We start from the raw sequence: 42,325 nt of genomic DNA, 5'->3' as shown, positions 1-42,325 counted from the left end.
CAGTCACCTCAAGCCAGGCCCCACCCGTGTCGGCCCCTTCCCCCCGGGGACCGGCACGGCTCGCGGACCGGGTGAGCAGGTATCGCCCGCGCACCCGGTCCGCCCCGAGCCGCCCCGGCTCCGCGACCGGCCGGGAGGGCCCTCAGCCCACCCGGCAGGCCAGGCTCGTGGCGGGATCACCTCCCGAGCCGTCCGCCACGTACCCGAACGTCGTGCTCTCGCCCGGATCCAGCGACCCGTTCCAGTCGACGTTGTGGACCATCACGTTCTGTCCGCTGTAGGTGGCGTTGCCGCTCCACAGGCTTCTGACCGACTGCCCGCTCGGCAGCGTCCAGTCGACCATCCAGCCCAGCATCGGCACGTCACCGGTGTTCTTGACGGTCACCTCGGACTGGTAGCCGCCGCTCCAGCTGCCCGTCGTACGGCGGGTCGCCGAGCACTGGCCCGGTACGGGGTCGGTGGGGTTGCCCGGCTCCTTGACGCCGGTCACCTCGCCGTTGCCGCCGTCGAAGACGATGTCCGAGCAGGAGTAGAAGGTCTCCTGGCTGTCGGAGCGCTGCCACACCATGTAGATGAGGTGGCGGCCGGACTTGTTGGCGGGAAGCTGACCCCGCCAGGAGTAGTTGGCCTCGACCGTGCCCGGGGAGCCGTTCAGCGGCGGGTGGTCGACGCTCAGGAACGGCCGCTCCTCCATGTCGTTCCAGGTGAGCGTCTTCGTCGGGTCGAAGCCGTCCTTGGTGATGTAGACGTAGAACCAGCCCGGGTGCGCCGCCCACGCGTTGTACGAGAAGTCGACGGTCGCGCCCGAGGTGAGGTGGGTCAGCGGCCAGTCCTTGCTGGGCGTGTTGAACCCCGTGAAGTTGGTGTTGCCGCCGCTGCACAGCTGGCCGTCGGGGACGAAGCCGCGGGTGCGGCCCGCTCCGTCCGAGCGGAGCACGGAGAACCAGTTGTAGAACGGCGTGGTGCCGCTGACCTGCTGCGCCGCCTTGCAGGCCGGGTTGACCGGTTTGATCTCACCGGTGTCGGTCAGCCCGTCCTGCCAGCACAGGAAGGTGCGGCTGCCCGGTTTCATGGGGGTGCCGTGGGCCTCCGCCTCACCGCTGCCCGCCGTCACGACCAGGCCGAGCGCGGGGATCGTGGTGACCAGGGCGAGCAGGACGAGGAAGAGGGCTCTGTGGCGTTTGGGGAGTATCGATCGTAAGGTTGTCACGTGCATGACAAACGCTCCTTCAGTGTACAGCCATGAGGAACGTGCGTGTGCGCGCAGGGGGCGCCGGGTGCGGTGCGGCGCCTCCGCGTGCGGGGAGGTGGGAGCGTTCCGAGGGGCGGGTTCCGGTCCACCGCTATGGGAGCGCTCCCACCACACCTATTTCGAAAGCTAGCGCTGAGCGGCTCACATGTAAACGCCTGACGCACGCCGCCTGAAGCCTGGCGCCGGGCGAGCGGCGCCGGGCAACACGAGGGCGGGCCCGGAGTCGCCCCCGAGCCCGCCCGTGCCGTCGGCGGTGGTCAGCCCAGCAGTTCCACCTCCGCCAGCGTCGACTCACCGGAGAGGACCAGGCGGTACTGCGTGTACGTGCCCGGGGTGGTCACCGAGAACGCCCGGGTCTGCCTGTCCCACTGGAAGGACTCGCCCGTGCGCCGGTCGAGGGTCTTCCACGTGCTGCCGTCGGACGAACCCTGGAGGGTCCAGCCGGTCGGTGCCTTGGCGCGGTCCGAGGACGAGGTCAGCGTGTACTGGACGGCCTTCGTCCCGCCGTCGACCGGCAGGTCCACGGACGACACGGCCGCGTCCGTCGCCGACGTGTTGTCGGACAGCGCCCCCTCGCCCTTCGTCACGTCCGAGCGCGGTGACGGCACCGCGTCGTCCTGGGTGATCGAGACGGGCGCCGCGTTCCGGCCGGTGCCCCACGAGGACGGCTTGGGGCCCATGTCGAACTCCAGGGTCCCGCCCTTCGCGATCAGCGAGTGGGGCAGCGATGTCGTCGTCCACTTCTTGCCGTCCACCTTCAGGCCCTGGACGTAGACGTTCTTCGCGCTGTTCTTCGGGGCCCTGACCACCAGGTCCTTTCCGTTCTCCAGGTGGACGGTCGCCTTGGTGAACAGCGGGGAGCCGATGGCGTACTCGCCGCTGCCCATGACCAGCGGGTAGAAGCCGAGCGCGGAGAAGAGGTACCAGGCCGACTGCTCGCCGTTGTCCTCGTCGCCGTGGTAGCCCTGGCCGATCTCGCTGCCGGTGTACAGGCGGGACAGCACCTCGCGGACGTTCTTCTGTGTCTTCCAGGGCTGTCCGGCCGCGTCGTACATGTAGTTGACGTGGTGGGCGACCTGGTTGGAGTGGCCGTACATGCCCATCCGGACGTCACGGGCCTCCGTCATCTCGTGGATGACCCCGCTGTACGAGCCCTTGAACTCCGGCGAGGCGGTCTCGGGCGTGGCGAAGTACTCGTCGAGCTTCTCCGCCAGCTTGCTCCGGCCGCCGTACAGGTTGGCCAGGCCCCGGCTGTCCTGCGGGGCGGTGAAGGCGTAGCCCCAGCCGTTCGTCTCCGTGTAGTCGTAGCCCCACACGCGCGGGTCGTACTTGCTGGACTCGACCCGCCAGTCGCCCTTCGCGTCGCGGCCCTGGAAGAAGCCGGCCTTCTTGTCGAACAGGTTCACGTAGTCCTGGGCGCGGTTGAGGAAGTAGGCCGCCTCCTCCTTGTAGCGCTTGTCGCCCGTCTTCTTGTAGAGCGCCTGGCCCATACGTGCGATGCCGTAGTCGTTGAGGTAGCCCTCCAGCGCCCACGACAGGCCCTCGTGCGTCTCGGTGCTCGTGTAGCCGAGGAAGGGGGAGGTGGCCATGCCCTTGCGGCCCACGCCCGCTGACGGCGGGACCACCGTCGCGTTCTTCACCGCCGCGTCGTAGGCCGCCTTCGCGTCGAAGCCGACCCCCTTCACATACGCGTCCGCGAACGCCACGTCCGACGAGGTGCCCGTCATCAGGTCCGCGTAGCCGGGGGAGGACCAGCGCGAGGTCCAGCCGCCGTCCTTGTACTGCTGCACGAAGCCGTCGACCATCTCACCGGCCTGGTTCGGCGTGAGGAAGGAGTACGCCGGCCACGTCGTCCGGTAGGTGTCCCAGAAGCCGTTGTTGACGTACACCTTGCCGTCGACGATCTTCGCGCCCGTGTGCGTCGGGGTGTCCGGACCGGGCATGGGCGAGAACGGGGAGGCGTACTTGTACGTCGAACCCACCTTCTCGAAGCCCGAGTTGGGGTACAGGTACAGCCGGTACAGGCTGGAGTACAGCGTCGTCAGCTGGTCCGGCGTGGCGCCCTCCACCTCGACCTTGCCGAGGACGCGGTCCCACTGGCGCTGCGCCCGCGTCTTCACGGTCTCGAAGGACGTGCCGTCCGGGATCTCCTGGCGCAGGTTGTCCTTCGCCTGGTCGACGCTGATGAGCGAGGTGGCGAGGCGCAGGGTGACCGTGCGGTCGGCGCCCGCGTCGAAGCGGAGGTGGCCCTTCACGCCCGACGAGCTGCCCTCCTTCACCGGTGCGTCGAAGACGCCGTACACGAAGAGGCGGGTCGCGCCCGTCGACAGCCCGGACTTGACGTCCGAGTAGCCGGTGACGATCCCGTTCTCCTTGTCGAGGGTCAGACCCGCCTGGTCGGTGACGTTGTCGAAGAGCACGCTCGCGTCGTCGCCCGGGTAGGTGAAGCGCAGCGCCGCCGCGTGGTCGGTGGGCGCCATCTCGGCCTTGAGGCCGTTCTCGAAGCGGACGCCGTAGTAGTACGGCCGCGCCGTCTCGTTCTCGTGCCGGAAGGCCAGCGCGCGTGCCGTGCGGCCGTTGTCCGGGGTGCCCGACGCGGCCGACGGCATCACCTGGAAGGTCTGCCGGTCGCCCATCCAGGGGCTCGGCTCATGGCTCGCGCTGAACGCCTGGATCGTGGGCAGGTTGTCCGCGTTGTTCGCCCGTGCGTAGTCGTACAGCCAGCTCAGGGAGCCCGCGTTCGTGACCGGTGTCCAGAAGTTGAAGCCGTGGGGCACGGCGGTCGCGGGGAAGTTGTTGCCGCGGGAGAAGCCGCCGCTGGAGTTCGTGCCGCGGGTCGTCAGCGCGTAGTCCGACAGGTGGGCCTTCGGCTTCTCGGGGGCGGCGACGCGCAGGGCCACGTCGTCGAGCCAGCCCCGGAACTTCGCCGGGCCCTTCGGCGAGTCGTAGGCCACCAGGATCCGGTCCACCGTCTTGCCGGCCGCGACCGAGCCGATCCGTGACGCCACGTTGTTCCACTGGTTGACGTACAGCACCTTGGCCGCGCCCTGCCCGCGGGGGGTGAGCGCGAAGCCGTGCTGGTCGGTGGCGGCGAGATCGCTCAGGTAGGTGCCGTCCGTGAAGGCGAGGTCCACCGACACGTTGGTGGCGTCGTAGTCGCGGTCGCCGTCCGCCATGGACGGGAAGATCCGGTACGCCAGCTCGGTGTTCCGGCCGACGGCCACATCGACGTCGAAGACCTTGTTGTACGAGTACGCCCGGCCGTCCGCCGTGTGCCGGCCCGCGTACCGCAGCGCACGCTTGCCCGTGAAGCCCGCCCACGCCTTGGCGGTGGGGGAGCCGCTGGGGCCGCGGTCGACCAGCGAGAGCATGTCCTGGGGGAGGGGATCGCCGCTGCCGCCCGTGGAGAACTGCACGTCGGCGAGCTGGGTGGCGTCGGACGCGCCGTTGTTCCTGGTGATCTCCAGCCGGAAGTGCCGGTACTCGGCCGGGCCGCCCCCGATGTCGTACGTCTTCGTCTGGAACGGCTCGCTGAAGGATTCGCCCGACCGGGTGTCGAGGGTCTTCCAGTCCTTGCCGTCCGTGGAGCCCTGGAGCGAGAAGTCCTTCGGGTTCCGTTCGGCGTGGTCGTTGGCCGACGTCAGCGCGTACTTCACGATCTTGGCCGGGGCGTCGAGGTCGAACTCGACCCAGCCCGTGGAGGCGAAGGTCAGCCACTTGGTGGTCGGCTCACCGTCGACGAGGTTCTCCTTCACCTCGCCCGCGCCCGCGTACTCACCGCTCGCCCGGAGGTCCGTGACGTGGTCGTTCACATTGCCGGGGATGCCGCTGCTGAAGCCGCCGTCGACACCGGATGACCTTTTGCTGCCGTCTGGTGCGGTATCGACCGTATTGAGCCAATCCGGTGATGGATCAGCTGTTTCGAAGGACGAGTGGAACTCCCGGTCCGCGGACGCCGCCGCGACCGGCAGTGCCACGGCCACCCCCTGCGAGGCCGTCACGAGAGCGAAGGCGGCGGCGCCGAGCACCGCCGTGGAACCCCATCTGTGCCGCATGCGCGAGCACCCTCCCTGCGCCTGATCGGAACGATCAGCAATGGACAACGTTGTCAACTTCGCTGCGCAAGGCACTAGTAGGGGTTCAAGTGCCGGGTGGTGTCAAGGGTGTTGGACGTGGCATCCGGGCGTTCTGTGGCTGGTTCCGCGCCGGAGAAGTGACGTCGAATCGGGGCGAAGTGGTGTGGATCTTCGCTCAGGAAGGTCACAGTCGTGTCATATTTCCGCGAGGTCTCAACTCGGAAAAGACCACAGGCCACCTTGCGTTCGATCTTGCTCAGCTGACGGGGAGTGGACTATACCTGTCGGCGTCCGCCTAGCCGAGCCAGGCTGTGGACAGGCACAACCCGGGGGGAATACGGGGCCAGGGGCCGTGTCACACGCGCCGTCTGCCGTCTCGCCCCTGTTGAATCCTCACGCACGACCCCAGCACGAACCGACCGCGGTGCCGGGAGGATCCGGTTCACCGCCTGAGTCCTGGAGAAGGCGAGGACTTGAGCATGGGATCCACTACCGACCGGACCAACGGCCCCGAGGGCGTCGGCCGCCGTGATCTGATGAAGCGCTCCGCAGCGCTGGGCCTGATCTCCGTTCCCACGATGGGCTTCCTGTCCGCGTGTGCCAGCGGCGGTGGCGGCGACGAGGAGAAGGCCAAGGCGGGGGAGAAGACCGCGAAGAACCCCCTGGGTGTCAACAACACCGCCCAGATGGAGTTCGTCCTGTTCGACGGCGGCTTCGGCAAGGAGTACGCCCAGGACGCCGTGAAGATCTACGAGAAAAGCTTCCCCAAGGCGAAGGTCAAGTTCTCCGCCACCCAGAAGATCCAGTCCACGCTGCAGCCGCGGTTCAACCAGGGCACCCCGCCCGACCTCATCGACAACTCCGGCGCCGAGCAGATGGACATGGGCGTCCTGGTCGGCAAGAAGCAGCTCGCCGACCTCACCCCGCTGCTGGACTCCCCGTCCTACGACGACCCGAACAAGAAGGTCCGCGACACCCTGCGCCCCGGCATCGTGGAGATGGGCCAGTTCGACGGCGACCCGGTGTGGATCATGTACTACGCCTACACGGTGTACGGCGTCTGGTACTCGCAGAAGGCCCTGGACTCGCTCGACGAGCAGTACCCCGAGACCTGGGACCAGATGCTCGCGGTCTGCGAGAAGGCCAAGAAGAAGGGCATGGCGGGCTGGACGTACGCGGGCAAGTACCCGTACTACCTCCCCTTCTCGCTCTACCCGATGATCGGCAAGGTCGGCGGGCGCGAGGTGCTCGACGCCATCGACAACCTGGAGCCGAACGCCTGGAAGAACCCGGCGGTCAAGGCCTGCTTCGAGGCCTACTACGAGCTCTACAAGAAGGGCTACGTCCTCAAGGGCACCCCGGGACTGGACCACATCCAGTCGCAGACCGCCTGGGCCGAGGGCAAGGCGCTGTTCATCCCGAACGGCTCCTGGGTGGAGAACGAGTCCGCCAAGGTCATCCCGAGCGACTTCGACCTGGCCGTCTCCGCGCCCACCGGACTCGACTCCTCCGACAAGATGCCCTTCGGCACCATCTGGGCCTCCGGCGGCGAGCCCTTCGTCGTCCCGGCCAAGGCGAAGAACGGCGCGGGCGGTATGGAGCAGCTGCGCATCATGCTCAGCGAGGAGTCCTCGAAGAACTTCACCAGCAAGGTGAAGTCACTGACCGCCTTCAACGGCGGCACGGACGGCATCAGCCTCACCCCGGGCCTGAAGTCCGGTGTCGCGGCGCTGGAGAAGGCCGGCGACAACGTGCTGAACCCGCGCTTGCAGGACTGGTACGTGCAGCTCCAGAAGGAGCAGATCGGTGTGGCGGGACTCGGCGAGATGATGGCCGGCCGCATCACGCCGGCCGAAGCCATCAAGAAGATCCAGGGCTTCGCCGACGCGGCCGCCAAGGACTCGTCGATCAAGCACTACAAGCACCAGTGAGGATCCGCCTGACGGGCCTGCCCGGCGTGTGCGCGCCGGGCAGGCCTCAGGGGCCCTTGCACTATGCCCGCCCGGGTCGCGCGGTCTGGCACCGCACCTCGCCGCGTTGCCGAAACGCCCACGTGGCTCCTCCCCCACTCTCGGCTTCGCTCGAGCGGGGGGACCCCCACCGAGGGAGCTCCGGCGCCTTGCGATGCACGGCACCGGACCACGCGACCTCATCGGACGCTCATAGTGCAAGGACCCCTCAGCGGAGCCCGCGCGCAGATCGGGGTCGGTGGTAATGCAGCACGGCAAGTACCGGTTCATCGTGGGGTTCCTCGCGGTACCCCTGGGGCTGTACGCGCTCTTCGTCGTCTGGCCGTTCATCCAGTCCATCTACTACTCGTTCACGGACTGGACGGGCTTGAGTCCCGAGTTCAAGATGGTCGGCTTCGACAACTACTCGAGGATGCTCGACGACAAGATCTTCTGGAAGTCGTTGCAGCACAGCGTCCTGTTCGCGTTGCTGGTGCCGCTGGTGACACTCGGACTGGCGCTGTTCTTCGCCTTCATGATCAATGTGGGCGGGCGGCGGAGAAAGGGCGGACCGGTGATCTCCGGTGTCCGCGGCTCCTCGTTCTACAAGATCGTCTACTTCTTCCCGCAGGTGCTCTCCATCGCGATCGTCGCCCTGCTGTTCGCCTTCGCGTACAACCCGGACAGCGGCGCGATCAACTCCCTGCTGCGCGGGATCGGGCTCGACAGCGTCCAGCCGCTGTGGCTGGGCGACCCGAACCTGGCGCTGTGGTGCGTGATGGCGGTGCTCGTGTGGTCCACGGTCGGTTTCTTCGTGGTCCTCTTCTCCGCGGGCATGGCCTCCATCCCGGCCGATCTGTACGAGGCCGCGCTGCTGGACGGCGCGAACCGCGTCACCACGTTCTTCCGGGTCACCCTGCCGCTGCTGTGGGACACCGTGCAGTCCGGCTGGGTCTACATGGGCATCCTCGCCCTCGGCGCCGAGTCGTTCGCGGTCGTGGGGATCATGACGACCGGGCCCGGCGGCCCCGACTACTCGACCACCGTCATGGTCCTGTACGTGTACCAGAAGGCGTTCCGTGACGGTCAGGCCGCCTACGCCACCACCATCGGCGTCGCCCTGCTCGTCGTCACGCTGGCCTTCGCCGCCGTCGTGATGCGGCTGGGCCGGCGCGAGCGGCTGGAGTACTGATCATGAAGACGACCGAAGCCTCCGCCCCCGTACCGGCCGAGTCCGGTGCCCCCGTCGTCAAGGTGGACGCCCCGGCCGGAGGGCCACCGAAGGAGAAGAAGGAAGGCACCTTCCTCAACGCCTTCTCCCACGGGATGCTCGTCCTGTGGGCGTTCATGGTCGTCATGCCGCTGCTGTGGGCGGTCATGACGTCATTCAAGGACGACAAGTCGATCTTCAGCTCACCCTGGTCGCTGCCGGACAAGCTGCACTTCGACAACTGGTCGCGGGCCTGGACCCAGGCCAACATGAGCGACTACTTCCTCAACACCGCCCTGGTGGTGGGAGGTTCGCTCGTCGGCACGCTGGTGCTCGGCTCGATGGCGGCGTACGTGCTCGCCCGCTTCGACTTCCCGGGCAACCGCTTCATCTACTACCTGTTCGTCGGCGGCATGAGCTTCCCGATCATGCTCGCCCTGGTCCCGCTGTTCTACGTCGTGAACAACATGGGCCTGCTGAACACCATCCACGGCCTGATCCTCGTCTACATCGCCTACTCGCTGCCCTTCACGGTGTTCTTCCTGACCGCGTTCTTCCGCACCCTGCCGTCCTCGGTGGCGGAGGCGGCGTTCGTGGACGGGGCCTCGCACTCCAGGACGTTCTTCCAGATCATGCTGCCGATGGCCAAGCCGGGCCTGATCAGCGTGGGCATCTTCAACTTCCTGGGGCAGTGGAACCAGTACATGCTGCCGACGGTGCTCAACACCGACCCGGACAAGCGCGTCCTCACCCAGGGGCTGGTGCAGCTGGCCGTCAGCCAGGGCTACAAGGGCGACTGGTCCGGTCTCTTCGCCGGGCTGGTGATGGCGATGCTGCCGGTGCTCGCCGCGTACATCGTCTTCCAGCGGCAGGTGGTGGCGGGACTCACGGCGGGCGCGCTGAAGTAGGAGGATTCCGGCCCCCGACACCCTGACGCGTTCGCTGTCCGTACGCCGTTCCCGGCCTTCCGGGGGCGGCGTACGCGTGCAGGTGCAACGCCCCCGATCTGGTTCAACCTCTTGACGGGACGACCCCGAACAGCTCGACTTAGAGTTCACTTGTTGGAAATGGACGGGGCCTCGCTGAAGCGGTCCCGCGCGCAGGAGGTCGTCGTGGAGACTCCGGGGTCGCAGTCGTCGCTGCACCGAGCCAACCTGGAGCGGGTCGTACGAGCCGTTCGGCTGGCCGGGTCCCTCACCCAGGCGGAGATCGCGCGGACGACGGGCCTGTCGGCGGCGACCGTCTCCAACATCGTGCGGGAGCTCAAGGACGGCGGAACGGTCGAGGTCACGCCCACTTCGGCGGGCGGCAGGCGGGCCCGGGCCGTCTCCCTGAGCGGTGACGCCGGCATCGTCATAGGAGTGGACTTCGGGCACACGCATTTGCGCGTCGCGATCGGAAACCTCGCCCACCAGGTGCTGGCCGAGGAGTCCGAGCCGCTCGACGTGGACGCCTCCGCGGCGCAGGGCCTCGACCGGGCGGAGCAGCTGGTCAACCGGCTGATCGCGGCCACCGGAGTGGACCGCGACAAGATCGCGGGCGTCGGCCTGGGCGTGCCCGGTCCGATCGACGTGGAGTCCGGCACCCTCGGCTCCACCGCCATCCTGCCCGGCTGGACCGGAACCCGGCCCGCCGAGGAGCTGCGGGGACGGCTCGGCGTGCCCGTGCACGTGGACAACGACGCCAACCTGGGCGCCCTCGGGGAGCTGGTCTGGGGCAGTGGCCGCGGGGTCAAGGACCTCGCGTACATCAAGGTCGCGAGCGGTGTCGGCGCCGGCCTGGTGATCGCCGGGAAGATCTACCGCGGCCCGGGCGGCACGGCGGGCGAGATCGGACATATCACTCTGGACGAGTCCGGCCCGGTCTGCCGCTGCGGCAACCGCGGCTGCCTGGAGACCTTCGCGGCCGCGCGCTACGTACTGCCCCTCCTGCAGTCCAGCCACGGCACCGGCCTGACCATGGAAGGCGTGGTCAGGCTGGCACGGGACGGAGACCCGGGCTGCCGCCGGGTGATCGCCGACGTCGGCCGTCACATCGGCAGCGGAGTCGCCAACCTCTGCAACCTGCTGAACCCGAGCCGGGTGGTCCTCGGCGGTGATCTCGCCGAGTCCGGGGAGCTGGTCCTCGGCCCCATAAGGGAGTCCGTCGGCCGGTACGCGATCCCCAGCGCGGCACGTCAACTCTCCGTGCTGCCAGGGGCATTGGGCGGTCGTGCCGAGGTCCTCGGAGCCCTCGCGCTGGCCCTCAGCGAGATGGGGGATTCGACACTTTTGGACGGAACGCTGTCCTCCGCCGCGCCTGCCTTCACTTAGATAACGAATGGCACCGTTGCCATCTCGTTAAGGATTTACTTCTTGACGTCGCACGTGTGGCCGAGTTGACTTCCCGTCACCTCGGCCGCAGTGTCGCGGCCTCGTCAGGGAGGTTTCTGAAGTGAACACGCGTATGCGCCGTGCCGCCGTCGCCGTTGCAGCTGGTGCGATGGCCGTCTCGCTGGCCGCCTGTGGCAGTGCCAAGGAGTCGGGGGACTCTGACAGCGAGTCCTCGGGCGCGGCGAAGGGCGACAACATCAAGGTCGGCCTGCTCCTGCCGGAGAACAAGACCGCGCGGTACGAGAAGTTCGACAAGCCCTTGATCGAGAAGAAGGTCAAGGAGCTCACGAACGACAAGGCAGAGATCCTGTACAGCAACGCGCGGCAGGACGCGAGCCTCCAGGCCCAGCAGGTCGACACGATGATCACCAGCAAGGTGGACGTGCTCATCCTGGACGCCGTGGACGCCAAGGCCATCCAGAACTCCGTGCAGAAGGCCAAGGACGCGGGCATCCCCGTCGTCGCCTACGACCGCCTGGCCGAGGGCCCGATCAGCGCCTACACCTCCTTCGACAACGAGGAAGTCGGCAAGACCCAGGGCGAGGCCCTGCTGGAGGCCCTGGGCGACAAGGCCAAGGACGGCGACATCGTCATGATGAACGGCGCCGTCACCGACCCGAACGCCGCCATGTTCAAGAAGGGCGCCCACTCCGTCCTCGACGGCAAGGTCAACATCGGCCGCGAGTTCGACACCAAGGAGTGGTCGCCGGACAACGCCAACGCCAACATGGAGTCGGCGATCTCGGCGCTCAAGAAGGACAAGATCATCGGCGTCTACTCCGCCAACGACGGCATGGCGGGCGGCATCATCACCGCCCTCAAGGCCGCCGGCATCGACGTCCCGGTCACCGGTCAGGACGCCGAACTCGCCGCCGTGCAGCGCATCCTCACCGGCGAGCAGTTCATGAGCGTCTACAAGTCCTACCCGCAGGAGGCGAACGTGGCGGCCGAGCTGGCCGTGGCGCTCGCCAAGGGCGAGAAGCTCGACTCCGTCGCCAAGGACAAGGTCTCCAGCAGCAGCGCCAAGGACGTTCCGTCGGCCATCATCCCGGTGGTCTCGCTGACCAAGGAGAACATCAACGACACCGTCATCAAGGACGGTATCTACACCACGGCCGAGCTCTGCACGGCCAAGTACAAGAAGGCCTGCGACGAGGCCGGCGTCAAGTAAGCAGCCGCACCTCGCCCATCCCGTACGGGAGTCCACCGCGACTCCCGTACGGGACCGGCTTCATGTGGGCCGCCCCTGACAGGGGTCCGGTCCACTCCACGGCTCCTCCGGCGCCCCGCGCATCAGACAGCCCCGCAAGCTAGAGCGGGGCGCCGGACGGAACAACCCCCCCCGTTTTTCTCTGCTTTTCTCTGCAGAACCCTTCCGCCGGGTCAGGCGGCGAAGGAGATGGTTCACGTGTCCGCTACGCCCGTGCTGGCGTTGCGCGGGGTCTCCAAGCGGTTCGGTGCCGTACAGGCGCTCACCGATGTAGAGCTCGAGGTCCACGCCGGTGAGGTGGTCGCCCTGGTCGGCGACAACGGCGCCGGAAAATCCACGCTGGTCAAGACGATCGCCGGCGTACACCCCATCGATGAGGGCGTCATCGAATGGGACGGCAAAGCCGTCCAGATCAACAGGCCGCACGACGCCCAGAGTCTGGGCATCGCGACCGTCTACCAGGACCTCGCGCTGTGCGACAACATCGATGTCGTCGGCAACCTCTTCCTCGGCCGTGAGCTGAGGAAGTGGGGCGTCCTCGACGAGGTCGAGATGGAGCGGCGCTCCCAGGAACTGCTGCGGACGCTATCGATCCGCATTCCCAGCGTGCGCATCCCGATCGCCTCGCTCTCCGGCGGCCAGCGCCAGACGGTGGCCATCGCCCGCTCCATGCTCGGCGAGCCCCAGCTGGTCATCCTCGACGAGCCCACCGCGGCCCTCGGCGTCGAGCAGACCGCCCAGGTCCTCGACCTGGTCGAGCGGCTGCGCGAGCGCAACCACGCGGTCATTCTCATCAGCCACAACATGGCCGACGTGAAGGCCGTCGCCGACAAGGTCGCCGTGCTGCGCCTCGGCCGCAACAACGGCGTCTTCGAGGTCAAGTCGACCTCGCAGGAGGAGATCATCTCCGCCATCACCGGCGCCACCGACAACGCCGTGACCCGCCGTGCGGCGCGCACGAACGGGGAGGTTTCCAAGTGAGCATCGACAAGACCTCCACCACCGCGACGGACGAGCACGCCGTCGAGAACCCCGAGGCCGCCGCCGCCGCGGTGACCGCGGTCGACCCCCGGCTCCTCGTCCGCGAGCGGGGCCTCACGGGCTACGTCGGTGAGTTCAGGCGGAAGATGAAGGCCGGTGAACTGGGCTCCATCCCGGTCGTCATCGGTCTGCTCATCATCTGTGTCGTCTTCCAGAGCCTGAACTCGGCGTTCCTCTCCGCGCAGAACCTCAGCGACATCTCCGTCACGATGGTCGGCACGGGCATGATCTCCGTCGGCATCGTCTTCGTACTGCTGCTCGGCGAGATCGACCTGTCCGTCGGCTCGGTCAGCGGCGCGTCCAGTGCCATCGCGGCCGTCCTCGCGGTCAACCAGGGCTGGCCCGAGTGGGCGGCGGTGCTCTTCGCCATCGCCGCGGGTGCGGCCATCGGCGCGGCGCACGGCTTCTTCTTCGCGGTGCTCGGCGCGCCCGCGTTCGCCGTCACCCTGGCCGGCCTGCTCTTCTGGCTGGGCTTCATGCTCCAGACGCTGGGCGAGAACGGCACGATCAACCTCGACAGCGACGGCTTCATCGGCAAGCTGACCACGTACTTCTTCACGGACATCGCGGCGGCGTACGGGCTTGCCACCGTGGTGGTCGCGGTGTTCTTCGTCACCTCGTTCCTGGGCAACCGCCGCCGGGAAGCGGTCGGCATCCCGTCGCGGCCGCTCAGCGACACGCTCCTGCGTACGGTGCTGCTCGCCGTGATCTCCTTCGCCGCGGCCGCCATGTACAACCAGTACAAGGGCCTGCCGCTGGCCACGGTGATCTTCCTGGTGTTCCTGGTGGCCACCGACTTCGTGCTGCGCCGCACCTCGTACGGCCGCAAGATCTTCGCGCTCGGCGGCAGCGTGGAGGCGTCCCGGCGTGCGGGTATCAACGTGACGGCGGTGCGGATCTCCGTGTTCGCCGTCTCCGGTGGGTTCGCGGCGATGGGCGGCCTGTTCCTGGCCTCCAAGATCGCTTCGGCGAACCAGAGTGCCGGTACCGGTGACCTGCTGATGAACGCGATCGCCGCGGCCGTGATCGGTGGTACGTCGCTGTTCGGTGGGCGTGGGCGTACGTGGAACGCGCTGCTGGGTGTGATGGTGATCGTGTCGATCCAGTACGGGTTGCAGCTGGAGTCGATCGCGGAGCCGGTGAAGTACATGATCACGGCGGGGGTTCTGCTGACGACGGTTGTTATTGACTCGGTCACACGTCGTACGCAGAAGACCGCGGGTCGCGCGTAGTGCCGTAGGGCTGCTTGTTGTTGTTCGGCTGCGGCTTGTACGTGGCTGGTCGCGCAGTTCCCCGCGCCCCTTTGGGGCGCGGGGAACTGTTGTCTGCGGCCGATCGCGTGAGTATGACGCGCGGGCCGGGCGTCGGCCGTACGGGCGGAACATTAGACTCGACCGGACCCGGCAACGCTCGAACGCACACTGCAAGGAGGCACGGGTGCCGCTGCTGACCCGCATCAGGGGACCGCGCGATCTGGACCGGCTCAGCCTGGAGCAGCTGGACCAGCTGGCCGAGGAGATCCGGACCTTCCTCGTGGAGGCGGTGTCCAAGACCGGCGGCCACCTGGGGCCCAACCTGGGTGTGGTCGAGCTCACCATCGCCATGCACCGCGTCTTCGACTCCCCGAAGGACAAGGTGCTGTGGGACACGGGCCACCAGTCCTACGTGCACAAGCTGCTCACCGGCCGTCAGGACTTCTCGAAGCTGAAGATGAAGGGCGGTCTGTCGGGTTACCCGTCACAGGCCGAGTCCGAGCACGACGTCATCGAGAACTCGCACGCGTCCACGGTCCTCGGCTGGGCCGACGGCCTCGCGAAGGCCAACCAGATCCGCAAACGCGGCGACCACGTGGTCGCCGTCATCGGTGACGGCGCCCTCACCGGCGGTATGGCCTGGGAGGCGCTCAACAACATCGCGGACGCCAAGGACCGCCCCCTGGTCATCGTCGTCAACGACAACGAGCGGTCGTACGCCCCGACGATCGGCGGCCTGGCCAACCACCTCGCCACGCTGCGCACGACGGAGGGGTACGAGCGTTTCCTCGCCCGGACGAAGGAAGTGCTGGAGCGCACCCCGGTCGTGGGCAAACCGCTCTTCGACACCCTGCACGGCGCGAAGAAGGGCCTGAAGGACTTCATCGCCCCCCAGGGCATGTTCGAGGACCTGGGGCTCAAGTACGTCGGCCCCATCGACGGCCACGACATCGAAGCCCTGGAGTCCGCGCTCGTGCGGGCCAAACGGTTCGGCGGCCCCGTCATCGTGCACTGCCTCACCGAGAAGGGCCGCGGCTACCAGCCCGCCCTCCAGGACGAGGCGGACCGCTTCCACGCCGTCGGCAAGATCCACCCCGACACGGGTCTGCCGATCGCCTCCTCCGGTGCCGACTGGACGTCCGTCTTCGGCGAGGAGATGGTCAGGCTCGGCATGGAGCGCAAGGACGTCGTCGCCATCACCGCCGCCATGCTCCAGCCGGTCGGTCTGGAGAAGTTCGCCAAGGCATTCCCCGAGCGGGTCTTCGACGTGGGCATCGCCGAGCAGCACGGTGCCGTGTCCGCCGCCGGTCTGGCCACGGGCGGACTGCACCCCGTCTTCGCCGTGTACGCCACCTTCCTCAACCGCGCCTTCGACCAGGTGCTGATGGACGTGGCCCTGCACAAGTGCGGGGTCACGTTCGTGCTGGACCGGGCCGGTATCACCGGGACCGACGGCGCCTCCCACAACGGCATGTGGGACATGTCGATCCTCCAGGTCGTACCGGGGCTGCGGCTCGCCGCGCCGCGTGACGCCGACCAGGTGCGCGCCCAGCTGCGGGAGGCCGTGGAGGTCAAGGACGCCCCGACCGTGGTCCGCTTCTCCAAGGGCGCGGTAGGTCCCGCCGTACCCGCTGTCGGCCGTATCGGCGGCATGGACGTGCTGCGCGAGCCGGGCACCGACGCGCCGGACGTGCTGCTGGTGTCGGTGGGCGCCCTCGCGCCGATGTGCCTGGAGATCGCCGGCCTGCTCGACCAGCAGGGCATCTCCACGACCGTGGTCGACCCGCGCTGGGTCAAGCCCGTCGACGAGGCCATGGCGCCGCTCGCCGAGCAGCACCGCGTGGTCGTCACCGTCGAGGACAACTCCCGTGTCGGTGGTGTCGGCTCGGCCGTCGCCCAGGCCCTGCGCGACGCCGGTGTGGACGTCCCGCTGCGCGACTTCGGAATTCCGCCGCGCTTCCTGGACCACGCCACCCGCGCCGAGGTCATGGCGGAGATCGGCCTCACCGCGCCGGACATCGCCCGCCAGGTCACCGGTCTCGTCTCCAAGCTGGACGGCCGGTTCGAGCAGGTGGAGTCGGTGGAGCCCGCCCGCGACTGAGGTATGCGCAAGGGCCGGTCCCACCACCTTTTACGGTGGTGGGACCGGCCCATTCGCGTGAATTCACCGCGCTGGGGCATACGCCCTACGCCCCCTCTCGATCATGTCGGGGACGACACAGCGTGGGAGGTACGCGCATGAGCAGCACCCTCTTCAGGACGAAACGGGTCGAACAGTCGCTCAGGGACGCCGAGGAACCGGAGCACGCGCTCAAGAAGTCCCTGTCCGCCACGGATCTCACCGTCTTCGGCGTCGGCGTCATCATCGGCACCGGCATCTTCGTCCTCACCGGTACGGTCGCCAAGAACAACGCGGGGCCCGCGGTCGCCCTGGCGTTCGTCGTGGCCGGAGTCGTCTGCGCGCTCGCCGCGCTCTGTTACGCCGAGTTCGCGTCCTCGGTCCCGGTCGCCGGGTCCGCGTACACCTTCTCGTACGCCTCGCTCGGTGAGCTGCCCGCCTGGATCATCGGCTGGGACCTGGTGCTGGAGTTCGCGCTCGGCACGGCGGTGGTCGCGGTCGGCTGGTCCGGCTACATCCGCTCGCTGATGGAGAACGCGGGCTGGCAGATGCCCGAGGCGCTCAGCGGCAGGGAAGGGGCCGACGGATTCGGCTTCGACATCCTCGCCGCCGGGCTCGTCCTCGTCCTCACCGCCATCCTCGTCATCGGCATGAAGCTGTCGGCCCGCATCACCTCGCTCGTCGTCGCGATCAAGGTGACGGTCGTCCTCGTGGTCATCGTCGCGGGTGCCTTCTTCATCAAGGGCGCCAACTACGACCCGTTCATCCCGAAGGCGCAGGCCGTCGAGGCGGGTGGCGACCTCCAGTCCCCGCTGGTCCAGCTGCTGTTCGGCTGGGCACCCTCCAACTTCGGTGTGATGGGCGTCTTCACCGCCGCGTCCGTCGTCTTCTTCGCCTTCATCGGCTTCGACATCGTGGCCACGGCGGCCGAGGAGACGAAGAACCCGCAGCGGGACATGCCGCGCGGCATCCTCGGCTCACTGTTCATCTGCACCGCGCTCTACGTGGCGGTGTCGATCGTGGTGACCGGCATGCAGCACTACACCAAGCTCTCCGTGGACGCCCCGCTGGCCGACGCGTTCAAGGCCACCGGGCACCCGTGGTTCGCGGGCTTCATCAGCTTCGGGGCCTCCGTCGGCCTGACCGTCGTCTGCATGATCCTGCTGCTCGGCCAGACCCGGGTGTTCTTCGCGATGAGCCGTGACGGGCTGCTGCCGCGCTTCTTCTCCCACGTCCACCCCCGGTACCGGACACCGCACCGGCCGACCATCCTGCTCGGCGTGGTCATCGCGGTCGTCGCGGGCTTCACGAGCCTCGGCGAACTGGCCGAACTGGTCAACATCGGCACGCTGTTCGCCTTCGTCGTCGTGGCGGTCAGCGTCATCATCCTCCGCCGGACCCGGCCCGACCTGCCCCGCGCGTTCCGCACCCCGTGGGTGCCCGTCGTCCCGGCCCTGTCCGTCCTCGCCTCGCTCTGGCTGATGCTCAACCTGCCGGCCGAGACCTGGACCCGCTTCGCCGTCTGGATGGTCCTCGGCTTCGTCCTGTACTTCCTGTACGGCCGCACGCACAGCCGGCTGGGACGGCCCGAGGAGACGACGACCGGTGAGGTCACGAAGCCGCCGAGCGACCACGCGTAGGGGGCAACGACCCTGACGTTCCGGCTCCGTACGTTCCTTCGGCGGGAACCCCGGGGCCGGACGCGTGCTGCCCGTGCGCTACGCGCGCCCACCTTGACGAGAATTGGCCGTTACCGCGGGGAAGCGGGCGCGTAAGCTACCTTTGCCGCCCTTGTCACTGATGGGGATCCGCCCCCTCGGGCGCTTCCACGAACCGGCGAAGGAGACCGCGATGACGAATGCCGCAGAGGTTTCCGGTGGCTTTCAGAGCGCGTTACCGACAGCGCCCCCGCGGCCGCGGCACCTCGTGACACGCATCCCCGACTGCGAAGCCACCCCGCTGGACGGCCTGGGCGACATCGACCCGCGGACGCTGGACAGGCTGCTGTCGCCCGCACTGCGGCCGGGACCCAGCTTCGACTCGAGCATCTGACTACCCCGGACACCATGGGCCGATGACCGCCGGGACAAGAGCGTTCCGCCAGTTCGTCCTCAAGGTGCACAGCAGATGCGATCTGGCCTGCGATCACTGCTACGTCTACCGCCACGCCGACCAGAGCTGGCGGCGCCGGCCGAAGGTGATCTCCGACGAGGTGGCCACCGCCGTGGTGTCCCGGATCGCCGAGCACGCCAGAGCCCACCCCGAAGTCTCGCGTGTGCACGTCGTCCTGCACGGCGGCGAACCCCTGCTCGCCGGACGCGAGCGGCTGGCCCGGATCGCCGGGGACCTGCGCGTCGCGCTGGACGGCGTGTGCGACCTCGCCCTGCACATGCAGACCAACGGCCTGCTCCTGGACGAGGACCTGTGCCGCATGCTGGTCCGTGAACGGATCAGCACCGGAATCTCCCTCGACGGCGACCGCGCCTCCAACGACCGGCACCGCAAACGGGCGAACGGCACCGGGTCGTACGACGCCGTCGTCCGGGGGGTGCGGCTCATCGGCTCCCCCGCCTACCGCAGCGCCTTCGCCGGCCTGCTGTGCACCGTCGACGTGCGGAACGACCCGGTCGCCGTCTACGACGCCCTCGCCGCGCTGGACCCGCCGCACGTGGACTTCCTGCTCCCCCACGCCACCTGGGACCGGCCGCCGGCAGGGGACCCCGCACACCCCGCCGCCCACGCGCGCTGGCTGACCACCGTCCACGACCGCTGGACCGCCGACGGCCGGCCCTTCCCGGTCCGTCTCTTCGACTCGATCGAGGCCGGACGGGACGGGCGGGAGTCCTTCACCGAGGCACTCGGACTCGCCGCCCCTGACCTGGCCGTCATCGAGACCGACGGTGAGATCGAGCAGGCCGACTGGCTCAAGACGGCACGACACGGCGCGCCCGCCACGGGGTTCCACGTCCTGCGGCACAGCTTCGACGAGGCGGCCGCCCACCCCGGCTTCCTCGCCCAGACCGGGGGAGTGGACGCGCTGAGCCGGCAGTGCCGCGACTGCTCCGTGGTGGAGATCTGCGGGGGCGGACTGTACGGCCACCGCTACCGGTCCGACAACGGCTTCGACAACCCCTCGGTCTACTGCGAGGACCTCTTCCGGCTGATCGGACACATCCTGCGGGCCCCGCGGCCGGCGCACCACCGGCACACGCTGACCGCGCACGGATTCGACTCCCTCGCCGCGGGCGACGGTGACGGCGAGGCGCTGCGCGCCCTCGTCGGTGCCGAGGCCAGCATCCGCCGGATGCTGCTCGGCGCGGTGTGCGCCCGGTACCCGGGACCCGAGGCGAGCGCCGTGACCCGACTGGACCGGCACCGGCCCCGGGAGACCGCCGAGATCGTGCGTCATCCTCAGCTCGGCACCTGGGCGGTACGCAGCCTCGAAGGGAGGGTGCCCGCGGCCGCCGTACGGCAGCGGCTGGGCGAGATCGCCGTCGCGGTCGCGCTCCGTGCGGGCGCCGAGCACCGGTTCGACCTGCCGGAGCGGGCCGTGGGGGCGCATCTGCCGGGGATCGGACGGCTGACCCTGCCGCCCGGTCACGGGCCCGTCGCGCTGGTCGCGCGTGCGGGCGCCCTGCTGCTCGACGCCCGGCCGGGCGGCCGGCCGCTTCCCGTCAGCGAGGCCGCGGGCCTCGGCATCGGTTGGGAACCCGTACGCGGCATCGTCACAGAGGAGTTCACGGTCCTCCTGGAGGACGGCGACCCCTACCGCGACGGCTTCGCGGCAGAGCCCGCCCCCAGACTGGACGAGACGGAGTACGACCGGTGGGCACGGTCGTTCACCGAGGCAGCCGAGCACCTTCGCGCCCGGCACGCACACCGCGCACCGGGAGTCCGCGCCCTGCTGACCGCGTGCACTCCGGTGCACGGCGAAGGGCAGCAGGGCCACGTGGCCGCCGACCCGCACGCCTTCGGGGCCCTGGGGCTGGCCCTGCCGGACACCTCCGAAGCGCTGGCCGGCCTGATCGTGGAAGGAGTGCAACAGGTGAAGTTCAACGCCCTGTTGGACCTGTTCGATCTCGCCGCCGACGACGAGGCCAGGGAAGGTCTCCGGTCCGCCTACCTGAACCGCCTTCCCGCACGGGCGATCCCCCACCACGACGACCTGACCGCACACGGACGCCGGATGGCCGCCAGGCTGCAGGGCTGACCGGGGATGCACACGGAGGACTCCCTCACCGCCGACCTGCGCGAACTCGGCGTCGACAGGGCCACGACGCTGCTGGTGCACGCGTCCCTGCGGTCCGTCGGTCCGGTACGCGACGGCAGCCGGACGGTGGTGCGCGCACTGCGGGGCGTGCTCGGTCCCGGCGGCACCCTGGTGGTGCCCACGTTCACAGAGAGCAATTCCCTGACATCACGGACATACATCCGTATGACGCGAGATCTGACCGGACATCAACTTCTGTCCTACCATGAGAACATGGAGCCCTTCAGCGCGGCTTCCACCCCCTCCCACGGCATGGGACGGCTTGCGGAGAGGGTGCGGGTCACTCCAGGAGCCGTGCGCAGCGACCACCCGCAGACGTCCTTCGCCGCGCTCGGACCCCGGGCCGCCCGGATCACCTCCGGGCACGCCCTGAACTGCCTGCTCGGCGAGGAGTCCCCGCTCGGCCGTCTGTACGACGAGGACGCGCACATCCTGCTGCTGGGCGTCGGCTTCGAGGTCTGCTCGGCCTTCCACCTGTCGGAGTACCGTCGGCCCGCCCCGGTCCGCCGCCGCTACGACTGCCGGCGGATGACCGACGACGGCCCGCGCTGGACCGCTTTCGACGACGTCGATCTCGACGACAGCGACTTCGGGGAACTCGGCCGATGGCTGGAGACATCGCAGCCGGTCGGCCGCGGCCCGATCGTCCGCGGCCGTATCGGCGCGGCGGACAGCCGGCTCCTCCCGCTGCGCTGGGCCGTGGACACGGCCGCCCCCTGGATGGCCGCCCGCCGCACGGTGCCCCGCGACGAATCCGCGGAGGCCGACCGTGCGTGAGCGCTCCGACGACAACAGGCCGCGCCGCAGCGTCCAGCAGCCCTACGGGTTCCTCAGCTACGGCCGCACGCCCCACGTGCCCGAGAGCGACAGGCCGCCGGACGAACTGCTGCGCCACTTCCATGCCAAGCTGACCGGCGACCTGATGGAACTCACCGACCTGGACGCCAAGATCCCCGCGGTCTACCTCGACGAGCGGATGCCGCTCGGCACCCTGTGGGAGGACGAGCTGAAGGGGCACCTCGCGCGATGCCAGGTCCTCGTGCCGCTCCTGTCCCAGCGGCTGTTCAGCAGCGACTGGTGCGCCCTGGAATGGCAGTGCTTCGAGCTGCGGCAGGAACTGCAGCGCGAGCGAGGCACGTTCACGCGCAACGCCATCGTCCCGGTCCTGTGGAACCCGCTGCGGCCCGAGGAGATACCCCCTCCCTACCGCGACGTTCAGTACACCCACCAGGCATTCGGGACCGCCTACGCGGACATGGGGCTGCGCGGCCTGCTGAAGTACGGGCGCCACGCGACCTTCACCAAGGTGGTCTACCAACTCGCCCTCAAAATCGTCGAGGTGGCGGTCAGCGCACGTCTGGAGCCGTGCGAGCCGGGCGATTTCGACCACCTCTTCGACTCCCTGAAGCGATCGACGGGGGAGGAACACTGATGCACGACGACGCGCCCCACTTCTTCTTCAGCTACGCCCCCGTGCCGCCGCCGGAAGGCGACGTGGACGCGGGCCCCCCGGCGGCCGACAAGAAGGTGCTGGAGTTCTGCGACGACCTGACCAGGGCCGTCATCTCGATGAGCGGGACCCACGCGCCCCCTTCCACCGTCCGCCATCTCGACGCCGCCGACCGCGGCGGGCCGAGCACGGTGAGCGCCCTGCACCGCAGCCGCACCTTCGTCGCCGTGATCACCCGCCGCTACTTCACCGACGTCCACTGCGGCCGGCAGTGGTACGCCTTCACCCACCGCCCCCAGCGCCCCCAGCGCGGCGCTCTCATTCCGGTGTTGTGGACGCCCGTGCCGACCACCGCGCGCCCGGTCGTCGTCGACCTGGGTCTGCCCGTGCCCGACCGGCCGGCGACACCGTCGTACGTCGACCGAGACGCGGCGGAGGGCTACAAGACCGGCGGCCTGTCCGGTCTGCGGCGGGACTCCGACAAGCCCTACTACGACCAGTGCGTCCGCAGGATCGCCCAGTGCGTCGTACAGGCCGCGAGCCGTGCGCCCGAACCCGTGCCGGACGATGCCGAGTTCGCACATCTGGACGAAGTACCGGACGCGTTCACCGCCTCGTCCTGGCATCCGCTGGGCATCGCCGTGCTCGCCCCGGACATCGACCATCTGCCGCCCGGCCGCAGGGACGCCAAGTACGGTCGCGAGCCACGGGACTGGCAGCCCTTCAGCGACGGCTACGGCACACCGCTGGCCGAACGAACCGCCGAACTCGCCCGCAACCTCGGATTCGCCCCCGAGATCTGCACGTACGACGAGGCCGAGCCCGTCTTCCTCGGACAGCGCGAGACCAGGCGCCCGTGGGTGCTCATCCTCGACCCCTGGATCCTGCACGACCCAGCGGCCGCCGCCCGGCTGCGCGCCTTCGACGCCCGCGACCTGCCCTGGGTGACCGTGCTGGCCCCGCTGGCCGACGACCCACAGACCCGGCACGCGCGCGGCGATCTCGAAGCGCGGCTCAGGTCCGTGCTGCCCCGGCGGCTGAGCGGCAGCCGCCCCATCCAGCGCGGCGCCATGCTGGGCCGCATCCAGAACTCCGAGGCGTTCAACTCGCTCTTCATGGAGCTCGCCGACACCGCGGCCCAGCAATACCTCAACCGAGTTCCGCTACGATCCTCGACGAGGCCCTCGGCGCCGACGGAGCCGCCGCAGGGTGACCAGGAGGCCCAACCGTGACCGGCGCGCTCTCCCGCCCCGAAGGCGGCAAGATCGTCACGTTCTACAGCTACAAGGGCGGCACTGGTCGCACCATGGCACTGGCCAACACGGCCTGGATCACCGCCTCACAGGGCAAACGGGTCCTGGTGGTCGACTGGGACCTGGAGGCGCCCGGCCTCGACCGCTTCCTGCACCCGTTCCTGGAACCGAGCGCGCTGCGTGACCGCCCCGGCGTACTGGACCTCATCAACGACTACATGCTGCGGGTCGACTCCCTGCACGGAACCGAGGCCGACACGGCCTGGATCACGGGCCAGGCAGACATCGGCCAGGCGGTCTCGCCGCTGCTGTGGACCTTCCCGTCCGGCGGCCGGCTGGACTACATCTCGGCGGGCCGCCAGGACCGCAACTACTCCTCCATCTTCTCCCAGTTCAACTGGAACCGCTTCTACGAGGAGCAGTACGGCGGTCAGTTCCTGGACGCCCTGTGCGCCCAGTTCCGGCGCGGCTACGACTACGTCCTCGTCGACAGCCGCACCGGCCTCAGTGACATCTCCGACATCTGCACGATCCACTTCCCCGACGTACTGGTGAACTGCTTCACCCACAACGACCAGAGCATCGAGGGCGCGGCGGCCGTCGCCCGCCGGGTGAAGGACACCTACGGCGACCGCCGCATCCGGATCCTGCCGGTGCCCATGCGGGTGGAGGACTCCGAGGCGGACCGGCTGGAGGCCGCGCGGGCCAAGGTCCGGCTCACCTTCGACCAGCTCCTGGTACGCACCCCGCACGTCGACCCCCGCCGCTACTGGGGCAACGTGGAGGTGCCGTACAAGCCCACCTATGCCTACGAGGAGATCCTGGCGACCTTCCGCGACGAGCCGGGGACCCCGGCCTCCCTGCTTGCCGCCTGCGAACGGCTCACCTCGGTCATCACCGAGGGCGAGGTGAGCTGTCTCGCCCCGATGACCGACGAGGAGCGCCAGAGCTATCTCAAGGCCGTCGTACGCCGCCGGCCGCCGGACCCCACCCATGTGTTCCTCAGCCATGTGCCCGAGGACCAGACATGGGCGGACTGGATCAGGAGGGTCCTCAGCGACGCGGGCTTCACCGTGGGCGACGCCCGCTCCGAGGACGGCTCCGCCGCCGGTGTCCTGCTGCGCGACGACACGGAGAGCAATGTGCGCGGTGCCTCCCGTACGGTGGCCGTGCTGTCCGCCGCCTACGAGAAGTCCCCCCAGGAAAGGGCGGTGTGGGAGGCCGTGGCCGCGGCCGACCCGATGGCCTCACGGCGCACCCTGGTGCCGATCCAGGTCGGTGACGTGCGACGGGGACACCCGTTCTCGGACCGCAAGCCGATCCATCTGGCCAACATGACCGAGGCGCAGGCCAGGAACGCCCTGCTGCGGGCCCTGGACGTGCAGGTCGTCCAGGGCGAGCACCCCGCGGACGCCTTCGTCAGCGGTCCCCGCTTCCCCGGCGCGGAGCCGCCCGTGTGGTCCGCCCCGGTGCGCAACGCCGCCTTCACCGGACGCACCGAGCTGCTGGAGACCCTGCGTCTGCGGCTCGCGGCCACCGGCACCGCCACCCTCCTGCACGGCATGGGCGGCGTCGGCAAGACCCAGCTGGCCACCGAGTACGCCCACCGGTACCGCGGCAACTACGACGTCGTCTGGTGGATCGAGGCGGAGTTCGGCGACCTCGCGCTGCGCCAGTACTCCGAACTCGCCCCGCACCTCGGCATCGAGGAACGGGACAGCATCAGCGCCACGGCCGACGCGGTCCGCGACGGGCTGCGCCGGGGCACGAAGTACGACCGGTGGCTCCTGGTCTTCGACAACGCGACGACTCCCGAGTCCATCGAGCGCCTGCTGGTCAACAGCCCCACCGGCCACGTACTGATCACCACCCGCAACGAGGGCTGGGCCCAGATCGGCGAACGCGTCGAGGTCGACGTCTTCTCGCGCGTCGAGAGCGTCGACCACCTCCGGCACAGGGTGTCCGCCATCAGCGAGGAGGAGGCGGACCGGGTCGCGGAGGCGCTCGGCGACCTGCCGCTGGCCGTCGACCAGGCCGCCGCATGGCTGAACGAGACCGGACAGGACGCCGCCGAGTACCTGGAGCTGCTGCGACCCCAGCTGGCGACGCTGAGGGCGGTCACCGACGCCGAGACCTATCCGCTCCAGGTGGGCGCGACCTGGAACATCTCCATCCAGCAGCTCAACTCCCCGGTCGCCCGGCGGTTGTTGCAGCTGTGTTCCCACTTCGGCGCCGACCCCATCTCCTTCGACCTCGTGCACGGCAAGGAGATGGGCGACGCCCTCAGCGAACTGCAGCCGGGCAGTGACGGCACGGCGCTCGTGTCCCGGGCCATCCAGCAACTGCACCGGTACGCCCTGGCGAAGGTCGACCGCAAGAGCCGCCACGTCCAGGTGCACCGGCTGGTGCAGGCGGCGGTGCGCTCGTCGATGTCCGAAGCGGAGCAGGAGGACGCGCTGCGCGTCGTCCGCAACGTGCTCAGCGGTGCCCGCCCCGCCGAGGGCGACGTGGAACGCCCGGCGAACTGGTCGCGCTACAACACCATCTGGCCCCACCTGAAGACACCGTGGACCAAGTACTCGCTCGACAACCGCATCCGGCGGCTGATGACCGAGTGGCTGCGCTACCTGCGGGCGCGAGGCGAGTACGCGGACGCCATGTCGCTCGCGGACGAGCTGCTGACCATCTGGCAGAAGGAGGCGGGCCCGAACGACCGCTGGACCCTGCACCTGCGCTTCGAGATCGCCAACGTGCTGCGGTTCCAGGGCTGGTACAACAGGGCCCTCGAAATCGACGAGGACGTCTACAAGCGGCAGCGCGAGGCCCTGGGCGAGGACGACGCGCACACGCTGATGACGGCGGGCGGCCTCACAGCCGACCTGCGGGCCGTGGGCCGGGTCGAGGAGGCACTGGAGATCGACCGCAAGACCTACAAGCGGTCCGTGGACGAGTTGGGCGACGACCACCCCCGGACCCTGTTCGCGGCGAACAACCTGGCCGTGTCGATGCGCATGGCCGGGCACTGCTTCGAGGCGCAGAGCGTGGACAAGGACAACTGCGACCTCCGTGCGCTGACGCTGGGCGCGAAGCACCCCTACACACTGCTCTCCCAGGTCAACCTCGGCCGGGACCTGCGTTCGTGCGGTGAGTACGAGGCATCTGCCGAGACCCTGCGCAGTGTCTACGACAAGATGATCGTCGAGTTCGGACCCGAGTCACCACCGGCGCTGGAGGCCGCGAAGGCGCTGGCCATCACGCTGCGCCGGCTGGACAAGCTGACGGAGGCCATCGAGCTCAGTCAGGACGTGCTCGACATCTGCCGACGGCGCCTGGGTGACGCCTCGCCCGAGACGCTGGTGGTGCGCCTCGGCCTCGCGGGTCACCTCGCGGCGGCGGAGCGCCACGAGGAGGCATGCGCCGAGACCACCGATCTGCTCGACCGGTTCCGCGCCGCGCTCGGGGACGGTCACCCCAACTCGCTGGCGTGCGCGGTCAACCACGGCATCAACCTGCTGGCGACCGGCCGGCTCGCCGGGGCCCGGGAAGTGTGCGAGCAGGCCCGTGCCAGGCTGCGGACCACCCTCGGTCCGGAGCATCCCTTCAGCCTGAACTGCCAGATGAACCTGGCGAACACCGAGGCCGCCCTCGGCGACACAGAGAACGCCGAACGCAACTACCGCCAGGCGTATGAGGAGTTGTACGAGCGCCTAGGCGCGGATCATCCCACGGCCCTGACCTGTCTGGGCAACCTCTCGGTGCTGCTCCGCGAGACCGGCCGAACCGACGAGGCGGATCAACTGGCCCGGAAGAGCCTCGACGTGCTGAGTGCCAAGCTCGGCGCCGCCCACTCGAAGGTGACCCGGCTGCGCAGCGGCCAGCGGGTGGGCCTGGAACTCGACCCGCACCCGATCTGACGGACCCGGGGGTCACGCCGTCGTGGTCGCGGCGGCGTCGGCCCTCGCCTGTTCCCGGAGCCAGCCGAGCACCTTGGGCAGCACCGGAACAGCGGCGAAGTGCGCCGCCGACGGCTCCAGGACCACGGTGGCCCGAGGAATCCTGCGGGCCAGCCACCGGAAGTGCTCGACGGGGGAGAACACGTCGTCCTCCCCGTGCCACAGCAGGGTGGGCACGGTGATCTCCGTCGGATCGAAGCCCCACGGGATGCTGAAGGCGACGGCGTCGTCGATCCAGCCGTCCGCGCCCTCCTTGATTCCGGCCATGAAGTTCTTGTGCAGCATCCGCCGGATGCCGGCGTCCGCCACGACCTGCCGGTCGACGTCGGGCATCTCGCCGTCGAGGTTCTTGAGCAGGGCCATGGGATCGGCCCGCATGGCGTCCGCGTTCTGCACCAGGGTGCTCTTGAGCAGGGTGAGGTTCTCGCGGGCGTTGCGGTACTCGCGGACGTTGGACTCGGTCATGCCCTCGAACCAGTCCAGCCCCGGTGCGTCCGGCGGGGCGAGGCTCACCAGGACGGCGGCGCTGCGCACCCTGTGGGACAGCTTCGTGGCACAGGCGAGTGCGTGGGGGCCGCCTCCGGAACGGCCGACGACGGAGAACTCGTCGATCCTCAGGTGATCGGCGATGTCCTCGACGTCCGCGGCGGCATCGACCACCTGACGGCCGGGGCTGCGGGTCGAACCGCCGTAGCCGGGACGGTCGTAGGCGATCAGATGGATGCCGAGCTGGTAGAGGACCATCGACCGCGGGCGCGGGCCCTGATGGCTACCGGGAGTTCCGTGCAGCAGAAAGACGGGGTGTCCTTGAGGATCACCCCAGCTGTTGAAAACGAGCTCGCGCTCGTCCCTGCTGAGAGCGGCACGCGCCACTCCTGCCTCCCGTCCACCGGCCGCCAAGGGTGCCGGAATCCTCTCAGAACGAAGGGCACCATTGAGCCAGGTTCTCGCGTCGGCGTCATCCCGTCACTGGAAAGTGACCAGAATGTCGAAATCCTGACCGAACACGGCCAGCTTATGCCTACTAGGCGTTGTGTGAGGGGCTCTCGCCACGCACCGCGCGTGGTCCGGTGACCTCCGCCCCCAGTTCCGTCACCCGTCGGCGCAGCTCCCGGTCGGCCGTCACGACCAGGCAGGAGCGGCCGTCGGCCTCCGCGACCAGCTCGACCATCCGGTCGTCCCCGCTGCCGGGCGCCGACTCGACCCGTACGCCGGGCGTGGACTCGACGCCACGGGCCGCGCCCTCGACCACGAGAACGATGTCCACGGGGCCGGGATGCCCCGGCACCCCGTCCGCTTGGAGCCGGTCCCGCAGCCGCTCGGCGGCCCCCCTCCGGTCCCGCCACCACCCGTCGGGCACGGACCCGACGACGTTCGCGGCGTCCACGATCACGAGCAGGGCGTCGTTGCCTTCCATGCGACCAGGGTCCCACGCCCCGTGCTCACCCGGACGGCGCACGAGCCCCCCTCCGGATCCCGGGCCTGACCAGGCAGGAGGTGGATCGACCAGGCAGGGGCCGGATCACGGCGCCCCGGTCCGGGCCGCATAGAGTAGGCCGGTGGACGGCGACTGGTTCATACGCGGCCGAGACGGCCGGCTCGGTGTCTATCTGCCCGCGGGGGACGCCGTGTTGTGCCGGGGTGAGCGGGTGCCCGGCGGTTCCTGGGACGATGCGCGCAAGGTGGGCGGCGACCAGAGGCTGCACACAGGGCTGGCGGTCGGTCAGGGACCCGACAGGTACGCCCATCTGGTCGCCTGGCGGCCCACCCGGGCGGGTGAGTCGGGTCTCGTGCACTCCACACACTTCCAGCCCCTGCTCGCGCCGCTGGACTGGAACCCGGTCGGCCATCCGGACCGGCGGGGCGACCGGACCGGCATGCCCGCCGTCGCCGTCGACGCCGAGGGACGGGCGTACCTCTTCGTCCGTAACGGGGGCCAGGGCGTACACACGGTCAACCAGAAGGCACGCGGCGGCTGGAACGGCTGGCACGACCTCGGCGGATCCGAGGTGCACGAGGAACTCGTCGCGGTGACGGGGGAGTCGGGGCTCGTCGAGGTGTATGCCACCAACCCCGAGGGCGTGCTGCGCTGGCACCAGGAGGAGGCGGGCGCCCGCCCGGCCGCCGCGGATCCGCTGCCCGCCCGGGTCGAGCCCGGCACACTCGCCGCCCTGCCCACCTCCAAGGAGTACACGACGCTGTTCTTCACCGGCTCCGACGGCGTCCTGTACGCGTGGCGGCCGGGCGGCGAGCCGGTGGCTCTGCTCGCCGCCGCGGGGCCCGGGCCGGTGGCCGCACTGCGCTGCGACATCGACGGACACGACTGCACGCTGCTCGCCCAGCGCTCGTCCTCCGGACGGGTCGCCTTCGCGGCCTACCCGACGGAGCAGGAGTCGGCGGGAGTGTGGTGGACCGAGTCAGGGCCCGCTCTGCCGGCGGGCACCCGTGTGGCCCTGGCCGAGGACGCGGCCGGACGCGTGGTCGCGGCCACCGTGACCCCGGACGGCGAACTCCGCCTGTCCCGCCGCAAGGACGAGCCGGGGCTGGCCCTCCAGGCATGGCAGGACATCTGAGGGGCGCAGGGGGCGCAGGGACGCAGGGGCGCTCACAACGCCGGTGCCCGGCACACCAGTTGATGTGCCGGGCACCGTACGACCGTATCGGCGCGGTTACGCCGGAACCGAAGCCGCTCCGGGCTCCAGGAACGTCTTGCCGTTCACGCGCTCGCTGACGCCCTCGCGGTCCAGGTACGGCGTGATGCCGCCCAGGTGGAAGGGCCAGCCGGCACCGGTGATGAGGCAGAGGTCGACGTCCTGGGCCTCGGCCACCACGCCCTCGTCGAGCATGAGCCCGATCTCCTGCGCCACCGCGTCGAGCACCCGCGCCCGCACCTGCTCCTCGGTCAGGACCGAGTCGCCCTGCTTGAGCAGCGCGGCGACCTCCGGGTCGAGCTCGGGCTTCCCGCTGTCGTACTTGTAGAAGCCGCGCTTGCCCGCCTCGACGACCGCCTTGAGGTTCGGGGAGACCTTGAAGCGGTCCGGGAAGGCGCCGTTCAGCGTCTCGGAGACGTGCAGACCGATCGCCGGGCCCACCAACTCCAGCAGGACCAGCGGCGACATCGGCAGGCCCAGCGGCTCGACCGCCTTCTCGGCGACCTCGACCGGCGTGCCCTCGTCGATGACGTTCTGGATCTCGCCCATGAAGCGGGTGAGGATGCGGTTCACGACGAACGCCGGGGCGTCCTTCACCAGGACCGCGGTCTTCTTCAGCTTCTTGGCCACGGCGAACGCCGTGGCCAGGGAGGCGTCGTCCGTCTTCTCGCCGCGGACGATCTCCAGCAGCGGCAGCACCGCGACCGGGTTGAAGAAGTGGAAGCCCACGACCCGCTCGGGGTTCTTGAGCTTCGACGCCATCTCCGAGACGGAGAGCGAGGAGGTGTTCGTCGCGAAGATCGCGTGCGCCGGGGCCACTGCCTCGACCTCCGCGAACACCTGCTGCTTGACTCCGATCTCCTCGAACACGGCCTCGATGACGAAGTCCGCGTCCGCGAAGCCCTCGGCCTTGTCCAGCACACCGGTGACCAGCGCCTTCAGGCGGTTGGCCTTGTCCTGGTTGATACGGCCCTTGCCCAGCAGCTTCTCGATCTCGGCGTGGACGTAGCCCACACCCTTGTCGACGCGCTCCTGGTCGATGTCGGTCAGCACGACCGGCACCTCCAGACGGCGCAGGAACAGCAGGGCGAGCTGCGAGGCCATCAGACCGGCGCCCACGACACCGACCTTGGTGACCGGGCGGGCCAGGTTCTTGTCCGGCGCGCCGGCGGGACGCTTGCCGCGCTTCTGCACCAGGTTGAACGCGTAGATGCCGGCGCGCAGTTCGCCACCCATGATCAGGTCGGCGAGGGCGACGTCCTCGGCGTCGTACCCCTGCTGCAGGTCGCCGTTCTTGGCGGCGGCGATGATGTCGAGCGCGCGGTACGCGGCCGGAGCGGCCCCGTGCACCTTGCTGTCGGCGATGAACCGGCCCTTGGCGACGGCCTGGTCCCAGGCCTCACCGCGGTCGATCACCGGACGCTCGACCTCGACGTCACCCTTCAGGACCTGAGCCGTCCAGATCAGCGACTGCTCCAGGAAGTCCGCGCCCTCGAAGATGGCGTCGGCGATGCCGAGGTCGTAGACCTGCTGGCCCTTGAGCTGCTTGTTCTGGTTGAGGCTGTTCTCGATGATCACCGAGACGGCCTTGTCGGCGCCGATCAGATTCGGCAGCAGGGTGCAGCCGCCCCAGCCGGGGACCAGGCCGAGGAAGACCTCGGGCAGCGAGAACGCCGGGAGGGCCTTGGAGACGGTCCGGTACCGGCAGTGCAGACCGACCTCGACGCCACCGCCCATCGCGGCACCGTTGTAGTACGCGAACGTCGGCACCGCGATGTCCGCGAGGCGCTTGAAGACCTCGTGGCCGCCCTTGCCGATGGCGAGCGCGTCCTTGTGCTCCTTCAGCAGCTCGACGCCCTTGAGGTCGGCGCCGACAGCGAAGATGAACGGCTTGCCGGTGATGCCGACACCGACGATCTCGCCGGCCGCTGCCTCCTTCTCCACCTGGTCGATCGCGGTGTTGAGGTTCGCGAGCGAGGCCGGGCCGAAGGTGGTCGGCTTGGTGTGGTCGAGGCCGTTGTCCAGCGTGATGAGCGCGAAACGCCCGGCGCCGAACGGCAGGTCGAGGTGGCGTACGTGCGCGGACGTCACGACCTCGTCGGGGAACAGCTCGGCCGCACCCTTCAAAAGCTCAGCGGTGGTGCTCACTTGCTGCCTCCGTCGAAGTTCGGGTTCTCCCAGATGACCGTCGCGCCCATGCCGAAGCCGACGCACATGGTGGTCAGGCCGTAGCGGACGTTCGGCTGCTCCTCGAACTGGCGGGCCAGCTGCGTCATCAGACGGACGCCGGAGGAGGCCAGCGGGTGACCGAAGGCGATGGCGCCGCCGTACTGGTTGACGCGCTCGTCGTCGTCCGCGATGCCGTAGTGGTCCAGGAAGGCCAGGACCTGGACGGCGAAGGCCTCGTTGATCTCGAAGAGGTTGATGTCCTCGATCGACAGACCGGCCTTGGCGAGGGCCTTCTCGGTGGCCGGGATCGGGCCGTAACCCATGACCTCCGGCTCGACACCCGCGAAGGCGTAGCTGACCAGGCGCATCTTCACCGGCAGGTTGTTCTCGCGGGCGAAGTCCTCGGACGCGATGATCGAGGCGGTGGCGCCGTCGTTCAGGCCGGCCGCGTTACCGGCGGTGACCCGACCGTGGACGCGGAACGGCGTCTTCAGCCCGCTCAGGTTCTCCAGGGTGGTCCCGGGACGCATCGGCTCATCGGCGGTGACCAGGCCCCAGCCGGTCTCACCGGCCTCAGGGTTGGTCCGGCGCACGGAGATCGGCACCAGGTCCTGCTGGATCTTGCCGTTGGCGTACGCCTTCGCGGCCTTCTCCTGCGAGCGCACGGCGTACTCGTCGGCGCGCTGCTTGGTGATGTGCGGGTAGCGGTCGTGCAGGTTCTCGGCGGTCATGCCCATGAACAGCGCCGACTCGTCGACCAGCTTCTCGCTGACGAAGCGCGGGTTCGGGTCGACGCCCTCGCCCATGGGGTGGCGGCCCATGTGCTCGACACCACCGGCGATGACGGCGTCGTACGCGCCGAAGGCGATCGAACCGGCCGTGGTCGTCACGGCGGTCAGCGCGCCGGCACACATACGGTCGATGGAGTAGCCGGGCACGGACTGCGGCAGCCCGGCGAGGATGCCGGCGGTCCGACCGATGGTCAGACCCTGGTCACCGATCTGCGTGGTCGCGGCGATGGCGACCTCGTCGACCTTCTGCGGGTCGAGACCGGGATTGCGACGCAGCAGCTCCCGGATCGCCTTCACGACGAGGTCGTCGGCACGGGTCTCGTGGTAGATGCCCTTCGGGCCCGCCTTGCCGAACGGGGTACGGACGCCGTCCACGAAGACGACGTCCCTGACGGTACGAGGCACGATGGCTCTCCTCCAAGGGGTACGGGATAGCACTGCTGCGGCGCACGCGGCTGAGCGCACGCTCAGGACCCATGCTACTTACGGGTAACCATGCTGCCCAGTCCCGCGGCCGGGAGCGGCGAAGGTCACATGAGTTTTCGCACTCCGTTCAGGTGACCGTGCCCCTGAAAGGGGCGCGGGGAACTGCGCGACCAGCCACAACGAACCCGCAGTCAGGTACGGCGCTCACCGAGACGGCCGGGCCGTAGACCCCCGAGGTGTCAGCACAGGCGTAGGCACCGGATGCGACTCACCCCCGTCACCCATGATCACCCCGAACAACGTCCGAGCCACCTCCGCCCCGAACCCGTGCACGTCATGACTCATCGCGGACAAGGTCGGATGCGTCAGTCGGCACAGCTGGGAGTCGTCCCAGGCCAGCAGCGAGACGTCACCGGGCACGCTCAACCCCATCTCCGCGGCCACGGACAACCCGGCCACCGCCATGATGTCGTTGTCGTACACGATCGCAGTCGGCCGGTCCCCGCCGGAGGCGCTGAGCAACGACCGAGTGGCCCGCGCCCCCGCCTCCCCCGAGAAGTCGGTAGCCACCTGCCACGTCCCGGCCAGCGCCAGCGCCCCCGCGGCCTCGTCGAACGCGGCCGTACGGATGGACGTGTGCCCGAGCGCCGCCGCGCCCCCCACCCGGGCGATCCGCCGGTGCCCGAGTGCCGCCAGGTACCGTACGGCCTCCGTCACGGCGGTGGCGTCGTCGGTCCACACGGAGGTGAGGCCGCCGGTCAGGGAAGGGTGCCCGACCGCGACCACCGGCATCCCGAGCCGACGCACCGCCGCCACCCGGGGATCATCCGCGCGGAAGTCGACGAGGATCGATCCGCCGACCTGCTTGCCCCGCCACCACGCGTCCTGGAGTCCCACCTCCTCCTCCGGATTCCGCACCAGGCGCAGGAGCAGCGAGCAGGACCGCTCGCTCAGCACGCTCTCCACCCCGGAGACGAACTCCATGTAGAACGGTTCGAGGCCCAGCAGTTTCGCCGGGCGGCAGATCGCCAGCCCCACGACGTCCACCCGCTGACCGGCCAGTGACCGGGCGGTCAGGTTCGGTGCCCAGCCCAGCTCGCGGGCCGCCGCGAAGATACGGTCCCGGGTGGCGTCGGACAGCCCCGGCTTGTGGTTGAAGGCGAGCGAGACCGCTCCCTTGGACACCCCGGCCCGCGCGGCGACGTCCTTGATCGTGACCCGGGGGACCTGCGGTGTCGAAGGCGTCGAGGGTGTTGTCATCGCGTGGGCTCCACGCAGTACAGGGCCGACCGGACGGCGGCCTCCCCCGATCCGTCGTCGGGCGCCTCCCAGCCGCGTACGCCGATGGTGATCCGTTCGCCGGGCAGCAGGGTGACCAGCCCGGTGTCGGCCCGTGCCGCGGGCGTCAGCCGGTCCGCCTGGAGGATCAGATCCCGTACGAGCGTGCGGGCCGTCACGGTCACGGTGCCGGGCGCCACGGCGACGTCGAAATCCGGTTGGGGGTAGGGGATTTCGCGGTCCGGCACCGGGAAGTGCAGGGCCCGCAGGCGGTCCGTGTCGGCGACCAGGAACTCCTTCGGTCCGAGAGGCTCCAGCTCGCGCGGTACACGGAGGTCGGCGACCGTCCGTGCGGTGGCCGCGACAGCCAGGTCCGCCTCGGCGACCACCGCCCCGTCCACCGACATCCGCCGCAGCCGGAGCGAGGTGGACCAGTCCCCGGCCGCCTGGTTCACGGCGGCCAGCACCAGTGCTCCGTCCCGTGACTGGAACGTGAGCAGCCGGTCCGCGTACAGGCGTCGCAGCTCGTGGTACAGCGGCTTGGGCCGTCCGTCGCCGTCGATCGCGGCCCAGGAGGTCACCGGCCAGCAGTCGTTGAGCTGCCACACGATCGTGCCCGCGCACACGGGCCAGTGCGACCGCCAGTGCTCGATCCCGGTGGCGACGGCCCGGGCCTGGTTGACCTGCATGAGGTAGTGCCAGCGGTCGAAGTCGCCCTCGGGAACGGGGAAATGGCGGGCGAGGCCCCGCTCCAGTTTGCCGTTGCCGTCGTCCGCCTTCTGGTGGTGCAGCATGCCGGGGGAGTCCGGGGCGAGCTCCTCGCCGGGCAGGGCGCGGCGCAGCGTCGCGTACGCGGGCGGCGCCTGCCAGCCGAACTCGGCCACGAAGCGCGGCACGTTCGCGCGGTACTCCGCGTAGTCCTCCCGGTTCCACACGTCCCACGAGTGGTGCGTGCCGTGCGCCGGGTCGTTCGGGTGGTGGTCCCAGGTCCCGGACCAGGGGCTGCCCGCCGTGTACGGCCGGCTCGGGTCCAACTCGGCCACGACACGCGGCAGGACGCCCAGGTAGTACCCCTCGCCCCACGACTCCCCGGCGAGCCGCTCCTCCCAGCCCCAGTCGCGGAAGCCCCACAGGTTCTCGTTGTTGCCGTTCCACAGCACGAGTGACGGGTGCGGCATCAGCCGTACGACGTTCTCGCGCGCCTCGGCCTCCACCTCGCCCCGCAGCGGCTGCTCCTCGGGGTAGGCCGCGCACGCGAACGGGAAGTCCTGCCAGACCAGCAGCCCCAGCTCGTCGCACGTGTCGTAGAAGTCCTCGCTCTCGTAGATCCCGCCGCCCCAGATCCGCACGAGGTCGACGCCCGCCTCGGCCGCCTGGGTGAGCCGCTCGCGGTACCGTTCGCGCGTGATCCGGGACGGGAACACGTCGTCCGGGATCCAGTTGACCCCGCGTGCGAACAGTCGCGTGCCGTTGACGACGAGTGTGAAACCGGTGCCGTGCGCGTCCGTGCTCCGGTCCAGCTCCACGCTCCGGAACCCGACGTGGCGCCGCCACACGTCGAGCCGCGTGCCGTCGTGCACGAGCGTCAACTCGACGTCGTACAGCGGCTGTTCCCCGTACCCGCGCGGCCACCACAGCGCGACGTCCGGCACGTCCAGCCGTACGGACCCGCTGGTCCCCTCGACCGCCGCGCTCACCCGTGCTCCACCGATCCGGGCCTCCAGGGTGAGGTCCGCCTCGACCCGGGTGCGCTCGACGTCGACGGCCAGCTCGACGCGCCCCAGGCCGTCCTCGACGGTCACCAGCGGGCGCACCCGGGCGATCCGGGCCGTCGACCAGTGCTCCAGGCGCACCGGCCGCCAGATCCCGGCCGTCACAAGGGTCGGACCCCAGTCCCAGCCGAAGGAGCAGGCCATCTTGCGGAGGAAGGGGAAGGGCTCCGGATAGGCGTTCGGACGGTCGCCGAGCCGGTCCCGCACCGCCTCCGCCTCGGTGTACGCGGAGGCGAAGCGCACGGACAGCCGGCCGCTCATGCCGGTCACGTCGAAGCGGTGGGAGCGGTGCATGTTCCTCACCCGGCCCAGGAGTTGGCCGTCCAGGACGATCTCCGCGGACGTGTCCAGGCCCTCGAAGACGAGATCGGTCTGCTCGTGCCCGGAAGAGCCGGACGCGCCAAATGCCTTGGGCGAGTCGGGAGCGCTTGAAGAGCCGGACGTGGTCGGCAGCTCCGTCTCGTACGTCCACTCCCTCCGCCCGACCCACGCCACCTCGGTCTCGTTCCGCCCGAGGAAGGGGTCCGGGATCACGCCCGCCGCCAGCAGGTCGGTGTGCACACAGCCCGGTACGGCGGCGGGCAGGGCCCGGCCGTCGTACCGCAGGGTCCATCCCTCGGTGAGCGGTGTCGCGTCCAGCATGCGCACTCCCTAAACCGGTCCAATCCAGCAGCCGAAAACACTGCCCGAAACCTTTCGAACTCCTTGGCGAAATAGGGACTTTACCGGTTCAGTACGGGCTGTCAGAGTGCCGAACCAGCCAACCCATTCGTGCTCATCCGTCCCGAACGGAGCTGGTGCACATGAACCACCGCAGGAGCCTCATCGGAACACTGCTGGCCGCCGCGATCGTCACCGCGGGCTGCACAGGCAGCGGGGGCACATCGAAAGGCGCGGACGCCAAAGCACCTGACGATCCGTCAAAAGTGTCCGGAACCATCAAGGTTCTGACCCACCGGACGGACCTCGTGCAGGACGGCACGATGAAGAAGTACGCCGCCGCTTTCAACAAGACCTATCCCAAGGTCGACGTCGAGTTCGAAGCCCTCACGGACTACGAGGGCGAGGTCAAGATCCGTATGAACACGGAGAACTACGGCGACGTCCTGATGATCCCGGCCGTGATCAAGAAGAACGATTACCCCAAGTTCTTCGCCTCGCTGGGAACGGTGGCCGAGCGCGGCAAGAAGTACCACTTCACCGACTTCACCACGGTCGACGGCAAGGTCTACGGGCAGAGCCCGATGGGAGCGGTCCCGGGCTTCCTCTACAACAAGAGGGTCTGGAAGGAGGCGGGGATCAGTGACTGGCCCACCACCCCCGCCGAGTTCATCGCCGGCCTCAAGGCGGTCAAGTCCAGGACCGACGCGGTCCCCTACTACACGAACTTCAAGGACATGTGGCCGCTGACCCAGTGGACGTATGCCGACGGGGCGGTCAGCTGCGACACACAGGCGACGACCAGGCTCGCCGAGGGCGACCCGTGGGCCGCGGGCGAGGACCTGCGCGTGGGAGACACGCTGCTGCACGACATCGTCAAGCAGGGCCTCATCGAGAAGGACCCGACGACCACCAACTGGGAAGCGTCGAAGCCGAAACTGGCGAAGGGCGAGATCGCCACGATGTGGCTCGGGTCCTGGGCGGTCATCCAGTTCCAGGCGGCCGCGAAGGAGGCCGGCGCCGACCCCGACGACATCGGCTTCATGCCCTTCCCGGCCCAGAAGGACGGCACGTTCTGCGCGACCATGTCACCCGACTACAACCAGGCCGTCAACATCAACTCGGACAACAAGGCGGCGGCCCGCGCCTGGATCGACTGGTTCACCGAGAAGTCCGGCTACGCGGAGCAGAACATGGCCCTCTCGCCGGTCAAGGGCGCCCCGCTCCCCGAGGTGCTGAAGCCGTACGAGGACGCCGGCGTGAAGCTCATCGAGCTCGACGACGCCGAGGGCGGCACCGTCAAGGAGATCGACAACGCCTCCGAGGTCGGCATCTACAAGCCCGACTACCGCCAGGACCTGGTCGACCTCGCCCGAGGCGCCAGGAAGGGCAGCCTCGACGACTTCCTCGCCGACCTCGGCAAGCGCTGGACCGAGGCGGCACAGTCCCTGGGATCCTGATGCCGCACACGACGGAGACAGAGACGGAGACGGTGGCGCGGTCGACGGTGACCGCGCCACCGGGCGCCAGGACGCCCCGGCCCGCGGGGAAGGCCCGCGCGGCCCGCGTATGGCAGCGGCTCACCCCGTGGCTCTTCCTGGCCGCCCCGCTCGCCCTGCTGATCACCTTCACGTACGCGCCGGTCGCCAACATGGTCGCGTACAGCTTCACCGACTGGGACGGCGTCAGCCCCGAGCTGCACTACACCGGCGTCGAGAACTACGTCGACATCTTCACCAGGGAGGAGCTCTTCCAGGTCTTCCTGGTCAGCGGCTACTACCTCGCCGCCTCGGCGGTCCAGATCGTCCTCGCGCTCTACTTCGCCACGATCCTCAGCTTCAGCGTCCGCTTCCGGAACTTCTTCAAGGGCGTGCTCTTCTTCCCGTACCTGATGAACGGGGTGGCGATCGGCTTCGTCTTCCTCTACTTCTTCCAGGACGGCGGCACGCTGGACTCGGTGCTGCGTCTCTTCGGCCACGAGACGGACCGCGCCTGGCTGTCCACGTCGACGTCGGCGAACGTCTCGCTGGCCGGTGTCTCCGTCTGGCGCTACCTGGGCCTGAACTTCGTCCTGTTCCTGGGCGCGATCCAGTCGATCCCGGGGGAGCTGTACGAGGCCGCCGAGCTGGACGGCGCCAACCGCTGGCACCAGTTCCGGTACATCATCGCCCCCGGTATCCGCCCGGTGCTGAGCCTGAGCGTGATCCTGTCGATCTCCGGCTCGCTGGCGGTCTTCGAGATCCCGTACATCATGACCGGCGGCGCCACCGGCACCGAGACCTTCGTGATCCAGACGGTGAAGCTCGCCTTCCAGTTCAACAAGACGGGCCTCGCGTCGGCCGCCGCGGTCGTCCTGCTGCTGATCATCCTGGCCGTGACCTGGGTGCAACGCCGGCTGGTCCCCGACGACAAGGTGGATCTCGTATGACGCCCACGGCCCCCGCGCCCACTGTCCGCAGGGCAGTCGCCCGCACGCTCACATACGTCTCCCTGGTCGTCGCCGTCGTGGTCGTCCTGCTGCCGCTCACCGTCGTCTTCCTGACATCGCTCAAGACCTCGAAGGAGATGGCGGACGACAGCGGAGCGCTCACGCTCCCCGACGACGTGCTGAACCTAGGCAACTACGCGACGGCGTTCCAGGACGGCCGCATGCTGACGGCCTTCGGCAACACGGCCTTCATCCTGCTCTTCGCCATCACGGGCACCGTCGTCATCGGCTCGATGGCGGCCTACGCGATCGACCGCTTCACGTTCCGCTTCCGGAAACTGGTGGTCGCTCTCTTCCTCGTGGCGACCCTCGTCCCCGGGGTGACCACCCAGGTGGCGACCTTCCAGATCGTCAACAGCTTCGGCATGTTCGACAGCCGCTGGGCACCGATCGCGCTCTACACGGGCACCGACATCGTGTCCATCTACATCTTCCTGCAGTTCGTACGGTCGATTCCGGTCTCACTCGACGAGTCGGCCCGCCTGGACGGCGCCAACGCCTTCACCATCTACCGGAAGATCATCTTTCCGCTGCTCAAGCCCGCGATCGCCACGGTCGTGATCGTGAAGGGCATCGCCGTCTACAACGACTTCTACATCCCCTTCCTCTACATGCCGTCCGAGGATCTTGGCGTGATTTCGACGTCCCTTTTCCGCTTCAAGGGCCCGTTCGGCGCCCACTGGGAGGTCATCTCGGCGGGAGCGGTCCTCGTCATCCTGCCGACGCTGATCGTGTTCCTGTTCCTGCAGCGGTACATCTACAACGGCTTCATGAGGGGAGCGACGAAGTGAGGGGCTCGCGCCCCAAAGGGGCCGAAGGCCCAAAAGGGGCGCGGGGAACTGCGCGAGCAACCACGACAAACCCGCAGCCGCCGTACCTCAGAGCGACCCTCGGCGGCTAGGCACCCTTCACGGACAACGCGGCCACGAGCACAGGCGTAACCTGCTCGATCTGCCACGGCCGGGCCCCGTACCCGGCCAACGCCGCACTCACGGACTCGGCATCCACAGAACCCGGCGGCTCCCAGCAAACCCTCCGCACCGTGTCCGGAGTGATCAGGTTTTCCTGCGGCATGTTCAACTCCTCGGCCAGCGCCGAGACCGCCGTCCTCGCGGCGGAGAGCCGGGCCGCGGCCACAGGATCCTTGTCCGCCCAGGCCCGCGGCGGCGGAGGCCCCGCCACCGGCTGCCCCGGCTGCGGGAGCTGGGCGTCCGGGAGAGCCTTCGCGCGATCGACCGCGCCCTGCCACTGCTCCAGCTGGCGCCGGCCCATGCGGTGCCCGAACCCGTTCAGGGCGGCCAGCGCGTGCACGTTGGCCGGCAGGCCGAGCGCGGCCTCGACGATGGCGGCGTCACTGAGGACCTTGCCGGGGGAGACGTCCCGCCGCTGCGCGAGGCGGTCGCGGGCCTCCCACAGCTCCCGTACGACGGCCATCTGGCGCCGCCGCCGCACCTTGTGCATCCCCGACGTACGGCGCCAGGGGTCCTTGCGGGGCTCCGGCGGCGGGGCGGAGGCGATCGCGTCGAACTCCTGCCGGGCCCACTCCAGCTTCCCCTGCCGGTCGAGCTCCTTCTCCAGCGCGTCCCGCAGGTCGACCAGGAGCTCGACATCGAGCGCGGCGTAGCGCAGCCACGGCTCGGGGAGCGGGCGGGTGGACCAGTCGACGGCGGAGTGCCCCTTCTCGAGGACGTAGCCGAGGACGCCCTCGACCATGGCGCCGAGGCCGACCCGGGGGAAGCCGGCTAGGCGTCCGGCGAGCTCGGTGTCGAAGATCCGCGTGGGCACCATGCCTATTTCACGGAGACAGGGCAGGTCCTGGGTGGCCGCGTGCAGCACCCACTCCACGCCGGAGATCGCCTCGCCGAGGCCCGACAGATCGGGGCAGGCGACGGGGTCGACGAGCGCGGTGCCCGCGCCCTCGCGGCGCAGCTGCACGAGATAGGCGCGCTGGCCGTATCGGTACCCGGACGCGCGTTCGGCGTCCACGGCGACAGGACCGGAGCCGGCGGCGAACGCGGCGATCGTCTCGGCGAGCGAGGCGTCGTCGGCGATCACGGGTGGAATGCCGTCCTGAGGCTCCAGCAAAGGGATCGGCGCCTCCGTCGCAGAAGATCCGCCGTCGTCCGGAGGGGCGCCTCCGGTGGTTCGCAGTGAGCTGTCTGCTGCGGTCTCTTGGGCGTCGGTCACCTGTCAAGGGTATCCGTGTGGGGACGACGCACGTCGACGGAACGTTCCGTCGGCAGGCCTCCGAGGGGCGTAATCCAGTCACATCTCACACGTGTCAGTGAATTCGCCCGGTGCGGGGTGCGCCGCACGCGATACACGGGAAGGGGCGGCTCGCGTACCCCGTGTCCGGGACCGGCGCGGGGCCGTCGGTCCCGGGGCACCGGGCGTCGGTCACCGTCCCGCGCTCAGTGGATGATCCCTGTGCGCAGGGCCACCGCCACCATGCCGGCACGGTCGCCCGTGCCGAGCTTGCGGGCGATACGGGCGAGGTGGCTCTTGACGGTGAGTGCGGACAGGCCCATCGAGACGCCGATGGCCTTGTTGGACTGGCCCTCGGCGACCAGGCGCAGCACCTCGACCTCACGGCCCGACAGCTCGCGGTAGCCACCCGGGTGACTCGGGGCACCCGGGGGGCGGCGGTGCATACGGGCCGCCGCGGAGCCGATGGGGGTGGCG

The 42,325-nt window shown here is 69.3% G+C and carries 29 protein-coding genes; 19 read left to right on the top strand and 10 right to left on the bottom strand.

The window, feature by feature from the left end; all coding sequences use genetic code 11:
• Positions 1-142: 142 nt before the first annotated feature.
• Positions 143-1,216 carry a lytic polysaccharide monooxygenase auxiliary activity family 9 protein gene (locus tag FNH08_RS06930; protein ID WP_152770355.1) on the bottom strand — a complete coding sequence of 358 codons (1,074 nt, stop codon included), beginning with the start codon at positions 1,214-1,216 and terminating at the stop codon, positions 143-145.
• A 293-nt stretch (positions 1,217-1,509) separates the two neighbouring features.
• Positions 1,510-5,307 carry a GH92 family glycosyl hydrolase gene (locus FNH08_RS06925; protein WP_152770354.1) on the bottom strand — a complete coding sequence of 1,266 codons (3,798 nt, stop codon included), beginning with the start codon at positions 5,305-5,307 and terminating at the stop codon, positions 1,510-1,512.
• A gap of 500 nt (positions 5,308-5,807) precedes the next feature.
• Here FNH08_RS06925 and ngcE point away from each other — a divergent pair, with 500 nt between their 5' ends.
• From ngcE to fxsT, 15 genes are all read left to right on the top strand, one after another.
• The gene (ngcE, locus tag FNH08_RS06920) at positions 5,808-7,259 is read left to right on the top strand and encodes an N-acetylglucosamine/diacetylchitobiose ABC transporter substrate-binding protein (protein WP_152770353.1); all 1,452 of its coding nucleotides are present in this window, start codon (positions 5,808-5,810) and stop codon (positions 7,257-7,259) included.
• A 283-nt stretch (positions 7,260-7,542) separates the two neighbouring features.
• Positions 7,543-8,469 carry a carbohydrate ABC transporter permease gene (locus tag FNH08_RS06915; protein ID WP_152770352.1) on the top strand — a complete coding sequence of 309 codons (927 nt, stop codon included), beginning with the start codon at positions 7,543-7,545 and terminating at the stop codon, positions 8,467-8,469.
• Between the two features lie 2 nt (positions 8,470-8,471).
• A complete protein-coding gene (locus FNH08_RS06910) occupies positions 8,472-9,395 on the top strand; it encodes a carbohydrate ABC transporter permease (protein ID WP_152770351.1) in 924 nt (307 codons plus the stop codon).
• Between the two features lie 204 nt (positions 9,396-9,599).
• Positions 9,600-10,799, top strand: coding sequence for an ROK family transcriptional regulator (locus FNH08_RS06905; RefSeq protein WP_322723895.1), 1,200 nt, complete (start codon positions 9,600-9,602; stop codon positions 10,797-10,799).
• A 133-nt stretch (positions 10,800-10,932) separates the two neighbouring features.
• Positions 10,933-12,030 carry a substrate-binding domain-containing protein gene (locus FNH08_RS06900; RefSeq protein ID WP_152770361.1) on the top strand — a complete coding sequence of 366 codons (1,098 nt, stop codon included), beginning with the start codon at positions 10,933-10,935 and terminating at the stop codon, positions 12,028-12,030.
• A 228-nt stretch (positions 12,031-12,258) separates the two neighbouring features.
• A complete protein-coding gene (locus tag FNH08_RS06895) occupies positions 12,259-13,050 on the top strand; it encodes an ATP-binding cassette domain-containing protein (RefSeq protein WP_152770350.1) in 792 nt (263 codons plus the stop codon).
• On the top strand, positions 13,047-14,342 hold the full coding sequence (locus FNH08_RS06890; protein ID WP_322723893.1) for a sugar ABC transporter permease: 1,296 nt from the start codon (positions 13,047-13,049) through the stop codon (positions 14,340-14,342). The genes FNH08_RS06895 and FNH08_RS06890 overlap by 4 nt, the downstream gene beginning before the upstream one ends.
• A gap of 205 nt (positions 14,343-14,547) precedes the next feature.
• Positions 14,548-16,464 (top strand): 1-deoxy-D-xylulose-5-phosphate synthase, encoded by a 1,917-nt coding sequence (gene dxs / locus FNH08_RS06885; RefSeq protein WP_322723891.1) that lies wholly within the window; start codon positions 14,548-14,550, stop codon positions 16,462-16,464.
• Positions 16,465-16,601: 137 nt separating this feature from the next.
• Positions 16,602-18,122 (top strand): amino acid permease, encoded by a 1,521-nt coding sequence (locus tag FNH08_RS06880; protein WP_152770349.1) that lies wholly within the window; start codon positions 16,602-16,604, stop codon positions 18,120-18,122.
• Between the two features lie 211 nt (positions 18,123-18,333).
• Positions 18,334-18,534 (top strand): hypothetical protein, encoded by a 201-nt coding sequence (locus FNH08_RS06875; RefSeq protein ID WP_152770348.1) that lies wholly within the window; start codon positions 18,334-18,336, stop codon positions 18,532-18,534.
• 22 nt (positions 18,535-18,556) lie between these two features.
• Complete coding sequence (locus tag FNH08_RS06870) at positions 18,557-20,692, top strand: FxsB family cyclophane-forming radical SAM/SPASM peptide maturase (RefSeq protein ID WP_152770347.1); 2,136 nt, start codon at positions 18,557-18,559, stop codon at positions 20,690-20,692.
• A 6-nt stretch (positions 20,693-20,698) separates the two neighbouring features.
• On the top strand, positions 20,699-21,529 hold the full coding sequence (locus FNH08_RS06865; protein ID WP_152770346.1) for an aminoglycoside N(3)-acetyltransferase: 831 nt from the start codon (positions 20,699-20,701) through the stop codon (positions 21,527-21,529).
• A complete protein-coding gene (locus FNH08_RS06860) occupies positions 21,522-22,184 on the top strand; it encodes a TIR-like protein FxsC (RefSeq protein ID WP_152770345.1) in 663 nt (220 codons plus the stop codon). Before FNH08_RS06865 ends, FNH08_RS06860 begins: the two co-directional genes overlap by 8 nt.
• Positions 22,184-23,434, top strand: coding sequence for an FxsC protein (fsxC, locus tag FNH08_RS06855; RefSeq protein ID WP_152770344.1), 1,251 nt, complete (start codon positions 22,184-22,186; stop codon positions 23,432-23,434). Before FNH08_RS06860 ends, fsxC begins: the two co-directional genes overlap by 1 nt.
• Positions 23,431-27,369, top strand: a complete 3,939-nt coding sequence (gene fxsT / locus FNH08_RS06850) for an FxSxx-COOH system tetratricopeptide repeat protein (protein ID WP_152770343.1) — start codon at positions 23,431-23,433, stop codon at positions 27,367-27,369. The genes fsxC and fxsT overlap by 4 nt, the downstream gene beginning before the upstream one ends.
• Positions 27,370-27,381: 12 nt before the next feature.
• On the opposite strand, the gene FNH08_RS06845 is transcribed toward fxsT, so the two are convergent.
• Together FNH08_RS06845 and FNH08_RS06840 are read right to left on the bottom strand one after the other, a co-directional pair.
• Positions 27,382-28,281 carry an alpha/beta fold hydrolase gene (locus FNH08_RS06845; protein ID WP_322723888.1) on the bottom strand — a complete coding sequence of 300 codons (900 nt, stop codon included), beginning with the start codon at positions 28,279-28,281 and terminating at the stop codon, positions 27,382-27,384.
• A gap of 151 nt (positions 28,282-28,432) precedes the next feature.
• The gene (locus FNH08_RS06840; RefSeq protein WP_152770341.1) at positions 28,433-28,825 is read right to left on the bottom strand and encodes a PIN domain-containing protein; all 393 of its coding nucleotides are present in this window, start codon (positions 28,823-28,825) and stop codon (positions 28,433-28,435) included.
• Positions 28,826-28,967: 142 nt separating this feature from the next.
• On the opposite strand from FNH08_RS06840, the gene FNH08_RS06835 reads away from it, so the two are divergent.
• Positions 28,968-29,981 (top strand): hypothetical protein, encoded by a 1,014-nt coding sequence (locus tag FNH08_RS06835; RefSeq protein WP_322723886.1) that lies wholly within the window; start codon positions 28,968-28,970, stop codon positions 29,979-29,981.
• A gap of 96 nt (positions 29,982-30,077) precedes the next feature.
• Here the strand turns inward: FNH08_RS06835 and FNH08_RS06830 are convergent, their stop codons facing one another.
• The 4 genes from FNH08_RS06830 to FNH08_RS06815 all read right to left on the bottom strand — a co-directional run bounded on the left by FNH08_RS06830 (position 30,078) and on the right by FNH08_RS06815 (position 37,137).
• Entirely contained in the window at positions 30,078-32,207 is a 2,130-nt protein-coding gene (locus FNH08_RS06830) for a 3-hydroxyacyl-CoA dehydrogenase NAD-binding domain-containing protein (protein ID WP_322723885.1), read from the bottom strand.
• Entirely contained in the window at positions 32,204-33,424 is a 1,221-nt protein-coding gene (locus tag FNH08_RS06825; protein ID WP_322723884.1) for a thiolase family protein, read from the bottom strand. Before FNH08_RS06825 ends, FNH08_RS06830 begins: the two co-directional genes overlap by 4 nt.
• 225 nt (positions 33,425-33,649) lie before the next feature.
• Complete coding sequence (locus FNH08_RS06820) at positions 33,650-34,705, bottom strand: LacI family DNA-binding transcriptional regulator (protein ID WP_152770340.1); 1,056 nt, start codon at positions 34,703-34,705, stop codon at positions 33,650-33,652.
• On the bottom strand, positions 34,702-37,137 hold the full coding sequence (locus FNH08_RS06815) for a glycoside hydrolase family 2 protein (RefSeq protein ID WP_152770339.1): 2,436 nt from the start codon (positions 37,135-37,137) through the stop codon (positions 34,702-34,704). Before FNH08_RS06815 ends, FNH08_RS06820 begins: the two co-directional genes overlap by 4 nt.
• Before the next feature lie 161 nt (positions 37,138-37,298).
• On the opposite strand from FNH08_RS06815, the gene FNH08_RS06810 reads away from it, so the two are divergent.
• The 3 genes from FNH08_RS06810 to FNH08_RS06800 are packed head-to-tail and all read left to right on the top strand — an operon-like array spanning position 37,299 to position 40,434.
• Positions 37,299-38,615, top strand: coding sequence for an ABC transporter substrate-binding protein (locus FNH08_RS06810; RefSeq protein ID WP_152770338.1), 1,317 nt, complete (start codon positions 37,299-37,301; stop codon positions 38,613-38,615).
• Positions 38,615-39,583 (top strand): carbohydrate ABC transporter permease, encoded by a 969-nt coding sequence (locus tag FNH08_RS06805; protein WP_228033948.1) that lies wholly within the window; start codon positions 38,615-38,617, stop codon positions 39,581-39,583. The genes FNH08_RS06810 and FNH08_RS06805 overlap by 1 nt, the downstream gene beginning before the upstream one ends.
• On the top strand, positions 39,580-40,434 hold the full coding sequence (locus FNH08_RS06800; protein ID WP_152770337.1) for a carbohydrate ABC transporter permease: 855 nt from the start codon (positions 39,580-39,582) through the stop codon (positions 40,432-40,434). Before FNH08_RS06805 ends, FNH08_RS06800 begins: the two co-directional genes overlap by 4 nt.
• A 106-nt stretch (positions 40,435-40,540) precedes the next feature.
• On the opposite strand, the gene FNH08_RS06795 is transcribed toward FNH08_RS06800, so the two are convergent.
• Positions 40,541-41,830, bottom strand: coding sequence for a ribonuclease D (locus FNH08_RS06795; RefSeq protein WP_322723882.1), 1,290 nt, complete (start codon positions 41,828-41,830; stop codon positions 40,541-40,543).
• Between the two features lie 224 nt (positions 41,831-42,054).
• Positions 42,055-42,325: response regulator transcription factor (locus FNH08_RS06790; RefSeq protein WP_194238400.1), on the bottom strand; the 271-nt coding region annotated here is incomplete at its 5' end.

Origin of the sequence: Streptomyces spongiae (assembly GCF_009377185.1) — a bacterium.
Classification (GTDB): Bacteria; Actinomycetota; Actinomycetes; order Streptomycetales; family Streptomycetaceae; genus Streptomyces; species Streptomyces spongiae.
The sequence above is the reverse complement of the archived record's forward strand: the minus strand, read 5'-3'. Positions and strand labels throughout refer to the sequence as shown.

Excerpts from the sequence above, each read along its gene's own strand:
- FNH08_RS06930 (WP_152770355.1), bottom strand. The coding sequence starts at position 1,216 with ATGCACGTGACAACCTTACGATCGATACTCCCCAAACGCCACAGAGCC.
- FNH08_RS06925 (WP_152770354.1), bottom strand. The coding sequence starts at position 5,307 with ATGCGGCACAGATGGGGTTCCACGGCGGTGCTCGGCGCCGCCGCCTTC.
- ngcE (WP_152770353.1), top strand. The coding sequence starts at position 5,808 with ATGGGATCCACTACCGACCGGACCAACGGCCCCGAGGGCGTCGGCCGC.
- FNH08_RS06915 (WP_152770352.1), top strand. The coding sequence starts at position 7,543 with ATGCAGCACGGCAAGTACCGGTTCATCGTGGGGTTCCTCGCGGTACCC.
- FNH08_RS06910 (WP_152770351.1), top strand. The coding sequence starts at position 8,472 with ATGAAGACGACCGAAGCCTCCGCCCCCGTACCGGCCGAGTCCGGTGCC.
- FNH08_RS06900 (WP_152770361.1), top strand. The coding sequence starts at position 10,933 with ATGCGCCGTGCCGCCGTCGCCGTTGCAGCTGGTGCGATGGCCGTCTCG.
- FNH08_RS06895 (WP_152770350.1), top strand. The coding sequence starts at position 12,259 with ATGGTTCACGTGTCCGCTACGCCCGTGCTGGCGTTGCGCGGGGTCTCC.
- FNH08_RS06880 (WP_152770349.1), top strand. The coding sequence starts at position 16,602 with ATGAGCAGCACCCTCTTCAGGACGAAACGGGTCGAACAGTCGCTCAGG.
- FNH08_RS06875 (WP_152770348.1), top strand. The coding sequence starts at position 18,334 with ATGACGAATGCCGCAGAGGTTTCCGGTGGCTTTCAGAGCGCGTTACCG.
- FNH08_RS06870 (WP_152770347.1), top strand. The coding sequence starts at position 18,557 with ATGACCGCCGGGACAAGAGCGTTCCGCCAGTTCGTCCTCAAGGTGCAC.
- FNH08_RS06865 (WP_152770346.1), top strand. The coding sequence starts at position 20,699 with ATGCACACGGAGGACTCCCTCACCGCCGACCTGCGCGAACTCGGCGTC.
- fsxC (WP_152770344.1), top strand. The coding sequence starts at position 22,184 with ATGCACGACGACGCGCCCCACTTCTTCTTCAGCTACGCCCCCGTGCCG.
- FNH08_RS06840 (WP_152770341.1), bottom strand. The coding sequence starts at position 28,825 with ATGGAAGGCAACGACGCCCTGCTCGTGATCGTGGACGCCGCGAACGTC.
- FNH08_RS06820 (WP_152770340.1), bottom strand. The coding sequence starts at position 34,705 with ATGACAACACCCTCGACGCCTTCGACACCGCAGGTCCCCCGGGTCACG.
- FNH08_RS06815 (WP_152770339.1), bottom strand. The coding sequence starts at position 37,137 with ATGCTGGACGCGACACCGCTCACCGAGGGATGGACCCTGCGGTACGAC.
- FNH08_RS06810 (WP_152770338.1), top strand. The coding sequence starts at position 37,299 with ATGAACCACCGCAGGAGCCTCATCGGAACACTGCTGGCCGCCGCGATC.
- FNH08_RS06805 (WP_228033948.1), top strand. The coding sequence starts at position 38,615 with ATGCCGCACACGACGGAGACAGAGACGGAGACGGTGGCGCGGTCGACG.
- FNH08_RS06800 (WP_152770337.1), top strand. The coding sequence starts at position 39,580 with ATGACGCCCACGGCCCCCGCGCCCACTGTCCGCAGGGCAGTCGCCCGC.